The 57671-nt window shown below is 37.8% G+C and carries 62 protein-coding genes (2 of these 62 running past the window's edge); 17 read left to right on the forward strand and 45 right to left on the reverse strand.

What is annotated here, in order from left to right:
* Positions 1-54, forward strand: partial view of a hybrid sensor histidine kinase/response regulator gene (locus APB85_RS03935; RefSeq protein WP_057482842.1) — the final stretch only. It extends 2364 nt beyond the left edge of the window; the window shows 54 of its 2418 coding nt (coding positions 2365-2418); its start codon lies beyond the left edge, outside the window; the stop codon is at positions 52-54.
* Here the strand turns inward: APB85_RS03935 and APB85_RS03940 are convergent.
* The 9 genes from APB85_RS03940 to APB85_RS03980 form a co-directional block, all read right to left on the reverse strand.
* Positions 44-1399 carry a sigma-54-dependent transcriptional regulator gene (locus APB85_RS03940; RefSeq protein WP_057482841.1) on the reverse strand — a complete coding sequence of 452 codons (1356 nt, stop codon included), beginning with the start codon at positions 1397-1399 and terminating at the stop codon, positions 44-46. The two genes, APB85_RS03935 and APB85_RS03940, sit on opposite strands and share 11 nt — an antisense overlap.
* A gap of 408 nt (positions 1400-1807) precedes the next feature.
* Entirely contained in the window at positions 1808-2149 is a 342-nt protein-coding gene (locus APB85_RS03945) for a hypothetical protein (protein WP_057482840.1), read from the reverse strand.
* 441 nt (positions 2150-2590) lie between these two features.
* Positions 2591-2992, reverse strand: coding sequence for an alternative ribosome rescue aminoacyl-tRNA hydrolase ArfB (arfB, locus tag APB85_RS03950; RefSeq protein ID WP_057482839.1), 402 nt, complete (start codon positions 2990-2992; stop codon positions 2591-2593).
* A 6-nt stretch (positions 2993-2998) separates the two neighbouring features.
* Complete coding sequence (locus tag APB85_RS03955; protein ID WP_057482838.1) at positions 2999-4552, reverse strand: DUF4301 family protein; 1554 nt, start codon at positions 4550-4552, stop codon at positions 2999-3001.
* Positions 4553-4554: 2 nt separating this feature from the next.
* A complete protein-coding gene (locus APB85_RS03960; protein WP_057482837.1) occupies positions 4555-5121 on the reverse strand; it encodes an AAA family ATPase in 567 nt (188 codons plus the stop codon).
* Complete coding sequence (gene pnuC / locus APB85_RS03965; protein ID WP_057482836.1) at positions 5082-5714, reverse strand: nicotinamide riboside transporter PnuC; 633 nt, start codon at positions 5712-5714, stop codon at positions 5082-5084. The genes APB85_RS03960 and pnuC overlap by 40 nt, the downstream gene beginning before the upstream one ends.
* Complete coding sequence (locus tag APB85_RS03970) at positions 5698-5958, reverse strand: YkoF family thiamine/hydroxymethylpyrimidine-binding protein (protein WP_057482998.1); 261 nt, start codon at positions 5956-5958, stop codon at positions 5698-5700. Before APB85_RS03970 ends, pnuC begins: the two co-directional genes overlap by 17 nt.
* 303 nt (positions 5959-6261) lie before the next feature.
* Positions 6262-6954 (reverse strand): phosphoglycerol geranylgeranyltransferase, encoded by a 693-nt coding sequence (locus tag APB85_RS03975; RefSeq protein WP_057482835.1) that lies wholly within the window; start codon positions 6952-6954, stop codon positions 6262-6264.
* Positions 6954-7601 carry a 4'-phosphopantetheinyl transferase family protein gene (locus tag APB85_RS03980; protein ID WP_057482834.1) on the reverse strand — a complete coding sequence of 216 codons (648 nt, stop codon included), beginning with the start codon at positions 7599-7601 and terminating at the stop codon, positions 6954-6956. Before APB85_RS03980 ends, APB85_RS03975 begins: the two co-directional genes overlap by 1 nt.
* 66 nt (positions 7602-7667) lie before the next feature.
* Here APB85_RS03980 and ahcY point away from each other — a divergent pair, with 66 nt between their 5' ends.
* Positions 7668-8984 (forward strand): adenosylhomocysteinase, encoded by a 1317-nt coding sequence (gene ahcY / locus APB85_RS03985; RefSeq protein ID WP_057482833.1) that lies wholly within the window; start codon positions 7668-7670, stop codon positions 8982-8984.
* A gap of 169 nt (positions 8985-9153) precedes the next feature.
* Here ahcY and APB85_RS03990 read toward each other — a convergent pair whose 3' ends face one another.
* From APB85_RS03990 to APB85_RS04005, 4 genes are all read right to left on the reverse strand, one after another.
* Complete coding sequence (locus APB85_RS03990) at positions 9154-9501, reverse strand: putative signal transducing protein (protein ID WP_057482832.1); 348 nt, start codon at positions 9499-9501, stop codon at positions 9154-9156.
* A 110-nt stretch (positions 9502-9611) separates the two neighbouring features.
* A complete protein-coding gene (rpmA, locus tag APB85_RS03995; RefSeq protein WP_037317616.1) occupies positions 9612-9872 on the reverse strand; it encodes a 50S ribosomal protein L27 in 261 nt (86 codons plus the stop codon).
* Positions 9873-9900: 28 nt separating this feature from the next.
* Positions 9901-10392, reverse strand: coding sequence for a 50S ribosomal protein L21 (gene rplU, locus APB85_RS04000; RefSeq protein WP_057482831.1), 492 nt, complete (start codon positions 10390-10392; stop codon positions 9901-9903).
* Positions 10393-10493: 101 nt separating this feature from the next.
* On the reverse strand, positions 10494-10958 hold the full coding sequence (locus APB85_RS04005; RefSeq protein WP_057482830.1) for a DUF4199 domain-containing protein: 465 nt from the start codon (positions 10956-10958) through the stop codon (positions 10494-10496).
* 185 nt (positions 10959-11143) lie between these two features.
* On the opposite strand from APB85_RS04005, the gene APB85_RS04010 reads away from it, so the two are divergent.
* Positions 11144-12475 carry a M16 family metallopeptidase gene (locus tag APB85_RS04010; RefSeq protein WP_057482829.1) on the forward strand — a complete coding sequence of 444 codons (1332 nt, stop codon included), beginning with the start codon at positions 11144-11146 and terminating at the stop codon, positions 12473-12475.
* Positions 12476-12492: 17 nt separating this feature from the next.
* Positions 12493-14553, forward strand: a complete 2061-nt coding sequence (locus APB85_RS04015) for a M16 family metallopeptidase (protein ID WP_057482828.1) — start codon at positions 12493-12495, stop codon at positions 14551-14553.
* Positions 14554-14676: 123 nt separating this feature from the next.
* Here APB85_RS04015 and APB85_RS04020 read toward each other — a convergent pair whose 3' ends face one another.
* From APB85_RS04020 to mutY, 5 genes are all read right to left on the reverse strand, one after another.
* A complete protein-coding gene (locus tag APB85_RS04020; RefSeq protein WP_057482827.1) occupies positions 14677-15582 on the reverse strand; it encodes a DMT family transporter in 906 nt (301 codons plus the stop codon).
* A 247-nt stretch (positions 15583-15829) separates the two neighbouring features.
* Positions 15830-16393, reverse strand: a complete 564-nt coding sequence (gene gldD, locus APB85_RS04025; protein ID WP_057482826.1) for a gliding motility lipoprotein GldD — start codon at positions 16391-16393, stop codon at positions 15830-15832.
* A 13-nt stretch (positions 16394-16406) separates the two neighbouring features.
* Positions 16407-17735 carry a gliding motility-associated protein GldE gene (locus APB85_RS04030; RefSeq protein ID WP_057482825.1) on the reverse strand — a complete coding sequence of 443 codons (1329 nt, stop codon included), beginning with the start codon at positions 17733-17735 and terminating at the stop codon, positions 16407-16409.
* A gap of 21 nt (positions 17736-17756) precedes the next feature.
* Entirely contained in the window at positions 17757-18227 is a 471-nt protein-coding gene (locus tag APB85_RS04035) for a single-stranded DNA-binding protein (protein ID WP_057482824.1), read from the reverse strand.
* Positions 18228-18331: 104 nt separating this feature from the next.
* Positions 18332-19387 carry an A/G-specific adenine glycosylase gene (gene mutY / locus APB85_RS04040; RefSeq protein ID WP_057482823.1) on the reverse strand — a complete coding sequence of 352 codons (1056 nt, stop codon included), beginning with the start codon at positions 19385-19387 and terminating at the stop codon, positions 18332-18334.
* 126 nt (positions 19388-19513) lie between these two features.
* Between mutY and APB85_RS04045 the strand changes: the two genes are divergently transcribed.
* From APB85_RS04045 to APB85_RS04055, 3 genes are all read left to right on the forward strand, one after another.
* Positions 19514-19822, forward strand: a complete 309-nt coding sequence (locus APB85_RS04045) for an HU family DNA-binding protein (RefSeq protein WP_255351554.1) — start codon at positions 19514-19516, stop codon at positions 19820-19822.
* A gap of 307 nt (positions 19823-20129) precedes the next feature.
* A complete protein-coding gene (locus APB85_RS04050; RefSeq protein WP_057482822.1) occupies positions 20130-21668 on the forward strand; it encodes an Rne/Rng family ribonuclease in 1539 nt (512 codons plus the stop codon).
* Between the two features lie 189 nt (positions 21669-21857).
* Positions 21858-22283, forward strand: a complete 426-nt coding sequence (locus tag APB85_RS04055; RefSeq protein ID WP_057482997.1) for a regulatory protein RecX — start codon at positions 21858-21860, stop codon at positions 22281-22283.
* Positions 22284-22477: 194 nt separating this feature from the next.
* Here APB85_RS04055 and APB85_RS04060 read toward each other — a convergent pair whose 3' ends face one another.
* The 9 genes from APB85_RS04060 to APB85_RS04100 form a co-directional block, all read right to left on the reverse strand.
* Entirely contained in the window at positions 22478-23359 is an 882-nt protein-coding gene (locus APB85_RS04060) for a cupin-like domain-containing protein (RefSeq protein WP_057482821.1), read from the reverse strand.
* Positions 23356-24225: a cupin-like domain-containing protein gene (locus APB85_RS04065; protein WP_057482820.1), complete on the reverse strand. Its 870-nt coding sequence runs from the start codon at positions 24223-24225 to the stop codon at positions 23356-23358. The genes APB85_RS04060 and APB85_RS04065 overlap by 4 nt, the downstream gene beginning before the upstream one ends.
* A gap of 13 nt (positions 24226-24238) precedes the next feature.
* Positions 24239-25330, reverse strand: a complete 1092-nt coding sequence (gene bioB, locus APB85_RS04070; protein WP_057482819.1) for a biotin synthase BioB — start codon at positions 25328-25330, stop codon at positions 24239-24241.
* An 87-nt stretch (positions 25331-25417) separates the two neighbouring features.
* Positions 25418-26575, reverse strand: a complete 1158-nt coding sequence (locus APB85_RS04075; RefSeq protein ID WP_057482996.1) for a beta-ketoacyl synthase N-terminal-like domain-containing protein — start codon at positions 26573-26575, stop codon at positions 25418-25420.
* Positions 26576-26761: 186 nt separating this feature from the next.
* Positions 26762-27346: an SET domain-containing protein gene (locus tag APB85_RS04080; protein WP_057482818.1), complete on the reverse strand. Its 585-nt coding sequence runs from the start codon at positions 27344-27346 to the stop codon at positions 26762-26764.
* A gap of 67 nt (positions 27347-27413) precedes the next feature.
* Positions 27414-28679, reverse strand: coding sequence for an adenosylmethionine--8-amino-7-oxononanoate transaminase (gene bioA, locus APB85_RS04085; protein ID WP_057482995.1), 1266 nt, complete (start codon positions 28677-28679; stop codon positions 27414-27416).
* A gap of 117 nt (positions 28680-28796) precedes the next feature.
* Positions 28797-29414: a dethiobiotin synthase gene (bioD, locus tag APB85_RS04090; RefSeq protein ID WP_057482817.1), complete on the reverse strand. Its 618-nt coding sequence runs from the start codon at positions 29412-29414 to the stop codon at positions 28797-28799.
* Positions 29415-29437: 23 nt separating this feature from the next.
* On the reverse strand, positions 29438-29848 hold the full coding sequence (locus tag APB85_RS04095) for a putative signal transducing protein (RefSeq protein ID WP_057482816.1): 411 nt from the start codon (positions 29846-29848) through the stop codon (positions 29438-29440).
* Positions 29849-29940: 92 nt separating this feature from the next.
* Complete coding sequence (locus APB85_RS04100) at positions 29941-31089, reverse strand: aminotransferase class I/II-fold pyridoxal phosphate-dependent enzyme (RefSeq protein ID WP_057482815.1); 1149 nt, start codon at positions 31087-31089, stop codon at positions 29941-29943.
* A gap of 33 nt (positions 31090-31122) precedes the next feature.
* Here APB85_RS04100 and APB85_RS17620 point away from each other — a divergent pair, with 33 nt between their 5' ends.
* A complete protein-coding gene (locus APB85_RS17620) occupies positions 31123-31284 on the forward strand; it encodes an MgtC/SapB family protein (protein ID WP_308430016.1) in 162 nt (53 codons plus the stop codon).
* Complete coding sequence (locus tag APB85_RS04105; protein WP_308430017.1) at positions 31268-31570, forward strand: MgtC/SapB family protein; 303 nt, start codon at positions 31268-31270, stop codon at positions 31568-31570. The genes APB85_RS17620 and APB85_RS04105 overlap by 17 nt, the downstream gene beginning before the upstream one ends.
* A 1-nt stretch (position 31571) precedes the next feature.
* On the opposite strand, the gene mnhG is transcribed toward APB85_RS04105, so the two are convergent.
* The 7 genes from mnhG to APB85_RS04140 all read right to left on the reverse strand — a co-directional run bounded on the left by mnhG (position 31572) and on the right by APB85_RS04140 (position 37421).
* On the reverse strand, positions 31572-31976 hold the full coding sequence (gene mnhG / locus APB85_RS04110) for a monovalent cation/H(+) antiporter subunit G (protein WP_057482814.1): 405 nt from the start codon (positions 31974-31976) through the stop codon (positions 31572-31574).
* Positions 31973-32248, reverse strand: coding sequence for a cation:proton antiporter (locus APB85_RS04115; protein ID WP_057482813.1), 276 nt, complete (start codon positions 32246-32248; stop codon positions 31973-31975). The genes mnhG and APB85_RS04115 overlap by 4 nt, the downstream gene beginning before the upstream one ends.
* Entirely contained in the window at positions 32245-32721 is a 477-nt protein-coding gene (locus APB85_RS04120; RefSeq protein ID WP_057482812.1) for a Na+/H+ antiporter subunit E, read from the reverse strand. The genes APB85_RS04115 and APB85_RS04120 overlap by 4 nt, the downstream gene beginning before the upstream one ends.
* Positions 32721-34241, reverse strand: a complete 1521-nt coding sequence (locus APB85_RS04125) for a proton-conducting transporter transmembrane domain-containing protein (RefSeq protein ID WP_057482811.1) — start codon at positions 34239-34241, stop codon at positions 32721-32723. Before APB85_RS04125 ends, APB85_RS04120 begins: the two co-directional genes overlap by 1 nt.
* Entirely contained in the window at positions 34238-34591 is a 354-nt protein-coding gene (locus APB85_RS04130; protein WP_057482810.1) for a Na+/H+ antiporter subunit C, read from the reverse strand. The genes APB85_RS04125 and APB85_RS04130 overlap by 4 nt, the downstream gene beginning before the upstream one ends.
* Before the next feature lie 3 nt (positions 34592-34594).
* Entirely contained in the window at positions 34595-35005 is a 411-nt protein-coding gene (locus APB85_RS04135) for a Na+/H+ antiporter subunit B (protein WP_057482809.1), read from the reverse strand.
* A 106-nt stretch (positions 35006-35111) separates the two neighbouring features.
* Positions 35112-37421, reverse strand: a complete 2310-nt coding sequence (locus APB85_RS04140) for a putative monovalent cation/H+ antiporter subunit A (protein ID WP_057482808.1) — start codon at positions 37419-37421, stop codon at positions 35112-35114.
* Positions 37422-37764: 343 nt separating this feature from the next.
* On the opposite strand from APB85_RS04140, the gene APB85_RS17655 reads away from it, so the two are divergent.
* Entirely contained in the window at positions 37765-38184 is a 420-nt protein-coding gene (locus APB85_RS17655; protein WP_373295153.1) for a DUF2975 domain-containing protein, read from the forward strand.
* Positions 38185-38186: 2 nt separating this feature from the next.
* Positions 38187-38393 carry a helix-turn-helix domain-containing protein gene (locus APB85_RS04150; protein WP_057482806.1) on the forward strand — a complete coding sequence of 69 codons (207 nt, stop codon included), beginning with the start codon at positions 38187-38189 and terminating at the stop codon, positions 38391-38393.
* Between the two features lie 47 nt (positions 38394-38440).
* Here the strand turns inward: APB85_RS04150 and APB85_RS04155 are convergent, their stop codons facing one another.
* From APB85_RS04155 to APB85_RS04175, 5 genes are all read right to left on the reverse strand, one after another.
* A complete protein-coding gene (locus APB85_RS04155; protein ID WP_057482805.1) occupies positions 38441-38734 on the reverse strand; it encodes a FoF1 ATP synthase subunit delta/epsilon in 294 nt (97 codons plus the stop codon).
* A 76-nt stretch (positions 38735-38810) separates the two neighbouring features.
* Entirely contained in the window at positions 38811-40325 is a 1515-nt protein-coding gene (gene atpD / locus APB85_RS04160) for a F0F1 ATP synthase subunit beta (protein WP_057482804.1), read from the reverse strand.
* A gap of 264 nt (positions 40326-40589) precedes the next feature.
* On the reverse strand, positions 40590-42437 hold the full coding sequence (glmS, locus tag APB85_RS04165) for a glutamine--fructose-6-phosphate transaminase (isomerizing) (RefSeq protein ID WP_057482803.1): 1848 nt from the start codon (positions 42435-42437) through the stop codon (positions 40590-40592).
* Between the two features lie 16 nt (positions 42438-42453).
* Positions 42454-44019, reverse strand: coding sequence for a DUF4270 domain-containing protein (locus APB85_RS04170; protein WP_063870605.1), 1566 nt, complete (start codon positions 44017-44019; stop codon positions 42454-42456).
* A gap of 13 nt (positions 44020-44032) precedes the next feature.
* Positions 44033-44845 (reverse strand): glycogen/starch synthase, encoded by an 813-nt coding sequence (locus APB85_RS04175; RefSeq protein ID WP_057482801.1) that lies wholly within the window; start codon positions 44843-44845, stop codon positions 44033-44035.
* A gap of 110 nt (positions 44846-44955) precedes the next feature.
* Here APB85_RS04175 and panC point away from each other — a divergent pair, with 110 nt between their 5' ends.
* The 6 genes from panC to APB85_RS04205 all read left to right on the forward strand — a co-directional run bounded on the left by panC (position 44956) and on the right by APB85_RS04205 (position 50995).
* Positions 44956-45813, forward strand: coding sequence for a pantoate--beta-alanine ligase (gene panC / locus APB85_RS04180; protein ID WP_057482800.1), 858 nt, complete (start codon positions 44956-44958; stop codon positions 45811-45813).
* Positions 45814-45816: 3 nt separating this feature from the next.
* Positions 45817-46167 carry an aspartate 1-decarboxylase gene (gene panD, locus APB85_RS04185; RefSeq protein ID WP_057482799.1) on the forward strand — a complete coding sequence of 117 codons (351 nt, stop codon included), beginning with the start codon at positions 45817-45819 and terminating at the stop codon, positions 46165-46167.
* 4 nt (positions 46168-46171) lie between these two features.
* Positions 46172-47137: a lysylphosphatidylglycerol synthase transmembrane domain-containing protein gene (locus APB85_RS04190; protein WP_057482798.1), complete on the forward strand. Its 966-nt coding sequence runs from the start codon at positions 46172-46174 to the stop codon at positions 47135-47137.
* A gap of 37 nt (positions 47138-47174) precedes the next feature.
* Positions 47175-48323 (forward strand): alpha/beta hydrolase, encoded by a 1149-nt coding sequence (locus APB85_RS04195; RefSeq protein ID WP_057482994.1) that lies wholly within the window; start codon positions 47175-47177, stop codon positions 48321-48323.
* Positions 48324-48342: 19 nt separating this feature from the next.
* Positions 48343-49707 carry a DNA repair protein RadA gene (gene radA / locus APB85_RS04200; protein WP_057482797.1) on the forward strand — a complete coding sequence of 455 codons (1365 nt, stop codon included), beginning with the start codon at positions 48343-48345 and terminating at the stop codon, positions 49705-49707.
* 79 nt (positions 49708-49786) lie between these two features.
* Positions 49787-50995, forward strand: coding sequence for a M23 family metallopeptidase (locus APB85_RS04205; RefSeq protein WP_063870604.1), 1209 nt, complete (start codon positions 49787-49789; stop codon positions 50993-50995).
* Here the strand turns inward: APB85_RS04205 and APB85_RS04210 are convergent.
* The 6 genes from APB85_RS04210 to APB85_RS04235 all read right to left on the reverse strand — a co-directional run.
* The gene (locus APB85_RS04210; RefSeq protein ID WP_057482796.1) at positions 50955-51992 is read right to left on the reverse strand and encodes an NADP(H)-dependent aldo-keto reductase; all 1038 of its coding nucleotides are present in this window, start codon (positions 51990-51992) and stop codon (positions 50955-50957) included. The genes APB85_RS04205 and APB85_RS04210 overlap by 41 nt on opposite strands.
* A 25-nt stretch (positions 51993-52017) precedes the next feature.
* Positions 52018-52962 (reverse strand): OmpA family protein, encoded by a 945-nt coding sequence (locus APB85_RS04215; protein WP_057482795.1) that lies wholly within the window; start codon positions 52960-52962, stop codon positions 52018-52020.
* Between the two features lie 121 nt (positions 52963-53083).
* Positions 53084-53854 (reverse strand): exodeoxyribonuclease III, encoded by a 771-nt coding sequence (locus APB85_RS04220; RefSeq protein WP_057482794.1) that lies wholly within the window; start codon positions 53852-53854, stop codon positions 53084-53086.
* Positions 53855-53906: 52 nt separating this feature from the next.
* Positions 53907-54446 (reverse strand): DinB family protein, encoded by a 540-nt coding sequence (locus APB85_RS04225; RefSeq protein WP_057482793.1) that lies wholly within the window; start codon positions 54444-54446, stop codon positions 53907-53909.
* Between the two features lie 25 nt (positions 54447-54471).
* Positions 54472-57447: a GEVED domain-containing protein gene (locus APB85_RS04230; RefSeq protein WP_057482792.1), complete on the reverse strand. Its 2976-nt coding sequence runs from the start codon at positions 57445-57447 to the stop codon at positions 54472-54474.
* A gap of 118 nt (positions 57448-57565) precedes the next feature.
* Positions 57566-57671: the end of a glycine--tRNA ligase gene (locus APB85_RS04235; protein WP_057482791.1), read on the reverse strand. 1433 nt of this gene lie beyond the right edge of the window; the window shows 106 of its 1539 coding nt (coding positions 1434-1539); its start codon lies beyond the right edge, outside the window — the gene reads right to left on this strand; the stop codon is at positions 57566-57568.

A 57671-nucleotide genomic window follows, 5' to 3' on the forward strand; every position in this document is an offset into this window, starting at 1 on the left:
AAAGCTGGAATTCTAAACTTAATGGAAGAACTGGAACAGGAAATTAAAGTTTAATATCGTACTGTTTTAGTTTATTGTAAAGTGTTTTACGATCTATAGAAAGTAATCTCGCAGCTTTACTTTTATTACCGCCGGCTTTCTCCAAAGCGTCTAAAATTAGTTGTTCCTCATTCTTATTTTTAAAAAGCCCGTATTCGGTTTCTGTGTTAGAATGAGTAGCTGTTGCGATTTCGTGCGGAAGCACTTTAAGAGGTATCATTTCATCCTGTGTAAGCAAGGCGGCCCTTTTCACCATATTCTTTAACTCCCTTAAATTACCTGGCCAGTTATAGTTCTTAAAAGCTTCTATAGCACTTTCAGTAAAACCTATCACATTTTTTTCCAATTCAGTATTTGCTTCGTCGAGAAAATATTCTGCAAAAAGCATCAAATCTTCTTTCCGTTCTTTTAAAGCAGGAACTTTAATTGAAAATTCATTTAAACGATGATAAAGATCTTCTCTAAACTCGCCATCTTTTACAGCTTGTGCAAGATCTTCGTTTGTAGCGGTAATCACACGAATATCTACCTGTATTTCGTTATTACTGCCTACCGGTTTAATTTTTCTTTCCTGGAGGGCTCTTAATAATTGCACCTGAAGTTCATAACTAAGGTTACCAATCTCATCGAGAAAAAGGGTACCTCCATTGGCTGCTTCAAAATGTCCTGTTTTATCATTTATCGCCCCGGTAAAAGAACCTTTTAAATGACCAAAAAATTCACTGGAAGCTAATTCACGAGGGATTGCCCCGCAATCTACGGCTATAAATGGAGCACCGGCCCGCTTACTTTGTTGGTGAATACTTTTTGCTACCTGCTCTTTACCTGTTCCGCTTTCACCCATAATTAAAACGGACATATTTGTAGGCGCAACAAGCTCAATATAATCGCTTAATTTTATCGCCGCTTCACTAACTCCTTTTACAAAACTGGTTTCCTGACCTGAAGCAGGCTTTTGTGTTTTTTTAGCTTGTGTTGGTGCGCTGGGTTGTTGTACTTGGGTATGGGTTAAAGCATTTTCTATGGTTTGCAAAATAGACTCAGGCCTAAATGGTTTAGAAACATAGTCAAAAGCTCCTATTTTCATCGCCTCTACCGCCATACTAATTTCGGCATAGCTAGTCATGATGATGACCTGGGTGTCGGCATTTTCAGCTTTCACCTCTTTTAAAATATCAAGTCCGCTGGTATCGGGTAACCTAACATCAGAAAGAATTAGGTTAAATGAGTTTTCTTTTAACTTTTTAAAAGCTTCTGCTCCAGAAAAAACCAATTCAACCTCATAGTCGCGCTTGATTAGGAAAGTTTTCAGCATAGTTCCAAAAGGAACATCATCTTCAACTATAAGAATTTTTGTCATTGATTTTTAATTTAACCGTCTTGCAAATTTAACAATCTAAATTTCATTGAGTTTAAAAATAAGTATAAAAAAAGAGACCCCGTGAAAGGTCTCTCTTCAATGACAATCTAAATTATTTATTAATGTGTCATTGGGTGGTATCCATTTTCCAAACTGCAAAAGTACAATCTGCATAAAATTCCTTCATCAACTTAATTGGTTAAAAAGTGTTAGTTAGTAAGCCAAAAGGCATTTTAACCTTTTAAGTTGTACACATGATCTCTGTTACTTTTTGCTTTAAATCTGGTGCCGAAGGAGTTGGTTTCTCTTAAATTCCGGCTGTTAGTTTAAAAAATTTCCGTTGAACTTTTTTGGTAGGGCAAATAAATTCAACGGAAATTATTGGTTAGTTAAAGTTGGAGTAGTAAACTATTTATCCTCTTTCTCGATCCAATTTCCTTCACTGTCTATATAGGCCTTTTTCTTTTCCCCATCTACATTAAGCGCCAATTTATAAACGTTTTTACCATCTTCCTCTTTTACCCATGCTTCTTCGGCAACGGCACCGTTCATATCGGTCATTACCGCATCTTTTATTGCTTGGGGCAAGGCTAAAACGTCAAGCTTTTTGAAATCATCTTTTACTTCCTGAACCTCTTCTACGGCTTCAGTTTGCTCCATTTCTTCAGGTTCTTCTTCCTGCGCTTGCGCATTTTGACTGAACAAAAACATTCCTGCAGCGGCCATTAAAGTTATTCCTAGCTTTTTCATAATAATAAAGTTTTAAGTTATGTGGTTTAAATCTGATAAATAATATGGAATAATTATACCAAACCTTCAACATCACAAGTATTCAACTGAAAAACAAGTACTTAGGAGGAATTCAAAAATCTTATTGGGAAACTATTATGTAGAAAACCCCATTTTTTAAGAGAAAATTATGTAGAAATGTAGATTCGCAAAACCTTAGAAACAAAAAAAGAGACCCTAAGGTCTCTTTTTCTCCGAAAATCTAAATTATACAACAGTATCTTAAGCTGCTATATTTAATATTAATTTAGCGATTAAAACACATAAAAAATTATACCAGTAAAATCCTGTATTTTTAAGCATTTGAAAATAAACACCTTAAGAAATTTTCTATTTCCCTTCGCTTAAATAGCTACAAAAAGAAGGGTGCTTTTTCTACACTTGTGTAGAAAATCACCTCACTTATTTTAAAGGATCGTTTCTTCTGGCTTTTTTCTCTGCGTTGATTTTCTTCGCTTTTAAGCGTTTTAATTTTGCCGCCTTGCTGGGTTTAGTTTTCTTCCGAGGTTTAGGCTTTTTAATATTTTCTCTAAGTAGTTCAAGAAACTTAGCTATAACGAGTGCCTTGTTTTTATGCTGACTTCTGCTTTCTTCACTCTGTAAAATTAAAAGATGGTCTTTGGTGATCCGGGAAGCCAGTTTATTGAGAATTCGCGATTTTTCTTCTTCTGAAAGTCCTTCTGAAGCTTCCACATCAAAATAAAGTTCAACCTTAGAAGAAGTTTTATTAACGTGTTGTCCACCGGCACCCGAACTTCGCACGGCTTTAAAACTAAGTTCCCGTGTTATTTGCGCTTCATCCAAAACAAATTATTTGGGTTGGTGAGAAGGTTTTAAAAGATCGGCTACGGTCTTAACCGGGTTAAAAGTCTCTACCGGAACTTCTACAAAAACAGTATTCCAGTAGGCCATCCCGCCGTTCCATAAACCTGGTCGCTCTAAGGCTTTTAGAGGTTTACCATCTTTAGTTTTATTAGCGATAAAGCTCATATTTTCGTCTACGTATTGATTAAGATCAAAACTTTCACCTTTGTGATTTTTTAGACTACAGGCAATATCTACAGGATTAAAGTGAGTAGAATTATTAAGAATTTCTAATTGCTCTGTATTGTCATTATCTATTTGTGCACCTTCAATTATTTGCAACGAGATTTCGCCATCTTCATTCTTAACGAGGAAAGGTCCGCCTCCGGGTTCTCCTTCATTTTTAACCATTCCACATACTCTTAGTGGGCGGTCTAGCTTTTTACATAAATATTGGGATTTTTCTTCGCCTGTAAATTTAGCAAAGGAAGAAGTGATCTTTACAAAAAGTTCATCTTCCAGAAAGCCAGCGATCTCATCAAGTTTTGCTTCAGAATTATTGCCGGCATCTAGAGCTTTCATGTATTCAAAAACCTGCTTTTGTAGTGTAATGAGCTTTCCACCAAGCATTCTCTTCATCTCCACCACTTTTTGAAGATTGGAGGCAACAACTACATTATCTATATTTTTAAGAAAAATAAGATCTGCGTCCTGTTGATTGAGGTTTTCTATTAAAGCACCATGGCCACCGGGTCTAAAAAACATTCTATCATTTTCATCCCTAAATGGTTTATTTTCATCATCTACCGCAATAGTATCGGTTTTTGGATCCTGATAAGAGTAAGAAATTTCGAATTTCGTAAGGGTAGCTTCCTCTACTCTTCCCCTGATATTTTCAAACTCTTTTTCAAACTTTTCTTTATCACCTTCAGCGACCGTAAAATGCAATTTTGTTACTCCATTTATCGAAAGATATTTGGCGGCACTATGCAAGTGTTCTTCGAAAGCAGTCGCGGTGAAATCCTTATAAGCATGAAAAGGAACCAATCCTTTTGGTAAATCGCTTAAACCAAGTCCGTTTTCATACAACATGGTCTTCACCAAAATTAGTTGCTGTTCGTCATTAGATTTATTTGAAAAATCAGGATGGTTATCGTTTGCTTTTTTGTAGGCTCGCTCATAAAATGGCAGCTTTTCTATTTCTTCAAAAAACAACTGTAGATTTTTGTTTTCCTTACTATCTAAATAATCCCTTAAGCTTGCCTTTTCAGGATCAAACTCATTCGCAAAATTGTGGAATGCTTTAAACATTCTTGTTGCCGCGCCTGAAGCAGGAACAAATTTCAAAAGATTCAGCTGCTCTTTTTTACCTTCAAAAGTTTTAATAAACTTCTTTTGCTCTTCAGCATTATAAGCAAATATCCCGTTACCCAGTGTTGCTGCCTGTTGTATATCTACTTTTATATTTCCTCTTTCAAATATTTGAATTTGTCTTTCAACTTCCTGAGTTGATAATCCTTTTTCTTCAATCTGCAAAATGTCTATTTCGCTAAACTCCACGTCTATTTATTTTTTAAAAGTTCGTCTATTTCCTCTATCGCAATATTAAAACGATCTATAAGATCGCCTTTCAAAACAACATAAGGCTTTTGATGTTTTATAAGCTCTTCTTCAAAGCGTTTGAACATCCCTTTTCGATCTTCCGGTTTATCCCGAAGATCATCAGGGGTCCAGGGAACGTCAATATACGTTAAAAAGTACAAATCGTATTGATTGTTTAACGCATGTTTAAGAAGTTGAGCATCACAAAAACCATCGTAATAAGCCTCTGAATAGACTTTTAGCTCTAAAAGGTTAGTGTCGCTAATTAGGAGATTATTAGCTTTTTCGGCCAACATATTTTCACGTTTCATTTGGCCTTCAGCAATAGGAATCATGTCTTTTGGTTCACAAATCTTTTTTTCTTTATCCCATTTTTCCTGAAGATATTCCCGCATATATTCTTCTACCCAAAAAGTATTATAATGGGTCGCAAGCATTTGTGCCAGGCTGGTCTTTCCTGTAGATTCAGGTCCAAATAGAACTATTTTTATGAGGGACGAAGGTCGTTGCGCAAGTTTTTCTGCCATGCTTTATAGCCGTAAATAGCGATTATAGTAAATACAAAATATTGAAGTGCCGTTAAGGTAAGGCCTTTATAGAAATAAAGCGGAACCGAAATGATATCTCCAATAATCCAAAATATCCAGTTTTCAATCTTTCTTTTAGCCATTTGCCACATTCCTACAAAGAAAATTGCCGTGGTAAAGGTGTCTACGTAGGCAGTCCAATTAGTCCACTTATCAAAATACTCATAAACGGCGAATACAAAAAGTAAGGTCGCAATAAAGATAAACAGGCTTTGCCAGTTTTCCTTCTTTGTAGTATTGGTTATAGGCGTAAAATGCTCGGCATCTACTTTTCGCGTCCAAATATACCAGCCGTAGATACTCATAGAGAAATAATAAGCATTAATCATCATATCACCCAAAAGTTCCCATTGCCAAAGCAGGTAAACAAAAATCGTAGTGCTTATAATCCCGGTAGGATAAACCAGAATATTGTTTTGCTTGGAATAGAGTACCGAAAGAAAACCAAAGATTACCGCAATTACTTCAAGAATGATAAATAAAGTTGGATACCCGTAATATTGATCAAAGAAAAAATCAAAAATCGGCTGCATAGTCGCTTCGGTCAGATTTTACAATTTTCATATAAATGAGTCCGCGGTCTATAGCCTCAAAAGCATCTTTTATTTCTGAATTCAATAAATTCATCACCTCATCATAATCTCCATAAACCTGAGTACTTAGCGGATTTTCTTTTACCGTTAAGCCTGAAGCTCGCAATTTTTTGATGAAATTGATGATTTTTGGTTCAAAATCGTCCTGCAACGGACTTAAGGTTAATTCTACTGAAATTTTCATTTTCATTGGATTTAGGCCACGAGTAAACGAATAATATGTTTACCCAGGCAAGCCAAATTTAAATATTTGAAATTGGTATTGTGGTGACTTAAACTAACAATTTATGAGTTTTTACTTTTGCTCCCCTCCTTTTGAAGGAGGGGAATGAATTCCGATTTTTCGGAAGAAAGGGGTGGTAACAAATATTAGAAACAGAAAATCTAAAGCAATTATCAAGAAAACCCCTCCGACTTTTCCGATACAAAAGCGTAAAAGCCACCTATCCTTAAAAAGGGAGGAGCTTTAATGGTTTTTTATTAAATATCAATTTTCAAATTGTGTTCCCATTACAATCATATCAGCTCCAGCTTTATAGGCTTTTTCCTGTTGTTCTAAACTTCTAATTCCGCCACCTACTATCAAAGGAATATTTATCGCCTTTTTTACTTCGGCAATAATTTCTTCTGAAACCGGAAAATCAGCACCACTTCCTGCTTCCAGGTAAATAAGTTTTTTCCCCAGAAATTGACCGGCAAGTGCGGTATTTACGACTGAAGTTACTTCAGATTGCGGAATTGGCTTTGTCCCGCTTACGCGCTGTACAGCGCATTCTTTCCCACCCTCAATTAGAATATAAGCCGTTGGAATAATTTCCAGTTTGCTATTCTTTAATTTTTCTACAGATTTCACCTGTTGTTCTATTAAGTACTCAGGATTTCTTCCGGAAAGGAGGCTTAAAAAAAGTAATGCATCTGCTGTTTCTGTAATTTGTGAATAATCTCCCGGAAACAGAATAACCGGTAAATCGGTTTCAGCTTTAATCGCTTTTACGGTTTTTTCGGTTTTAAAATTTTCTACCGTGCTACCGCCTACAAAAATATGTGTAGTTTGTTTTGGTAATTTTTTCAGGTATAATTTTGTTTCCGCTTCTATAAATTTATCGGGATCTATTAAAATGGCGAGTAGTTTTCTTCCATTGGTCGCAGCCTGGAAAATTTCAGCATAAAATTTCCGCATTAGCCCTGGACTTTTTTCGAGTCTTCCCAGCCATACACGCAGGTAAAACCTTCAAATTCCAGGAATTTCATTTCATAAAAAGATTCCCTTCCTTTAAAATTCACTTTTGCTGTAGTTTCGGCATCATCAAAATCAAAATCGGTCACATTAATATGCTGCAAAAACCCAAGCCCGGGTTCGGCATACATTTTATAAATAGATTCTTTAGCGCCCCAAACGATGGTAAGTTTTCTTATTAAAGCTTCTTCATTGGCTACCGTATGATACTCGCTTAAAGGGGTAAATTTACTGGCTATTTTAAGGATCTTATCCCGGCGTTTTTCAATATCTATTCCCACTTTTCCATCGCTTAAAATAATAGCCGTAAAATTAAAAGAATGCGTAATAGAAATATTACTTCCGTTTTTTAAGTGTGGTTTTCCAAGATCATCATAAAACAAATCGTGATCTACATAACCCGCTTCGGCCATTAAATGACGGATACTCATAAAACCACGGCGGTGAATTTCAGATTTCATTCCGCTTACTCGATTTTGGCAATGCTCGGTAAGCTCAATCCCCCGACTTAAATCTTCAAAAGACTCTTCTACCTTCCAAATGAAGACTTTAGTGTGCGGGTTTACTGTTATTGTTTTGTAAAGTGGCATGTAGGTTTGTTAAAGATTCCTTATTTTTGCGCAAGAAAAAAATTGCTAATATTCAAATATAATAATATGTCGACTAAAACAGTGCCGCATACCGCTTATAAAGTTAAGGATATTTCCCTGGCCGACTGGGGAAGAAAAGAAATTGAACTTGCCGAATCTGAGATGCCAGGTCTAATGGCACTTCGCGAAGAATACAAGAACGAACAACCACTAAAAGGAGCCAGAATTGCAGGATGTCTTCACATGACTGTGCAAACCGCTGTGCTTATTGAAACCCTGGTTTCTCTTGGTGCAGATGTTACCTGGAGCTCATGTAATATTTTCTCTACACAAGATCACGCTGCCGCTGCAATTGCTGCTGCAGGAATTCCGGTTTATGCCTGGAAAGGAATGACCGAAGAGGAATTTAACTGGTGTATAGAACAAACTTTATTTTTTGGCGAAGAACGCGAACCATTGAATATGATTCTTGATGATGGTGGCGATCTTACCAATATGGTTTTTGATAAGTACCCAGAGCTTGCTGAAGGTATCCGTGGACTGTCAGAAGAAACCACTACTGGTGTTCACAGACTTTATGAAAGAATGAAAAACGGAACTTTGGTGATGCCCGCAATTAACGTAAATGACTCGGTTACCAAATCTAAATTTGACAACAAATACGGATGTCGCGAAAGTGCTGTTGATGCTATTCGCCGTGCAACTGATATTATGCTTGCTGGAAAACGCGTAGTAGTTTGTGGTTATGGAGACGTTGGTAAAGGTACTGCTGCTTCATTTAAAGGCGCCGGATCTATTGTGACTGTTACTGAAATTGATCCTATTTGCGCATTACAAGCTGCAATGGACGGTTTTGAAGTAAAAAAATTAGAAACTGTTTTACCTAAGGCTGATATTGTAATTACCACTACCGGAAACAAGGATATTGTTCGTGGAGAGCATTTTGAAGCGATGAAAGACAAAACTATTGTTTGTAATATTGGGCATTTTGATAACGAAATTGATGTTGCCTGGTTAAACAACAATCACGGTGATTCTAAAGACGAAATCAAGCCACAGGTAGATAAATATACTATTAACGGAAAAGACATTATTCTTTTAGCCGAAGGTCGTTTAGTAAACCTTGGTTGCGCTACCGGTCACCCAAGTTTTGTAATGAGTAACTCGTTTACCAACCAGACCTTAGCGCAAATTGAACTTTGGAAAAATTCTGATAAGTATAAAAATGAAGTTTATATGCTTCCGAAGCATTTAGATGAAAAGGTTGCCAAACTTCACCTTGAAAAAATTGGAGTAGAATTAACTGAACTTAAAGATTATCAGGCTAAATATATTGGCGTGGAAGTAAAAGGCCCATACAAGCCGGAATACTACAGATACTAACAATATCATTTCCGCGCTTCGACTATGCTCAGCATAAACTACGGCGGAAATCTATATGTATAAATAAAAAGACCTCACAGTTGTAGAAACTTGTGAGGTCTTTTTTATTTATTATACGTCATCCTGAACTTGTTTCAGGATCTAAGCAAGGTTTAAACAAAAATCATTTCTAATTCCCGCTCATGAACCAGATAAAAAAAATAATAGCAACAAGCACCACGAGAGCAGCAAGTAGCACAAAGACCCATTTTCCCACCTGAGGTCTTCTTCTTTCCGGTTTCGAAATATTATGAGACTGGCCTAAAAACCCACTTCTTTTAATGATTTCGGTAGCTCTCTCCCGCTCACTTTCCTCAACTTCTATTCGCATCCCGTCGTTTCCTAAACCACCAATATTTGCCGCATTATCCATAGCTTCCCCGTGAGTTCTATAAGTTATGTTCTCATTGTCAAAAAGGTTTTTGAGGATAGCAAGCTCATGGCGATCTGATGTGCGAAAAACATCTATATAATTCATAATATAAATCTTTAAGTCTAAATTAAAGATACAAAAAAACCCCTTCCGAAATTCGGAAGGGGTTTTTATATAATTCTAGAAGTTTCTTTTCCCAGTAAAGGGTAAGGACTCTATGCTTCAAACGGTTCTATAGAAACGTAAGATTTATTGTTCTTTGTTTTAGAGAATTTCACAAGACCGTCAACTTTAGCGTGTAAAGTATGATCTTTTCCTGCATACACATTCTCACCTGGATTGTGCGCAGTTCCTCTTTGTCTAACAATGATGTTTCCTGCTACGGCAGCTTGACCGCCAAAGATCTTCACACCTAAGCGTTTCGATTCTGACTCTCTACCGTTCTTGGAACTACCGACTCCTTTTTTGTGTGCCATTTTACTTTAGTTTTAAGTAGATTAATATTTAACTTAAAGCTTCAATTAATTCAGCTTTCTTCATAGAAGAATAGCCTTCAAGACCTTTCTCCTTAGCCATCTCTTTCAATTCAGCTACGGTGTACTGATTTAAATCTTCCGATTTTTTATCAGATTTGGTTTCTTTAGGTGCTTCCTCTTTTTTAGCTGAAGCAGCTTTCTTTCCACCTTTTACATCGATGCTTTCAATTACGATCTCGGTTAAAGCCTGACGGTGACCGTTTTTCTTCTTGTAACCTTTACGTCTTTTCTTTTTGAAAACGATTACTTTGTCTCCTTTAAGGTGACGGGTGATTTTTGCTCCTACAAGAGCACCATCTATAGCCGGGGCGCCTAGGTTTATGTTGTCTCCGTCTCCGGTAAGAAGAACTTTGTCAAAAGAAACGCTGTCTCCTTCTTCTCCGCTTAGACGGTTAACAAACACCTTCTGGTCTTTTGCAACTTTAAATTGCTGCCCTGCTATCTCTACAATTGCATACATAGTGTTGTGATTAATTAATTTATGCTAAAAATTACGCTTACTTTTTCGCAAGCGGGTGCAAATATACTTCTAATTAATTAATTCACAAAGCCTAAAAAGATTTAATAGGTGTGTTGCTGCCCTTCCTTAGTATTCCACGAATCTTTAAACAGTTGCATATAGGCTAAAGTAAGCACCAGACTGGTGGCAAAACCCATTACAGCTACCACAAAAAGCACAATACCTATCTCTGTACCATAATCTGTGCGCCACATATTTATAAGATTACCCAGGAAATCTGGGTTTAGTTCTGTAGCATAAAAAGCAAAGAATATAGTAAAAACTATAGTCGCGTTAAACCCCGTAAGCAGGCTCGCCATAAAACCTTTCTGATATTTAAACTTTGCTCCCTTAGAATTTCGGTAAGCTTTTAAAGCTAACCACATTCCTGCTGCCATGATCACCCCGTTAAATAAACTAAACAACGGGTAGATATGTACATTAAAAAGAGATAATATTAAAAAATAAGCAATTAGCCCTACTGCGATTAAAAGTCCATATTTAATTGGAACACTAAAATTCTTCATAGCTGTGGTTGGTGTTTTTATTTAGTAAATTTCTAAAAAATGTGTCGGTTTTTAGCTTAATAGCTTGTTAATTTTGACACTTTTCGCACAATCACAATAATTTCTTCATTTTCCTGAAGCTATCTTGTAACAAAATACGACTTTCAATTACTAATCCCATGCATTAATGAAAAATCTATTTAAAAATGATTAAAAACTTAAAGATGGCTGCCCTTGCATTAGTTTGCAGCGCAGCAGGAATTGCCCAGGAGGTAGAATTTACCGAATACAACCTGGACAACGGATTACACGTTATTTTACACCAGGACAACACAGCCCCAGTAGCTACCGTTGGAGTGATGTACCACGTAGGTGCTAAAGATGAACAGGAAGGCCGATCTGGCTTTGCGCATTTTTTTGAACACCTTTTGTTTGAAGGTACCGAGAATATTGAGCGCGGAAAATGGTTCGATATCGTTGCCGCTAATGGTGGCAGCAATAATGCCAACACCACACAAGATCGCACCTATTATTACGAGACTTTCCCTTCTAACAACCTTGAACTAGGTTTATGGATGGAGTCTGAAAGAATGCTTCACCCGGTTATCAACGAGGTAGGTGTAGAAACTCAAAACGAGGTTGTAAAGGAAGAAAAGCGCTCTCGTATTGATAACGCTCCTTATGGAAAGATTATTTATTCTACCGGTATCAACAAATATGTTTTTGATAAGCATCCTTACAAAAACTCAGTTATTGGTACTATGGAAGACCTTGATGCGGCAGAGCTGGACGAGTTTAAAGCTTTCTTCGATAAATATTATGGACCAAACAACGCTACTTTAGTAGTTGCCGGTGATATAGAAATTGATGAAACTAAAGAAATGATCGAGAAGTATTTTGCTGAAATTCCTGAAGGAAATGAAGTAGAAAGAGTTTCTATTGAAGAAGAACCAATTACTGAAACTATTACAGCTACAGAGTACGACAGTAATATTCAAATTCCTGCAAAGTTATTTGTTTACCGCACGCCTTCTATGGTAGAAAAAGATGCTTATATCCTTGATATGATCTCTTCTATTCTTACTGACGGAAGAAGCTCCAGAATGTACAAGAAAATGGTAGACGAAGAAAAAACCGCGCTTCAGGTATTAGCTTTCCCAAGATCTCAGGAAGATTACGGAACCTACGTTATGGGTGCTCTTGCTTTAGGAGAAACTCCACTTGATACATTAGCGGCTTCAATGGATGAAGAGATTGATAAACTTCAAAACGAGTTGATTTCAGAAAAAGAATATCAAAAACTTCAGAATAAATTTGAGAACCGTTTTGTGAATTCTAACAGCAGCATACAAGGTATCGCTTCTTCTTTGGCAACTTACAATGTTCTTTATGGAGATACAGATTTAATTAACGAAGAGATTGAAATCTATAGAAACATCACCAGAGAGGATATTAAAAGAGTTGCTAACGAATATCTTAACGAAAATCAACGTTTAGAATTAGATTACCTTCCAGAAAGCGAAAAGGAAAAGGAATAACATAAAATATATACAGAATGAAATTTAATATAATCACATTATTTATAGCTTGCTTTTTGACCACAGCGGCAATTGCGCAGGTAGACCGTTCTAAACAACCGGAACCGGGTCCGGCACCAAAGATCAATCTTGGCCAGCCAGATGAATTTACTTTAAATAACGGCTTAAAAGTTCTAGTGGTAGAGAACCATAAACTACCAAGAGTTTCTGCTTCTTTAATCATAGACAACAAACCTCACGCTGAAGAAAAACCTGCTACGGCTGCTTTGGTTTCTTCCCTACTAGGTACAGGAACCGAAAACATGTCTAAGGATGATTTTAACGAAGAGATAGACTTTTTGGGAGCAAATGTTAATTTTGGATCTGAAAGCGTTTACGCTAGTTCCCTTTCGAAGTTCTTCCCTAGAGTTATGGAACTTATGGCTGAAGGAGCTTTAAAACCAAAATTCACCCAGGAAGAGTTTGAAGCTGAAAAGAACAAGCAAATTGAAGGATTAAAATCTATTGATAAAGACGTAGGTTCTATCGCCAGCCGTGTAAGTGCTGCTTTAGCTTATGGAGCTAACCATCCCTATGGAGAATTTGCTACGGTAGAAAATACTGAAAAAGTTTCTTTAGAAGATGTAAAAGCTTTTTACAACAATTATTTCAAACCTGCCAATGCATATCTTGTTGTAGTTGGAGACGTTAAGACTTCTGAAGTAAAAAAACTAGCTGAGAAGAACTTTGGAAGCTGGGAAGCCGGTGCTCCAAAAGAGCAAGACTTACCTCAAGTAGCTAACGTGAATGAAACACAAATCAACTTAGTTGATATGCCAAACGCGGTACAAAGTGAGTTAAGACTTCAAAATACCATAGATTTAAAAATGGCAGATGAGGATTACTTCCCGGTATTGGTAGCAAACCAAATTCTTGGTGGTAGTTTTGGAAGTTATTTAAACATGAACCTTCGTGAAGACAAAGGTTATACTTACGGAGCCAGAACAAGCACGGGAGCAGACAAGTATGCTTCAAGATTTGTTGCACAGGCAAGCGTTAGAAACGCAGTAACCGATAGCGCAATTGTAGAATCTTTAAAAGAGATTAGAAGAATTAAAACCGAGCCTGTAGATGCTGAAATGTTGCAAAACGCTAAAAGCAAATTCGCCGGTGATTTCGTATTAAGGCTAGAACAACCTTCTACCATCGCTAATTATGCGCTTAATATTAAAACGAACGATCTTAGCGATGATTTCTATGAAATTTTTCTAGAGAAAATAAATGCAGTTACTGCAGATGATATTCAACGTGTAGCTAACAAATATTATCAAACCGATAATATGAGAATTGTAGTTGCAGGTAAAGCTTCAGAAATTGCTGAAAACCTTGAAAAAGTTGAATTTAACGGAAAAACTATCCCGGTTAAATATTACAACAAACTTGGTGAGGAAGTTGAAAAACCACAAGCTAAAGAAGTTGACGCTTCAGTAACCGTAGAAAAAGTTTACGAAAATTATATCGCAGCTATTGGTGGACGTGATGCTGTTGAAGAAATAGAAAGTGTAGTTATGAAAGCCGAAGCTAGTGTACAGGGAATGGCTTTAAACCTTACTATGAAAAGAACTATGGATGGTAAGCTAAACCTGGAAGTTGCTGTTGGTGGTAACGTAATGAGCAAACAGATTTTTGATGGTGAGACTGGCTTTGTAATGGCGCAAGGTCAAAAAATCCCTTACAACGAAGACCAAATTAAAACAGCTAAAATAGATGCTAATCCATTCCCGGAACTACAGGTTGGAGACGCAACTTTAGAAGGAATTGAAACTGTTGAAGGTACAGATGCTTATGTTGTTGCACTTAACGATAACTACAAAACTTACTACAACGTAGACAGTGGTTTAAAAATGCAAACTGTACAAACTGTATCTCAGGCTGGGCAAACAATGTCTATCCCTAAAGGATTCAGCGATTACCAGGAAGTAGAAGGAGTGAAATTTCCTTTTAAAATGACTCAGGCTGCAGGCCCACAAACTTTTGAATTTGATGTTACTGAAATCCTTGTTAACGAAGGAGTTTCAGCTGAAGATTTTGAAGAATAGTGATTTTTTGTTAATGTTAGAGAGAACCGGCCAGCAATGGTCGGTTCTTTTATTTTAAACCTAAATCCAAACAGCTTAAATAAAGATATAACCATCAGGTTTCACCAATACTAGAGGCTTAAATTATGTAGCCTGTTTTCTAAACTTAGAAAACACTTTTTTAGATCGGTTTACAATAAACACCCCTAGTAAGATTACAAAAGCTGAAATTAACTGCCAGGCACTAAAAACCTCACCATCTAAAATTCCCCAACCTAAAGCGACTACCGGAATAGTATAGGTTACAGAAGTAGTAAAAACCGGGTCTGAGATCTGCACCAGTTTATTAAAAATTATCATGGCCACTCCGGTTCCAATCACCCCTAAAATAGCAACATAGCCTATAGATTGTTGCAGTGCGATATTAGAAAGATCGCGTTCAAAGAATCCCGAAAAATATAAAATCACCAAAGTAGGCAATAGCAAAACAGTGAAACTTCCCGCTGCAATTGCTAGCGGACTAATATCACTCATATGGGTTTTAAGGATATTTACATTCATCGCATAACAAGAAGCAGCGATAATTATTAAAAGTGAATAAAGATAATTCTGATCTGGATTAATACTGGCACCACTTAAAATTAAACCGGCCGTACCTAAAAGACCAATTACGACTCCCAATATTTTATTCTGATTAAATACCGCCTTAAAAAATAAGGCTCCAAAAATAAGCGTCATTAAAGGCGTAGCAGCATTTAAAATAGAAGCAATAGCGCTGTCAATTTCGGTTTCCGCAAAAGAGAAAAGATAAACCGGAAAGAAGTTCCCCAGCAACCCCGATATCACCATCCATTTCCATTGCCTCTTCTTGATCTTCAAGATAGATCTAAACCCAATAAGAATAAGAAAAACAGCGGCAAAAATTATTCGGAATGACCCGACTTCTATGGCCGACAAACCTACCAGGCCCTTTTTAATAAGAATAAAGGAACTTCCCCAAACAATAGAAAGAATAACCAGGTAAACCCACTTTAATTTTTCCAAAGGCATATTTCTCGATTTTTAAGCTGCAAAAGTCGGTATTCCTTTAGAGCTGAAAAGAAAAGAAGCACTTAATTTTTAAATGATTTTGATTGAAGATCCTTCAAGACTTTTTTTCTTTATAATCTTAGTCTAATAGGCCAGGTAAAGCATCCTTAACACCATACTGAGCTCGTTTCAGCTTCTAACCTAGAATTATTCCAATCTCCGAAGAAATTCCGGTAGAGACCTTTAAAAAAGCTATAAGTATTATTATTTAATCTTTCCAGCGGAAGGTTTCAATCATATGCTTCATATCTTTTTTCAGATAATCGGCTGCAGGAATAATCGAATCGTAGTTGGGTTTGGTTCTAAAGTAAGCTGAAGCCGTCACAAAGTGATTCACACTATCGGTTAAGTAAAACTGTGCCTGGGAAGCCGCATCACCAGAAACCTCATAAAACATCCCATAAACATCCTGAACCTCATTTGTATAAACATCACCTTCAATAGCATCGGCTTTTATAGTATGTTGCAAAGGGAGTTTTTGCGCATCTGCTAATAAAGAATCCAGGTTATTATTAATTGGCTGATACGTTACAAATATGGTTCCGTTAAGTTCATTGTATTCCAGGTCTATCCAACAAGGAATATTATTTAGGGAAGCTTTAATTTCAGACAGGGTATTGATTTCAAAATTATATGGGCAATTAAGATTTGTAGGCTCGTATTTAGCTTCAGGATAATTGAGAGATAAAAAGGCGCGCGGCTTTGGTGTTGCCGCATCTTCCCCGCAACCCATAAGCATCAACAATACTAAGACAAATGCATATTTCCTCATAACAAAAAACCTTCTACACTTCAACCGGAGAGATATTTAGTTTTATCTGTTTAAGACGTTTATTATCCAAAACCTCTACCGTAAAACTATAATTCAAGAAATAGATCACATCGTTTCTCCTGGGAAATCCTCCTGAAATTTCTAAAAGAAATCCAGCAAGAGTATCAGCTTCCCCCTTTCTTTCTTCAAAGGCTTGAGGATCTTCAATTTTCACTATTTTATAAAAATCTTTTAACGGAGTTTTCCCTTCAAAAACATAAGTATTTTCATCTAATTTGGAGTACACCAAATCTTCATCGTCGAACTCATCGCTAATATCTCCTACAATTTCTTCAATAATATCTTCCAAAGAGATCAATCCGCTGGTACCGCCATATTCGTCTACCACAATTGCCAGGTGATTCTTTTTAGTCTTAAAATCATTCAATAAATCGTCCAGCTTTTTATTTTCGGGAACAAAATAAGGCTCCCTAAGCAAGCTCGTCCAGTCAAAATCTTTTTCGTCAAGAAATGGCAGCAAATCTTTAACGTATAAAATACCAATTACATTGTCTATATTTTCCCGATAAACCGGGATCCTGGAGTAACCTCTATCTATAATTTCAGGAATAATTTCTTTGTACGTCTGGCTTTCATTTAAAGCAAAAATATCCATCCTGGGGCGCATTACCTGTTTGGTATCGGTATTCCCAAAAGAAACAATGCCCTGCAATATCTTTTGCTCTTCCTGGGTGGTATCTTCCTCACTGGTAAGCTCTAAAGCCTGCGACAAATGATCTATACTTATAAATGACCGCTGCTTCCCAAGACGATTGTGCATAAATATAGTTACCGCACGCATTGGGCCACTTAACGGAGTAAAAATAGTATCGAGAAAATTTAAGGGGCGCGCCATAAAATTGGAAAATAGCACATTGTTTCTACTGGCGTAAACTTTCGGTAAAATTTCACCAAAAAGTAGAATTATAAATGTCACTATACCAACTTCAATAAGAAATTTAAAGTTGATGCCGTAGAATACCGTATTCATTCCGCCAAAAAGTTCATCGGCGAGATTATCAAATAGTAGCACTATGGCTATATTGATAAAATTATTGGCCACAAGAATGGTAGCCAGCAACTTTTTAGGTTTATCTAAGAGATCTACCACAATTTGTTGCGCCTTGCTACGCTTCCCGTCTTCAGCAATTACATCGGCGGGTGTTAACGAAAAGAATGCTACTTCAGCCCCAGAAATTAAGGCTGAACAAAGTAAAAGCAGCAATAAAACTAAATAGCTAAATAGCTGCGTAAAATCAAAAGCGGCCCAAAACAAAAATAAACTGGGAGGTTCTGAATCCAAATGATGGAGTTTTAATTAAACTTAGAAAGGCAAATCGTCTTCCTCTTCTTCTTTTGCCATAGATTGATTGGCAAAATTATCATTTTTAGGCGTGTTTTGTTGACTTTGAGCAGGGGAATTTTGCTGCTGCATATTTCCACCACCTTCATTCTCTCCTTTTGGAGTTAAAAAGGTAAACTCTGTACACTGTATTTCGGTGGTGTAACGATCATTTCCCTGGTCGTCCTGCCATTTTCGGGTTTTAATTCTACCCTCAATATAAACCTTATCACCTTTTTTAAGGTATTTCTCGCAAACCTCAGCAGCTTTATTACGCACCACTATATTATGCCACTCGGTATTGGTAACGCGCTCGTTGGTTGTACGGTTAGTATAAGTTTCGTTGGTAGCCAGCGGAAAACGCCCAATTGCGCCACCGCCTTCAAAATAATGCATTTTCACGTCGTCTCCCGTATGCCCAATCAGCATTACTTTGTTTAATGTACCTGTCATCTTAATTAAATTATTTTTAGCCTAAAATGGCTGTTTATTTACACCCTAAAATACTGAAAAATTTATTGCTAAGTAAAGCTAAATTCCATAAAACTTTAAACAAATTATAAGGAATAGGTTTCCAGCGCAGTTTCCTCAAGGAAATTAGCAATTAAAACCGGTACAGGGTAATCTTTCACATTCTTTACAGGAATTCCCTCTTCTCCCACGCTCTCAGCTTTCACCCACCAAAAATGCGTATAAATATGCTGATGCGAAAGCTTATGTACCACGGGTTTTTTATTATGAAGCTGCAGCGATAATTCCTGGACTCCAAGAATTTCGTTTATTTTTTCTTCGGAAGGAAAAGCGCCTTCGCTCACCGGTTTTTCGGTTTCAATTAATGGGAACTCATATAATCCGTTCCAAATTCCCTTTCCCGTTCTTTGCTGAAGCAGGGTTTTATTTTCTTGAGAATAAACCACTAAATAATTAAAGTAGCGTTTTATCACTTTAGTTTTCTTCAGTTTAACCGGCAGGTCTTTAATCTTATTCTTCTGTAAAGCCAAACAACCTGAACTTAAAGGACAAGTTTCACAAAGCGGATTTCGAGGTTTGCACTGAAGCGCACCAAATTCCATTAAAGCCTGATTAAAACTGGGAGGATCCTTTTCATCCAACAATTCTGAAGCAAGAGCCTTGAATTCCTTGATGCCGGCTGTTGAATTTATTGGAGTTTCTATATCAAAAAACCGAGATAGAACCCGATAAACATTCCCATCTACTACCGCAACGGGCTCATTATAACAAATAGAAGCAATGGCGGCAGCGGTATAATCGCCAACCCCTTTTAGTTCTTTGAGTTCTTTATAAGAACCCGGGAAAACGCCATTGAGCTCTTCAGCTACGTATTTAGCGCTCTCATGAAGATTTCTGGCGCGAGAATAATAACCCAAACCCTGCCATAGTTTAAGCACTTTTTCCTGCGGCGCTGCAGCAAGATCAAAAACACTGGGAAATGCAGATATAAAACGCTGATAATAGGGCAAACCCTGCTCTATTCTAGTTTGCTGAAGCATAATTTCACTCAACCAAATATGATATGGGTCGCTGGTTTTGCGCCAGGGCAATTCGCGTTTATTTTTTAAATACCAATCAATCAATACTTTAGAGAAAACCATACACAAAATAGACTTGGTGCAATATTAAAAGTTTATTCCGTTATTATTTAATGAATTAGGCTTGAAATATTGTAGATTTAATTCTTATATTTGCGCCCTTGAAAAATATAGAAATCCCAATTTATAATATTAAATAGTACGAAAATGACGAAAGCAGATATTGTAGCAAACATTTCAGAAAAATTAGGAATGGAAAAAGGTGATGTCCAGGCTACTATTGAAACCTTCATGGATGAGGTTAAAACTTCATTAGAAAGTGGAGATAACGTATATTTAAGAGGATTTGGAAGCTTTGTTGTAAAAACAAGAGCCGAAAAAACCGGAAGAAATATCTCTAAAAACACAACTATTAAAATCCCTGCACACAACATTCCGGCTTTTAAACCAGCCAAAATATTTGTTGAAGGGGTAAAAACTAACGTAGAAGTTAAGTAATTCGAAACCCTAATAAGTTTCACAGAAAATAATTTATTAATTAAAAAGGAACACTATGCCAAGTGGTAAAAAAAGAAAAAGACATAAGGTAGCTACGCACAAGCGTAAAAAAAGAAACAGAGCTAACCGCCACAAGAAAAAGTAGTTTTCATACTACTTTTTTTGTTTAAAACGTTCATTGAAATTGAAACCCAGCTTATTACCTAACAAGTTTAGGGTTTCTTCAGGATTAAAAACCCTGTGATAAAATAATGTTTAATCCATCTGTAACTGCCTAGGCAGCTATAGATATAAATCGAAATAGAGTGTGGACAAAGAATTAATTATCAGGTCCGGAACCTCTGCTGTAGATTTTGCCTTACAAAAAGATGGAAAACTTATTGAACTCAACAAAGAAGAAGACAGCAACAAATTTAATGTTGGTGATATTTTTATTGCCAAGATTAGAAAAGCTGTACCTGGGTTAAATGCTGCATTTGTAAATGTTGGCTACGAGAAAGATGGTTTTTTACACTATCACGATCTCGGCCCCCAGGTATCTTCCATGCTTAAGTTCATAAAACGTGTAAGCACAGGTAAATTAAAAGATTATTCCTTAAAGAATTTTACATTCGAAAAGGATATTGACAAAGACGGCGTAATTACCGATGTCTTAAAGTCAAATCAGTCGCTACTGGTTCAGGTTGTTAAAGAACCTATTTCTACCAAAGGCCCCAGGATAAGTTCAGAGCTTTCTATTGCGGGTCGTTATATAGTACTGGTACCTTTTTCTAATCGTATTTCAGTTTCACAAAAAATTGAAAGTAAAGAAGAAAAGGACCGGTTAAAAAGATTGGTAAAAAGCATTAAGCCCAAAGGTTTTGGGATTATTGTTAGAACCGTAGCCGAAGGCAAAAAAGTAGCAGAGCTGGACAAAGACCTTCAAAATTTGATGGGTCGCTGGACAGGAATGTGCAAGAAGATGTATAAGCCGCATCACCCCTCTAAAGTACTAGGAGAATTAAACAGGGCTTCTTCCCTGCTAAGAGACATCTTTAATGACTCTTTTACTTCTATTATTGTAGACGACGAGACGCTTTATACACAAATTAAAGACTATGTGGGCGAGATCGCCCCGAGTAAAGAATCGATTGTTAAATTATATCAATCTAATGTTCCAATTTTTGAAAAACACGGTATCGAAAGACAAATAAAAACTTCATTTGGGCGCACCGTCTCTATGAGTAAAGGCGCCTACCTGGTAATAGAACATACCGAAGCTATGCACGTTATAGACGTAAATAGCGGTAATCGTTCTAACAAATCAAGAAACCAGGAAGATACTGCGTTAGAGGTGAACATGATTAGCGCCACAGAAATAGCCCGGCAATTAAGATTGCGAGATATGGGTGGCATAATCGTAGTAGACTTCATAGACATGGGCAAGGCTGAAAACCGCAAGACCCTGTTTGATCACCTTAGGAACGAAATGAGTGACGACCGTGCAAAACATAAGATTTTGCCACCGAGTAAATTCGGGTTGATACAAATTACAAGACAACGCGTAAGGCCGGAAATGAATATTAAAACCCGTGAGGACAATCCTAACGGCGATGGTGAAATTGAAGCACCAATACTTTTAATAAACAAAATGAAAACCGACCTGGAAAAACTTATAAAGAAAGATCATAAAAAGATCACTTTGAGTGCGCATCCATTTATTGCAGCCTTTTTAACAAAAGGCTTTCCATCTCCCCGCTCGCAATGGTTTTTAGACCATAAGCGATGGGTGAAAATTTTACCTAGAGACGCTTACACGTACATGGAATATCATTTTCACGATAAAGAAGGAAATGAAATCCTTTAAATACTAAAACGCCTTTCGTTAAATCGGAAGGCGTTTTTTTATGTCTAAATTTGAAAGTTCTCCGGTATAAAATTTAAACTTCTCAACTTAAAAAGATTAATTTTGAACTTTAAATTCTGAATTCTCCAATTTTAACTCTTGAAAGAACCCCAGGAATCTTATACCGTTAAAGAAGCAACCATCAAACTGATGCAGTTCTGCGCTTACCGTGATCGTTCTCACAAAGAAGTTGAAGAAAAACTAGGTAAAATGAATATGATCCCTGCTGCGCAGGAACAGATCATCATTCAGCTGATGCAGGAAGACTTTTTAAATGAAGAACGTTTTGCAAGAAGTTTTGTAAGAGGAAAGTTTAGAATAAAAAAATGGGGAAAAATAAAGATCAAGCAGGAATTGAAATTCAGGGAAATTTCTGCCCCAATAATAAAAAGCGCCCTTACCGAAATAGACCAGCAAAGATATATCGCCACATTATACGAACTGGCAGAGAAGAAACTAAAGCTTTTAAAAGAACCCGATAAATTTAAAAAGAAGCGCAAATTGGCCGATTTCCTGCTTCGCAAAGGTTATGAAAGTAATTTGGTTTACGAAGCAACAAACGAGCTCTTAGAGTGATTATTAGAAGCCTACAAACTGTTCGAACTTATCATCCGAAGCGAAGGAATGAACGCGGGTATCCTTTGTGGGAAGAGTGAAGAGTTAATAAGAATTAGTGAATTCGTAGCTACGATACACGCAACCAAAAATATATTCTACATTAAAAATGAGATTTCCACCTTGCTTAAAACTGGAAATAAACTCTAATTCACTTAAACCTTATTCTTCTTATGCGTACGTTCAATTGCCTGTTCGTTTTTATAATCTATCCACTTTTGCCCTTTTAGTTTACGCATATAGTTATCAAAATTACGCATCACCAACAAATTATAAACGGCTTTAGAAAAATTGGTAAGCGTTCTTGGAGTTGCTCTTAGACTCATAGAAAAACCTGGAGTTAGATAGGTCATTTGGTGCCAGTATCCTTCAGGCATATACAATGCCTCACCATGTTTCAATTCAGTCACATAACCTTTCGCTTTTTTTAGAACCGGGAATTTTTTAAAATCGGGGTTATTGAAATCTATGTCTTCACGAGAAATTAGAGCGTGAGGGACTTTATATAAATATTTGCCTTCTGAAGGCGGATAAATTATACAGCGTTTTTTTCCGTGGAAATGAAAATGAAGGATATTCGCAAAATCAATATCGTAATGCATAAAGACTTTAGAATTCTCCCCGCCAAAAAATAAAGTAGGCAACTGCTTTATAAACCTAAGCCCGAGATCTGGAAAGCGAAAATCCTTCTGTAAAACAGGCACTTCTTTTAATAAATGATAAAGGAAAATACGGTAATTTGTAGGTTTTGATTTTAGCAGATCTATATAATCTGCCATCTTCATCTTTGTATGTGGCTCGTTGAATTTTTGCTCAGACGTTATTGGACGATCGTCATAAAGCGGCACTACCTTTTCTCCCGCAACCTCGCTAATATAATCTAAATCCCATTTTTGTGTAGCCGGCCACTCGTCTATTAAATGCTCAATAACCACAGGTTTTTGGGGCCGCACATAATTTTCTAAAAAATCTTTCTTAGAAATAGTCTTAAGCCTCGATATGGGTTCTAAATGTAAGCTTTCTTCTTTCTCCATCATTCAATTCCAGCACTTCTGTGCGTATTTTCAATCGCTTTTCTATTCTTGTAATCTATCCAATCCTGGCCCTTAATCTTACGCATTAAATTATCGTAATTTCGGGTAATAATCAAATTTTTGAGTACCTCGGCAATGCGCCCCGGTTTTTGCGGCAAAGACCTCAATGTCATTGATAAGCTCGCAGTCTCATACTTTATAAAATGCCACCATTTACTGGGAATATATAAAGCCTCCCCGTGCTTTAGTGTAGTTTCAAAGCCTTTTGCTTTGGCCAGTGCAGGATATTTCTCAAAATCGGGATTATCCATATTTATTATCTCCATACTTACTATGGAATGCGGCACATGATACAAAAATTTAGTTTCTGAAGGCGGATAAAGAATCACCCTTTTTTCGCCTACAAAATTGAAATGAAAATTATTAGCAAGATCCATATCATAATGCATCACCACGCTACTACCCTCTCCCCCAACAAATAAAACCGGTAACTTTTTAAAGAATTTCACACCAAGATCTGGATACTTAAAATCATCTATTAACTCCGGACAATTTTGCAGTAGGTTAAAGAAAAACATCCTAAGATCTGTAGGTCCTTTTTCAAGAATATCTATGTATTCCCGCATAGGAATTTTCTTTGCCGGGCCGTGAGAACTCTGCCTGCCTTTTGCCGGTTTCCCATCGTAAAGCGGTACTACAACATCCCCCGCTTTTTCCCTGAAATAATCAAAATCCCATTTTTTGGTGGCTGGCCAGTCGGCAGAAAGTTCTTCAAAAACAACCGGTTTTTCGGGAATAAAATAATCTTTCAAAAAATCTTCTTTTGAAAGCGTTTTAACCCGCGGTATGTCTTGCAGATTCAATTTCAAATTGAATTCTTTTTTACGCCTTGGCTTTTGACTTTTGTTGCGCCTCTAAATTACGCTCTATCTTATGCCCGGGTCTTGACCATTTTGGTTTCTCACCCAAATTCTGATATTGAGATTCTTCCGCTGAAACACTTTTAGGCTGTTCTTTTTTCTCAAATGCCTTTTGAGGATTCAACCCTAAAGACCTAAACAATTCCATATCCTCATTTACATCAGGATTTGGAGTTGTAAGTAGTTTATCTCCGGCAAAGATCGAGTTTGCACCAGCAAAGAAACACATCGCCTGCCCTTCCCTACTCATTTGAGTTCTTCCGGCAGAAAGTCTCACCTGGGTTTCAGGCATTACAATTCTTGCAGTAGCGACCATTCTTACCATTTCCCAGATAGAAACCGGCTCCTGCTCTTCCATCGGCGTTCCTTCAACAGGAACCAAAGCATTAATTGGTACAGATTCCGGCTGCGGACTTAATGTAGAAAGGGCTACAAGCATTCCTGCTCTGTCATCTACACTTTCTCCCATCCCTATAATTCCGCCGCTACAAACCGTAACATTGGTTTTTCTCACGTTACCGATGGTATCCAGTCTATCCTGGTAACCGCGGGTAGAAATTACTTCTTTATAATATTCTTCTGATGAATCTAAATTATGGTTGTAAGCATACAAACCGGCTTCAGCAAGTCGCTGCGCCTGGTTTTCAGTAATCATTCCCAGTGTACAGCAAACCTCCATATCCAGTTTATTAATGGTTCTTACCATTTCCAAAACCGAATCGAACTCTTTACCGTCCTTTACGTTTCTCCAGGCTGCACCCATACACACCCGCGAACTTCCCGACTCTTTAGCACGTAGGGCCTGGGCTTTTACCTGGTTCACGCTCATAAGATCGTTTCCTTCAACATCGGTATGATATCTTGCTGCCTGTGGGCAATACCCACAATCTTCCGGGCAACCGCCGGTTTTTATAGAAAGTAAAGTTGAAACCTGAACGGTGTTAGGATCGTGATTTTTCCTATGCACAGTGGCCGCTTCGTAAAGCAACTCCATTAAAGGTTTATTATATATCTCGAGAATTTCTTCTTTTGTCCAGTTATGTCTTGTGGCCATAAAAAATAGATTTGAAATCAAAAATAAATAAAACTGCGCTTTAATAGGCCTTCCGCGAGGAAAGTTTTCAAAGCTTTCTTAATTATATCATTTTCGGCTTATTAATACAGAAACTGCGTTCCCACCGAAACCAACAGCGTTTACCAATATATTTTCCAATTTTGAAGGTGATTTACTGATTCCTGAAAAAGGCACCTCAATAAATTGCTGATGCTGAAGCATTAAAACCGCCAGTTCTAAATTAAGAATTCCTGAAGCTGCAAACGTATGTCCCAATTTCCATTTATTGCTGGTCAATGCTGGAGTATTTTCACCAAAAAGTGCCTTTATAGCATTTACTTCTGAAAGGTCTCCTTTTAAGGTTCCGGGCGCGTGCATTACTACCGCGTCAATTGCTGAAAGTTCTTTCTCTCCAATGGCCATATTCATGGCTTTCTGCAAAGATTCTCCATTGGCTGAAATCGAAACACTATGTTTTAGAGTTTCGGTCGCGTAGCCAAATCCTGTAATTTTAGCAATTGCTCTATCTGAATCTCCATTTTCAAGCGCCAATATTCCTGAAGCTTCTCCAAGAATCATTGAATTTCTCATTTTCTGCATATCCAAAGCGCGACAGGGAAAATCAAGATCTTCTGAAGCGTAGATCTTCATGGCTTTCATTTGGGCAATCGTAAATGGGGTTAACGCCGCTTCACTTCCACCGGCGAGGAATTTATCGGCAAAGCCGGCCTGCATCCAGGCAATTGCATTTATAACTGCGTGTAAACCGGTTGAGCAGGTTACACTATGAGAAAACTGCGGGCCCTCTGTTTGGAGATCTTGCGAAACCCAGGAAGAAATATTTCCTAAAGTGGTAGAAGGCGAAGCCTGTGTAGCGGCTTTCCCGGTTTCTACAAATTCTTTGTGGTATTTTTCAAATAACCCGGTAGCACCACGTGAGCTACCAATGTTGACCCCAATATTTTTCTCATTTTTCCAACCAGCCTCTTTAATTGCTTTTCTGGCTGAAAAAATGGCGAATAAAACCGAATCATCCAGTTTTCTATAATTGGTGTTTTCCTTGCGGAGTGCCTCTATAGCAGCCCGGGCTTCTATTGGCAAAAAAGCAGCAAAAGCTTCGGTTTCATCAAACTGATGTTTGGAAATAAAATGCTTCGGATTTTTATAGTTTTTCCATATTTCTGCCGGAGATTGTCCAAGCGCAGAAACAGAACCAAGTGAAGATATAAATACCGGTGATTTCAAAAGCGAATAATTTTTCCGCAAAAATACGGTCTGCTGAATCAATCGCTAAATATTTCAATAAAAAAGAAATGAAGATAATGAATCAGAAATCCTGCAAGGTTTGAACAACCTTGTAGGTATATTATTATTTTTCAAACCTACGAGGTATAAAAAAACCTCGCAGGAAGGATAGTGGGATAAACAAGCTTACCGCTGGTAATAAAGATTTAAAATGGAATCCATTTCTTTTTCGCCTAACAGGATCTTTTGCAATTCTAATTGAATTCCTTCAGAAACAAGATCAATAAGTGGTTGATAAACTTTTTCGAATTTCAGAATAGATTTCTGCAAAATACCATCCCATTCTTTATGATAATTTACCAAATCGTCGGGATAAACCTTAGTTCTGGAGGTGTTTTCCCGAAAAGGTTCAAAAACTTCATCGAGATTTAGATATCCGTAATCGTCGGTTAGCTCTTCGCCTACCTGAATATCTCTCACGGCGATTTCAAAACCGTATGCGGTAGAAAAGCAATTAGAATTAAAACTATGGTTTACATATTTTGCCAAATCCCAACAAAGCACCAAATCGCCAAACCGATTTCGAAAAGCATATTTTTCGAGCATTTGCGCACTTTTAGGATGAAGTTTTTCTACCTGGGAAGTATAAAAAACGTGATCTAAATCATCCTGAACCCATGTAATAGTTCCCTCGGGAATAAATTTGGTAGCCACAACACCATATCCCACCTTCTCGTTAATAAAGCGCAACTCGGTATCTGGATGCATCATAATCGCAAAATTTTAATTCTAATGTAAACAATTAAAGCTTTGCTTTTAAGTCACTTATAAGTTATGCCTAAAATTTATTCAGAAGGTCTTCAATCACCTGGTAGACCTTATCAAGTTCTACCTGCGAAATTGTAAAAGGCGCCAAAATATAAATGGTATTACCAAGCGGTCTTAGAAACACTCCATTATCCATAAAATGCTTAAAAAGCTGGTTTCTAAGATTGCCATATCGCTCCATTTTCACATTTAGATCAAACGCATAGATCACGCCTAGCTGCCGGCGATTGGCAACTTTTGGATGATCCTTTATCTTTTCATCAAAAGCCTGGTGAGATTTAATAACCGATTTGATTTGTTGTTGAATTTCTTCGGAAATCAATAATTCTACTCCTGCAATGGCCGCAGTACAAGCGGGTGGATTTGCAGAATACGTATGCCCGTGAAATAATCCTTTAGAAATATCATCGGCATAAAAAGCATCATAGATTTTTTGCGAACAGGTAGTTAGCCCCATTGGCAACAAGCCTGCGGTTAAGGCTTTAGACAGGCACATCACATCTGGTTTGGTTTCCAGGTAATCTGAAGCAAAATATTTCCCGGTTTTTCCAAAGCCGGTCATTACTTCATCGGCCACGCAAACAATGTCGTGCTCTTTGCAGACTTTCAAAATTTCATTCAAGCCTGCAGCGTCGTGCATTTTCATTGCAGCAGCGCCCTGCACTAAAGGCTCGTATATAAATCCTGCAATATTGTTTCCTGAAATTAGTTCTTTCAACCCCGAAATCACTTCTTCATTATTATCTCCTAATGGAACCGGGATTCGTAAAACTTCAATAAAGTGCTCTTCAAAAGCGCCATTGTAAACCGAAAGTCCGGAAACTGACATCGCTCCAAAAGTATCGCCGTGAAAACCTTCTTCAAAAGCCAACATCACATTGCGATTATTGCCCTGGTTGTGGTGATACTGTAAGGCCATCTTTATTCCAATCTCGGTGGCCGTGGAACCATTGTCGTTAAAAAATAATTTCTGCTGATTTTCCGGTAAGATCTTTATTAGCTCTTCAGAAAGTTTTACCGCCGGTTCGTGGGTAAATCCGCTAAACACAACCTGATCCAGATTTTGCATTTGAGCTGCAACTTTGCCGGTGATATATTCGTTGCAGTGACCATATATGGCCGTGTACCAGGAAGCGATTCCATCTATATATTCGCTGCCATCTTCAGCGTAAAGAATACTGCCTTTTGCTTTTACAATAGGCAAAGCTTCCGGGGAAATTTTATGCTGGGTTAAAGGGTGCCAAAGGTGTTTTTGATCTCGGATAACTAAGTTCAAGCCCCTCCCCTCGGTCCCCTCCCCAAAAGGGAGGGGAAGGGAATCTTTATTTTTTTTAAAATCTGACATGTTATAATAGTAAAACCTCACAGATTTTAGAAACCTATGAGGTTTAATTTATTTCAATTTTTCTCTAAATAGTTCAGCGTATTCTTTGATCACATTTTGATCAAAATAAGGTTCCTGTTCTATTCTTCCAAGAACCGCTACCCCACCCATTTTTTTAATAATCGATTCGGTAGATTTATTTTCTTCTCCAGAAAAAATCATTCCGAAGCAATTCAATCCACGGGATTTTAAAGCTTCTATAGTTAATAAAGTATGATTGATACTTCCAAGATAATGACGGGAAACCAGGATAATACGATCCTCCGGTTTCATTAAATCGGCGATGGTTTCTTTATCGCTAATAGGAACTAATAAACCACCGGCGCCTTCAATAACCAAACTATTTTCGGTCTTTGGACGTTTTATTTTTTTTGAAGTAATCTTTACTTCATCAATTTCAGCCGCTGCATGCGGACTCATGGGTGTTTTTAGCGCAAAACTATTTTTATGAAAAACAGTTTTATCGTTAGAAATTAGTCTTTCTACTTTATGGCTATCAGAATTATCAAGATCGCCGGCCTGGATAGGTTTCCAGTAATCTGCTTCTAAAGCTTCGGTTAGGATTGCTGAAGCTACTGTTTTTCCAACTTCGGTACCAATACCCGTAACAAAATAGATTTGTTTCATTGTTTAAAAATCTTTTAACCCATTCATTTTAGTGTAAATTTCTCTTCACAATTTTCGCAATGATAATCATACTTGTAATGAATTGGTAGAGCGAAGGTGAGAAATGAAAACAAAAAAGCAAAGAAAGAACGCACATCTTTAATATGCGTGTAAACTTTTACGCGACTGCTTTCACAATGGGGACAAACCACTCTATTTCCTTCATCGTCCAGGGAATAATTATTGATCTCACTTAAAACCGCCCGGGCTCGCTCCTCATCGTCAGTATATACGTTTAGTTTTATACCGCCAATCGCCTGGCTTACTAAAGGATCTGTATCGATTAGAACCTGATCTGCAAGAAATACCTCTATACCTTCAGATTGTAACTTCCCTTTTACAATTTGTGCTTCAGAAGAATACTGAAACCTGGCTATGTTTACAAAAGTGTTCATATGTTTATATATTTTATCTAAACCGGAAATTAACCCGTGGCTTATACCTAATGCTGTTACAGCCAATTTTTGGGTCTAGCATCACGCCGGTTTCATGCCAGTAATTTAGCCAGTATTTTTAAAACCCTGCTTATGTCTTCTTCAGAATTAAAAGAATGCAGGCAAAATCTCAACCTTTCCCGGCCTTCGGGCACGGTTGGCGAAAGTATTGGCTTTACTTCAAAGCCTTTTTTTTTGAGACTTTCAGCTATATTCTTTACTTGTTCGTTCCCCGGAATTATACAACTTTGAATAGCAGAATTACTATCCAGGAAATTTGCTATTAGATTATTTTGAGATACCTGGCTTCTAAAAAACTGAATATTATTTTTTAATTGCTGAATTAGCGAAATTCCCTTTTCAAACTCCTGGTAAACCGCTAAAATAGTCGCAACCGAATGGGGCGGCAGCGCGGTAGTATAGATAAAACTTCTCGAAAAATTAACCAGGTAATCTTTCAAGCTTTTGCTTCCTAAAATTACTGCGCCGTGGCATCCAGGTCCCTTTCCAAAAGTATTCAACCGGGCGAAAACTTTATCCTGGATTTCCAATTCCTGCACTAAACCCTCACCTTTATCGCTAAAAATACCAGTAGCATGGGCTTCATCCACAATTAAAAAAGCACCAAATGCTTCTGAAATTTTAGCGAAGTCTTCTAAAGGAGCCATATCACCATCCATGGAAAAAACAGATTCGGTTACGACATAAATTTCGAAATCTTCGCTCCTTTCGATTTTGGAAAGTTTATTCTGAAGGCTTTCGGGACTATTATGATCAAATTTATAAGCTTTGGCGTGACTCATGCCAATGCCATCTCTTATGGAAGCGTGCACCAATTCATCGTAAAAAATAAGATCACCTCTTTTTGGGACCGAAGCAAAAAAACCCATATTAGCATCGTAACCCGAATTGTAAATTAAGGCTGCTTCAATTTGATGAAATTCTGCAAGGTAATTTTCGGTTAGATCATATAGAATATGATTTCCGGAAAGCAGCCTGGAACCGGTAGCTCCATTTTGCAAAAGTTCATTTTCCTTTAAAATTTCATGTGCCTTATTGTAGATATTTTCCGAAGAAGCTAATCCCAGATAATCATTAGAAGAAAAATCTATAAGCGAAGAAGATCTTTTCAAACTTCGGAAAGCCTTCTCCTTCTTTCTATTTTCTAAACTTTTCGCTAATTTTAGGGGTAACTTTTGCATAGTACAAAAGTAAGCATTCACCGAAATAATCTTATGGATTGGACATTATTTGCCTTAAGAGTTGGCCTTGCCACTGCTGCCGGTTTAATTATAGGCCTGGAACGGGAAATTCAAGGCAAGGAGGCAGGTCTTAAAACAAATGCCCTGGTTTCCCCTTGGAGCCGCGATCTTTATTTTAATGTCATTAGAATTTGAAGGTGATAAATACGTAGATATTACCCGTGTTTTAGGTCAGATCGTAGTTGGAATTGGATTTATTGGAGCAGGAACCATACTGGAAAAAGAAAGAAAAGTAAAGGGACTCACTACAGCGGCTACGATATGGTGCAGTGCAGGAACAGGTTGCCTGGCGGGATTTGGAATGTATACAGAATTAGCAATAGTGAGCGGGATCATCCTTACCATCAACCTTATCTTTGGATATATAGAGCACAAAATGAAGAAAAAGGCAAAAAAAGAGGATGAAAAAAATTTAGATTAGACTATTTGTCTTCCATTTTCGAATGATCTACATTATCTTCTGGAGTATCATCGATCTCGCTTTTTAATATATAGGAATTCTTTTGGTATTTACCTCGTAGATCGTCCATTATAGAACCTTCCCACAACCTAACCCCCATAAAATAAGAAGCTCTTCCAATTATATGCGCACTTACCGGTGCAGTTAAGAAAACAAAAAGAATAATCACCAGAGACCTGGAGGTAGCAGAGAGATCATTAAAAAAAACGGCAGTCCCTACCAGAATTAAACCTACTCCTAAAGTTGCGGCCTTTGTATTTACTGAAATTCGCATATACGTATCGGGCATTCTTACCAGTCCGATTGCTGAAAGCAAAACGAATAAGGTTCCCAAAGTGACTAAAATTACAATTATTACTGAACTCATTTTTTTCTATTTCGTTTTTCAAGGTAATAGGAAAAGGCCACCGTACTTAAAAAAGCAATTAAGGCAAGGATCATGGCAGTATCCAGGAAGGTAGACCTTCCGTGTATAATACTGTACACCCCAATAATTCCAATCCCCGTGGTTATTAAAACATCCAGGGCAATAATCTTATCGGCAATACTGGGACCTTTTATAAACCGGTAAACTATAAGAAGTACCGAAAAGGCCAGTATGGGCAGAATTACATAATATAAATAATCGGTTAGCGTCATCTCAATATTTCCAAAATACGTTTTTCAAATCCGTTTTTTATTCCCTTTATAAACTCCTCCCTATTGGTTATATACATACTATGTACATAAAGCACCTTTTTATCGTTTGAAACATCAAGGCTTAATGTACCCGGTGTAAGCGAGATCATATTCGCAAGGAACGTTATGCCCAGGTTACTTTGCACGGTAAGTGGCACTTTTACAATACCCGGTTTCATTCTAAAATTTGGGGTAATTACTTCATAAGCTACCTGCAAGTTCGCTTTAAACAGCTCCCAAAGGAAATAGAAAAAGAAAGCGATTAATTTAGGAAGTAGGGTAAAGTAACGGGCATCGCTGTTTCCACGAGTAATAACCCATAAAATGAAGAAATTCACAACAAAACCAAACACGTAATTCTGGAAGCCAAAATCTCCTGTAAGGGCCACCCATACAAAGGTGAGTAATAAGTTGGATACAAACCTGCTCTTCATTATTCGGATATTTGTGTGTTAAGTACCGCGTCTATATACTGCTGGTTATTCATTAATTCTGATGAAATTCTTGTCGATAATGTTTGAATATGTTCTGCTCCAAAACCTACATATAAGGTCACCAGACTTAAGAAAACAATAGGCACTACTATCTGAATTCTCTTAATATTTTTAATCTTATGATAATACCTAAATTTGGGTCTAACCGGTATTTCCTGTGCATCTTTCCAAAAAACTTCAGCCCAAAGCTTCGCGATTACTACCAAGGTAATAAAACTTGCAAAAATAATAGCGGCCAAACTCCAATAACTTCCGGTCTCAAAACTCGCGGTAATCAATGATATCTTAGGCCAAAAACCTGACAAAGGCGGGATCCCAACCAGGGAAAACAAAGGGATAAACATCAACAAACTCAATTTAGGATAATTAGCATAGAAACCACCCAAAGCACGCATACTATTAGAACCCTTTATGCGATATATAAGTCCACTGATCATGAATAAATTGGTCTTTACAAGGATATCGTGAACCAGGTAAAAAATTGCACCCGCAATAGCTACTTCGGTGAACATTCCCAATCCACTAATCATATATCCAATATGACAAATAATCAAATATGAAAATACCTTCCTAATATTATTTTGAACCAGAGCTCCCAGAGCACCACTAAAAAGGGTAAAAATAGCAAGCACCAATAGAATTTGATCGAGGAAAGCATCTCCCACAAAGATTAGGGTAAAAACCCTAATTAAAGCATACACTCCAACTTTAGTAAGTAAACCACCAAAAATTGCTGATACAGCCGAAGGTGGTGTATGGTATGAAGCCGGTAACCAAAAGTATAACGGGAAAACCGCCGATTTAATTCCGAAGCCAATTAAAAATAGAATAGCGGTTATCTCCACCAGGGCCCTATTTTCAACAGCTGCTACTTTATTGGCCAGGTCGGCCATATTTAGGCTTCCGGTTAAACCATAAAGCACCGCAATTGCGGTTAAAAAGATCATGGATGCGAGGAAATTCAGCGTAAAATATTTTACAGCTCCTTCCAGCTGCGCTTTTTCGCCCCCAATGGTGATTAATACGAAAGAACTAATAATAATAATTTCAAACCAAACATAGAGGTTAAAGATATCTCCTGTTAGAAATGCCCCGGTTAAACCTAAGAGCAGGAAGTGAAAAATGGGGAAATACCCGAACCTTAAACGATCTCCAATTACAGAACCCGAGGAAAATATTGAAACTGCCAGCCCTGCAATAGAAGTTAGCAAAACCATGGTAATCGCGAAAGTATCGGCGATAAAAGTTATCCCGAATGGAGCCTCCCAACTACCCGCCTGCACGGTTTGAGTTCCATTATTCCAGATATAAGCAAATACACCAATACTTACCGCAAGGTGAACAAGACTTCCCAGCATGCTAATTATTCGCTGCGTATTGATTTTCTTCCAGAAAAACATTAGCAGGATAGCCAATAATAATTGCAGCAGTAAAGGATATAATATTAATTGTTGTGTCATGAATCTTCGTCTGTTGCGTTCATTTCGTCCAGATCATCGGTTTTAACCACCTTATGCGCTCTTTTTACAAGAATAATAGCAAAAGATTGTAAACCGAAACTAATTACGATAGCGGTTAATATTAGTGCCTGCGGAACAGGATCTGCATAAGCTTCTAAAAACACCTTTGATTCTTCAGGGATAATTGGTGGCGCTCCTTCGGTAATTCTTCCAAGGAGAAAAATGAGGAGGTTAGCACCATTACCTAAAAGAATAATTCCAATAATAAGCTTTACCAAACTCCTCCGCAGCATCATATAAATACCCGCGGCATATAGAATCCCAATAATTATCGCTATAAGAACTTCCATATATTAAGCTGATTCTGAAATTGTAAATATTATTGTTAGCGTAACGCCAATCACTACAAGGTAGACCCCAATATCAAAGAATAAGGCCGATCCTATGCTGCTTAGTACCGGAACATGATAAGGTAACCAAAGCCCCGTCATAAATGCCTGGCCTAAAATCACCGGAGCCATCCCGCTAAAAAAAGCAAGCGCCAAACCAACCGGCATTAAAAATCCAGGGTGAAATCGTAATAAGCCTTTTGTGTTATCCAGTCCGTTGGCAAAGGCGTGCAGCACAAAAGCGATTGCAGCGATCAATCCGCCTACAAAACCACCGCCGGGCAAATAGTGCCCCCGCAATAGTATAAAAATGGAGAACACCAACAATACCGGCAAGAGGTAATTAGAAGCTGTTCTTAATATTAAAGTACTCATCTATATAAATTTTATTAAAACCGTAAAATAGGTTTTTAAAGTTCTTTTTTTACTCGATAATCGAGATTCAATACTACAAGGCTTATCTTGAAATTAAAAATATAGTTTACTGTGACCTATCGGTACTTTTCAATCTTAATTTCAACAAACCAAAAACACCTATTGCCGCAATAGACAGCACTGAAATTTCCATAAAGGTATCTATACCCCTAAAGTCTACAAGAATTACGTTTACAACGTTCTTCCCGTGAGCTAAGATATAGGCATTTTTAGCATAAAAATCTCCCAGTTCGGTATTAGTGGGTTCGGCTAAAACCTGTAAGGCAAGCAAACAAACCACCGTACCTAAAGCTGCTGACAAAATTCCATCTCTAACCCTCATTTTATAATCTGAAAGAGTTAAATATTTAGGTAATCTATAAAGGACCAATACAAATAATATTACAGTTAGCGTATCAATTGAAAACTGAGTCATCGCTAAATCTGGCGCGCTATAAAAGACAAAAATCAAACAAATTGCGAGCCCAACAACTCCCATCGCTGCCACCGCAGCAAGCCTGGATTTTGTAAATACGGTATAGAAAACCCCGGCTATTAAAATTATCGCCACTACTAACTCGTAAGCGGTAACCTGGGATAATTGAGTATGATCTATTACCACCCTGGAACTGCCAAACATAATATAGCTTACCAAAACCACCAGGAATAAAACAATTGTGGTTATATAATTTCTTAAATAACCATTTTGAAAAACATTTGTCCAGAATGCTGAAAACACGTTAAAATAATGCGTCCCTTTTTCCAGAATGCTTTTTGGAGAAATAAACTCTAATTTTCCAATTCGATTTTCAAGTTTGGCTGAAGGCTTAACGAAGAAATACAGCAAGGTTCCTACCGCGATAGTGATTCCGCTTAATAATAATACCGTATTGAAACCGTGCCATAGCGCCAGGTGATATTCTGAAGCATCAGCGCCTAATGCTGAAACAACAGGCTTCACCAGGGCCGATTCTATTAGCATAGGGAAAATTCCGAAAAGAACTCCTAACACAGCAAGAATAATTGCCGGCGCCCACATTAAAAAGTCAGGAGCTTTTACGTCTTTATGAGCTTCAGGGAGTTTTCCTGTAAAAGGTTTTATTCCGGCTACAAAACCGGCCCAAAGCAATAATATTTTAGTTAAAACAATAGCGATCACAATAACTATCGTTAACGTTTCAGCGTGCATACTGGCTTCGTAGGTAAGTTCTTTTCCGAGGAAACCAATAGTGGGCGGAATACCCGCACTGGAGATGGCTGCCAAAATACCGGCGATCGCAACCGGCATCATAATTTTTCGAAGTCCCGCTAATTTTGTGACATCGCGAGTACCTGCCTGATGATCTATAATCCCGGTTACCAGGAATAAAGTAGCTTTATATAATGCGTGAACGATTATAAAAACCGAGGCGGCAAGGAAAGCATATTTAGTTCCCAGGCCAATAAGAAATACTAAAATACCTAAAGCTGAAATGGTAGAATAGGCAAGTATACCTTTAAGATCTGTTCTAAAAAGTGCGTGTACTGCTGAATAAACCATGGTGATTCCACCAACGATTATTAAAGTGGTATTCCAAAATTCCTGGTCTCCCAGTACAGGCGTAAAACGCATAAGCAGGTAAATACCAGCCTTCACCATCGTTGCCGAGTGTAAATAAGTGGAAACCGGCGTTGGTGCTTTCATTGCTCCCGGCAACCAGAAATGAAAAGGAAATTGTGCCGATTTGGTAAATGCAGCAACAAAAATAAAGACTACCGCCAGTATATAATATTCGCTTCCGGCAATGGCATCTTTCATACTTAGCATTTCAGAAATGCTGTAAGTGCCGCTAATACTACCCAGTAACAAAGCTCCTGCTAAAAGCGAAAATCCACCAAAACCGGTGATTCCCAATGCTGTTAAAGCTGACTTTCGAGAAGCCGGATTTGTATTATTAAACCCGATTAAGAAGAATGAACTTATACTGGTTAATTCCCAAAAAACGAAAAGTGAAATAAGATTGTCTGAAAGTACCAGCCCGAGCATTGCCGCCATAAATAAGCTCAGGTATCCGTAGAAACGGTCAAGATATTTATGTCCTTTAAGGTATGATGCTGTATAGGCGAAAACCAGGAAACCAATCCCGGTGATCATTAATGAAAAAAGAAGGGAGAGACCATCCAGTTTAAAACTAAGGTCAACTCCAAATGCCGGAACCCATTGGTAGGTTTTACTAATTATTTCTCCCGAACTTATTTGCGGAATAAAACTCGCAAAATAAGCAAAAAGTCCCGCGGGAATAAGCGCTGAAAGAATCGCCAATTTCCCCCTGAAGAACTTTCCGGTAAAAACCAGAAATATTGCGAATAAAAAACCTAAAAGTATTGCTGCTAGCATATATTTTCTCTCAAAAAGTCCGTTCCCCGCAAATATAAGAGTTATTATTTAAGTTTTGCAGCCTAATCCTTACTTAAGCACCAGAAGGTTCCCGATTTAAAAGCTTCCTATTTTTAAGCATTTTAAAAAGCCTGTTTCTTAGCAAATTTCTTAAAATGCTGAAATTAATCTATCCTTTTTAAATTATAAAATTATTGTTTTTCAATAATTTAATTTAAGTTTGTTATTGATAAACGATAATTATAATTTTATGAAGCCACCGGTTCTTCTCAAAACTATTTTAGGTATTTGCTTTATTCTTTTAATAATTTCTTACGGAAGTTTGATATTCACTTATGTGGGAATGCTTTTCTTCGACTTTCAATTCCTTATCGAGATCAACAATAATATTACAACAGAATTTACCTGGAAAACCACAATGATTGTTTTAGCCAACGTGATAGTTTCGGGAATTTCCATCTATATAATATATTTACTACGAAAACTTATCAGAAGCTTTTTTAAAGAAGAGATATTTAGTCGACTACAGATATCACTATTTAATCTAATCGGGCAATTAATTGTTCTCTGTACAATCGCTCAGTTTTTCATAGACTTTTTCGCAAACCTAATTTTAGAAAACAGAGCAAAATTAAGTTTCACTATAGATTCAGCCTTTGACTCTTCGCTTTTTATACTAGCCCTAGGTTTATTTTTTATCTATCTTGGAAAGCTTTTTTCGAAATCGAGAGAACTTAAACAAGAAAACGAACTAACCGTTTAGGTATGCCAATTAACATCAACCTGGATAAAATTCTGGACGAACGTGGGATGAAAAGCAATGAACTGGCTGAGAAAATTGGGATTACCACGGCAAATCTTTCCATATTAAAAACAGGAAAAGCAAAAGCGGTTCGATTTTCTACTTTAGAGGCGATTTGCGAAGCTTTAGAATGCCAGCCGGGAGATATTCTAGAATATACCGAAAACTAAAAAAGCCGGGCACTTGCCCGGCTTTTTCTATATTTAATTTCCTAAGATTAATCAGCTAAAATAATAGCTTTATTATCTTTCATTTCTAAAACTCCGCCTTTTATAGTATAATAAAGAATATTACTATTCCCTTTATCTTTCCTAAAATCTTCAGAAAGCTCATCGTCTAATTCCTTATTAGAGGCGGCAAGTTGAATTTTAACTTCCCCTTCAACCAATGTAGAAACTATAGGCGCGTGATTGTTCAGCATTTGGAATTCACCGTCGTTTCCGGGAACTTTTACTGCATCAACATCAGCTTTAAAAACTACAGCTTCAGGAGTTACTATTTCTAAGTACATATTTTTTAGTTTGCGTTTACAATTTTCAGCAAAATATTTACTGAATACTGCTCACTGACCACTGTTTACTTTTTAATTAGTCTTCTTCAGCCAACATTTTCTCTCCGGCCTCGATCGCATCCTCTATAGTCCCTTTAAGGTTAAAGGCAGATTCTGGAAGATGATCTAATTCTCCACCCATAATCATATTAAATCCTTTAATGGTATCTTTAATATCAACCAAAACTCCTTTTAAACCGGTAAACTGCTCGGCCACGTGGAAAGGTTGAGAAAGGAAACGTTGCACACGTCTTGCCCGAGATACAGCAAGCTTATCTTCTTCAGAAAGCTCTTCCATACCAAGAATAGCAATAATATCCTGCAACTCTTTATAACGCTGTAAAAGCTCTTTTACTCGTTGTGCACACTTATAATGATCGTCACCTAAAATATCGGCAGTAAGAATTCTTGAAGTAGATTCTAATGGATCTACTGCAGGATAAATACCAAGCTCAGCAATTTTACGTGAAAGTACCGTTGTTGCATCCAGGTGGGCAAATGTTGTTGCCGGTGCCGGGTCAGTAAGGTCATCTGCAGGTACGTAAACCGCCTGTACAGATGTAATAGATCCGTTTTTAGTTGAAGTAATACGCTCCTGCATCGCCCCCATCTCTGTTGCCAAAGTTGGTTGGTAACCTACCGCAGATGGCATACGTCCAAGAAGTGCAGATACCTCTGAACCTGCCTGAGTAAAACGGAAAATGTTATCTACGAAGAAAAGAACGTCTTTCCCCTGGCCTTCTCCAGCTCCATCACGGAAATATTCCGCAATTGTAAGTCCAGAAAGTGCTACTCGAGCACGTGCTCCAGGTGGTTCGTTCATTTGCCCGAAAACGAAAGTTGCTTTAGAATCTAACATAGCAGTTTTATCTACTTTTTTAAGATCCCAACCGCCTTCTTCCATAGATTCAGAAAAAGCGTCTCCATATTTTATAATACCAGATTCAAGCATTTCTCGAAGAAGGTCATTTCCTTCACGAGTGCGCTCTCCTACTCCGGCAAATACCGAAAGACCACCGTGGCCTTTAGCGATATTGTTAATTAATTCCTGAATAAGTACGGTTTTACCAACACCAGCACCACCAAAAAGACCAATTTTACCACCTTTTGCATAAGGCTCAATAAGGTCAATTACTTTAATCCCGGTAAATAAAACTTCTGTAGAAACAGATAGGTCTTCAAATTTTGGTGCTTCCCTGTGGATAGACATTCCATCTTTTCCGGCCTTAGGCAGATTCCCAAGCCCGTCAATAGCATCTCCTACTACGTTAAACAAACGGCCATATACATCTTTACCAATTGGCATTTGTATAGGCGCCCCTGTTGCTACCACTTCAACTCCACGGCTTAAACCATCAGTAGAATCCATAGAAACGGTTCTTACTGTTTCTTCACCAATGTGTGATTGCACCTCTAAAACTAAAATGGAACCATCTTTTCTGGTGATTTCCAAAGAATCGTAGATTTTTGGCAATTCAGCATTCTCTGAGTCGAACACAACATCAACTACAGGGCCAATAATTTGGGCAACTTTACCTGTTACTTTAGACATTATTTAATTCTTTAATGTTTTCGTATTTAAAATATCTGAAAAACTCAATGTTATAATTCACAATGTGTTAAAATCATACAAAGGTATTTTCAGGCTGCAAAGATAGTTTTTTCTAAATAAAATCATACCTCTCTTAAAATAACTTTTTTGAAGCTTATTAAAGCTGGCAAAAATTCATCTAAAAGTATTATTTTAAAAAGAAAAAATCCCTTTTGAAAAACTTCAAAAGGGATCTTTGTAATCTTAATTATTTATTCTGAAAGTTTACTCAACCGTAACAGATTTCGCCAAATTCCTTGGTTGATCTACATTCTTCCCAAGCAATACCGCAATATGGTATGACAATAACTGAAGCGGAATAGTTGTTAGAAGCGGCGTTAGCGGCTCTAAAGTTTCTGGCACTTCGATCACGTGATCGGCAAGATCTCTCACTTCTTCATCACCTTCAGTAACAATAGCGATGATTTTACCTTTTCTAGATTTAATTTCCTGAATGTTACTCACTACTTTTTCGTAATGGCCTCTCTTGGTTGCAATAACCACCACCGGCATTTCTTCATCGATAAGCGCAATTGGACCGTGTTTCATCTCGGCAGCAGGATAACCCTCAGCGTGAATATAGGAAATCTCTTTAAGTTTAAGCGCTCCTTCTAAAGCTACCGGGAAGTTAAACCCTCTACCTAAATAAAGGCAGTTCCTGGCATCTTTATAAATATCGGCAATCATTTTTATATGTTCATCACCTTTTAATGCTTTCTCTATTTTTGCAGGAATACGCTCCATTTCCTGCAAATAGGTCATAAACTCTGTATGAGAGATCGTCCCGTTTTGTTTTGCAAGTTTAAGAGCCATTAAAGTAAGCACCGTAATTTGAGTAGTAAAGGCTTTTGTTGAAGCCACCCCAATTTCAGGCCCGGCGTGAGTATAAGCACCCGCATGAGTTTCTCTTGAGATTGAAGAACCAACCACATTACAAACTCCAAAAGCAAAAGCTCCTTTTTCTTTAGCCAATTTTATAGCCGCCATGGTATCGGCAGTTTCTCCACTCTGGGAGATAGCTATAATTACATCTTTTTCTGAAATAATAGGATTACGATACCTAAACTCTGAAGCATATTCTACTTCAACAGGAATTCTCGCAAGCTCCTCAAAAATATATTCAGCAACCAAACCGGCGTGCCAGCTGGTTCCACAAGCAACAATAAGAATTCGTTTTGCATTGGCAATACGCTCCAGGTTATCGTCTACCCCGGCCATTCTAATTAAACCTTCGTCGGCCAACATTCTACCGCGATAAGTATCTTTAATTGCAGTAGGTTGTTCGTGAATCTCCTTAAGCATAAAATGCTCATATCCACCTTTTTCAATTTGCTCAAGATTAAGCTGAAGCTCCTGAATATAAGGATCTACCAAAGTATCATCCTGAATTTTCCTAACCCTAACTTCTTTACCTCTTCGCACCACTGCCATTTCACCATCTTCCAGGTAAATTGCATTGTTGGTGTATTCTATAAACGGAGATGCATCTGAAGCGATAAAGAATTCATCTTCTCCAACGCCAATAGCTAAAGGGCTACCTAAACGCGCTACTACGATCTCGTCTGGCTTGGTTTTATTGTAAACCGCGATCGCATATGCCCCAACAGTTTGATTCAAAGCAATTTGAACTGCTTTCCCAAGTTTAACACCTTCGTTAATAATTACATCTTCTATAAGATTTACTAAAACTTCAGTATCGGTATCACTTTCAAAAGTATAACCACGAGTTTTCAGCTCTTTTTTAAGTGCATCGTAATTTTCGATAATTCCATTGTGAATTATTACAATATCACCAGAATTAGAATAATGAGGGTGACTGTTTACATCGTTTGGAACCCCGTGGGTTGCCCAACGTGTATGACCAATCGCCACATTCCCGTTGGTAGTAATAGTATTTTCAAGTTTCTCTTTTAGATCAGCAACTTTACCCTGTGTTTTACACATTTTGAGTTCATTACCGTCATAAAGGGCAATCCCTGCACTATCATATCCACGATATTCAAGTCTCTGGAGTCCTTTAAGGACAACGGGATATGCATCCCTATGCCCAATATATCCTACAATTCCGCACATAGTATATTGGTATTATTTAATTAATCTCTGTATAATAAATTCTAAGCTTTAATCGCTTTTCTTCGTCATTTGAAAGGTTTCCGTGCAAAACGGTTCCTTGCGGGGTCACCACACCCATTACGGGATAAAACTCTACATCTTCAGTATTTCTAACAGCCGCATTATTGGTAATGTTTATATTTTGCGTAACAGCCAAACCTAACCTTACATTTTCGGTTTCATTTTCAATAATATTATTAACGTGCTGAGTTACATTTAGTTTATAACGTATTCCATTGCCATCTTCATCTCTTTCTAAAGGAGTGGAGAAGGAAGAAAGTGAGGTAGCCGGATTATTCTCATTCCCGTCCTGAACAAAATTCAAAGCGAAATTATAATCGGCAATAATTCTATTATTATCTAAATCGTAAAGATAAATTCGTGTTGGTTCATTAATTTCACTAGCGAAATCCTGATCTACATAAAAGCTAAGATTAGCTTCATTAATAAGCCAGTTGTTTTCTCTAAAAGCCTCTATTTGCGCTTCACTTTCAAAAAGTTCTACAATAGTCATAGTGCCTTCCCCTCCATTAAGGAAAAGTTTTTCTGCACCGGTATCTTCGTTCGATTCCTCAATAGCCTGTAACACATCTCCAGGATATTCTCCTTCAAATGTATTTACAATAGTGCTTCCAAAATTCAATTGGTAGTTTCTGGGGCTTCTTACTGTTTCAGTGCCACCATTATCTGTACTTGTTTCAACCTCGGTGGTATAAAAAAGCTCTATCCCGGCATCTGAATCCTGCAGATTAAAGAAGATCATTGTACCATCCTCTGCCGTTGGTTCAGCTTTAATGAACATTCCGCGTAAGTAATTTTTAAAATTATTGTTATTACTAAGTACGCTGGAACCTTCTTTCGCTATAATTTTCTCCTGAAAATAATCTACCGGAAGTTTAACTCTTAAAGCAGGCCCTGAAGTAATCGTGTCCTGCTGACCTTCTGCATTTTCTTCATAAGAAACAATAGCTCTTGGCGAGGGTATAAAATTATCATTTTCATAAATCACATCCCCAACAAGGTTTTGCTCAAATAGGTCTTGTTGGTCTGAATAATATTTTTGGCGTTCCTGAAAATCTGCTTCAGGATCCAGATCATTTAGATAATAATTAGATTCCTGTACAGAGATTTTAATTGGGGTATTTCCATAAATCGAATCTAAAACGTACTCTATATTTCCGTCTGTATCTAATTCTCCTTCTGTACTAAAGTAAGGAATGGTTAACACCACGCTATCAAGCTCTGGCTCCACCCCAAAAGTAGGATTATTGGTAGGCAAAGAAACTTGGCTAAGTATACTTGCCGTAGTTTGTCCGTAAATTGGGTGATTAAAAACACCCAGCAAATGGTTACCCAAATTATTTGTTTGTACTGAATTGATCTTTTTACTGTAAGCAGTTACCTCAACTTCCTCTAATTCAAGATTACTCGGGTTTTCGATAATTTCACCGCCAACGGTACTATACTCATCATCACATGCCACAAAAGCAAAAACAACAACAAGTAAAGTTGCTGTTTTATACATCATTCTCATTAAATTCATTCGATAAAAATTTCTATTCAGATAAAACTTCGTTAGTATAAAAATCCTGATAAGCCTGGCTAAACTCCTCCCTGTTTTTATAAGGAAGTAGCGGCTTATTAAGCCTACTTAGGTATTTAGAAAGATCTTCCGGAATATTTTCACCTGCGGTGATTATCGCATCTGAATGATCTGCTGCAAGCTTCATTAAATTAACAAAGTTTGGGGTTTTCAGATGTTTTATATCTTCTTTTTCCATCCCATCATACAATACCTTTTCCTGCATATCTTCATCTAACGTTCCTTCGAAGTCTTGATTGTATACAGAAGTAACAATTTTCGCGCCACTAAATAACGGCTCGTTACCATAGTATCTTCTAAGGTATAGCGGAAGCAAGGATGCCAGCCAGCCGTGAACGTGAATAATATCGGGCGACCAGTTTAATTTCTTAACGGTTTCTATTACACCTTTTGCAAAAAAGATAGCCCGTTCGTCATTATCTTCAAACAAATTACCTTCTTCATCGGTAAGGGTAGCTTTTCTTTTAAAATAATCTTCGTTATCTATAAAGTAAACCTGCATTCTTTCCTTCGGAATAGAAGCCACTTTTATAATTAATGGCATATCCAGGTCATTAATCACCAAATTCATCCCTGAAAGTCTTATCACTTCGTGAAGTTGATGGCGACGTTCGTTGATATTACCAAACCGAGGCATAAAAATTCTGATTTGCCCTCCAATATTGTTTACCATTTTTGCGGCTTCAAAAGACGTGGATGATATTTCGGTTTCGGGTAGGTAAGGAATAACTTCAGATGATACGTATAATATCCTCTTATCTTTCATAAATTGATGGCTTTAATTGCGATTGCGAACAAAAAACACGCAAAATTACAAAAATTTATGCAGATTGCTAGTAATATATTAAGTTTGCACGCTGTTAATTTTATAATAAAATGCAGGTTTTCAAAGAAAAAACCCCTTTACAAGAGGCGATTAAAGCCGCAAAATCTAAAGCTGAAACCATTGGTTTGGTCCCCACTATGGGCGCCTTACATCAGGGTCACTTATCATTGGTAAAACAGGCTTTGGAAGTCTGTGACCGGGTGATTATCAGCATTTTTGTCAATCCCACTCAATTTGACAATCCCAAGGATCTGGAAAAATATCCGCGTACTTTACCGGAAGACATTAAACTCCTGGAAGAGGCCAGTTCAAACCTGTGGGTTTTTGCTCCTACCGCTAACGAGTTATACGGTGATAATATAAGTTCTGAGCAGTTTAATTTTGACGGTTTAGAGCAAGTGATGGAAGGAAAACACCGAAAAGGACATTTTGACGGGGTAGGAACCATCGTAAAAAGATTGTTCGAAATAATTACTCCTCACAAAGCTTTTTTTGGTGAAAAAGATTTCCAACAGTTACAAATTGTAAGGAAATTAATCGAAAAAACAGGGCTTCCGGTAGAAATAATAGGTTGCCCCATTTTACGAGAAGATAATGGTTTAGCAAGAAGTTCCAGGAATGAAAGGTTAAATACAAATGAGCGGGAAAAAGCTTCTTTTATTTATCAAACCCTGCTTAAGGTCAAAGAATTATTTGGCACAAAAAGTGCAGAATATATCCACAACTGGGTAAAAGAGCAATTCACAAATCATCCTGTTTTAAAACTGGAATATTTTGAGATTGCTGATACCCGAACATTAGAAAAAATTAACCGAAAAAGAAAAGGCAATACCTACCGTGCATTTATCGCAGCCTATGTTGACGATATTAGGCTTATAGACAACATTGCCCTAAATAACGAGGAATAAACTATGCAAGTTCACGTAGTAAAATCTAAAATTCACAGAGTAAAAGTTACAGGTGCCGATCTTAATTACATTGGAAGTATTACCATAGATGAAGATCTTATGGAAGCTGCCAATATAATTGAGGGTGAAAAAGTTCAAATTGTTAACAACAATAATGGTGAACGTTTAGAAACTTATGTAATCCCTGGACCAAGAAACACGGGTGAGATCACTTTAAACGGTGCTGCCGCCAGGAAAGTAGCTAAAGGTGATATTTTAATCCTAATCGCTTATGCTATTATGGATTTTGAAGAAGCCAAAGCTTTTAAACCTTCGCTGGTTTTCCCAAACGAAGAAACCAATCTTTTGAGCTAGTTAATTGAACAAGAGAATAGTCAAAATACTTAAAATCATACTCCCATTATTATTGGGAGTTTTTTTAGTTTGGTATTCTCTAAACAGCGCCACTCCAGAAGAACGGGAAGAATTATGGCTAAATATTTTAAATGCCAACCCGTGGTTTCTATTACTTTCCATGATTTTTGGTGGGCTTTCCCACCTTTCACGTGCATACCGGTGGAAGTTTATGCTAGAGCCTATGGGCTATAAACCCAGATTACCTAACAGTTTTATGGCTGTAATGGCCGGCTACCTGGCAAATTTCGGGATTCCACGATCGGGAGAAGTTTTGCGCGCAGCCAGTCTTTCTTCCTACGAAAAGATTCCTTTTGAAAAAGCTTTTGGAACCATTATTTCTGAAAGAATTGCCGATGTAGTGGTTATGCTAAGCATTACCGCATTTACACTATTGCTGCAAACCGAATATTTACTGGCTTATTTCAATACTCATGACATTAATCCTTTAACCAGTTTTGGGATACTAGTAGCCTTACTATTAGTAGGCATTTTGGCGCTTCAGTTTATTAAAAGATCCCAGCTTTCCTTTTTGGTTCGAATCAAAAAAATGGCGCGCGGACTTTTAGAAGGAATGCGCAGTATATTCAGAATGAAACAAAAATGGGCATTTATCTTCCATACTTTGTTTATCTGGTTAATGTACATTTTAATGTTTTACGTAATTATTTTTGCAGTACCGGGAATGGAAAACACCGAATTTTCTGTGATTATGGCAGCATTTGTAGTTGGTTCTTTTGCAATTTCGGCCACAAATGGCGGAATTGGCGTTTATCCTGTTGCAATTGGCGCTATTCTGGTTGTTTTCGGAATCTCTAAGCAAACCGGCGAAGCTTTTGGCTGGATTACCTGGGGCACTCAAACCTTACTGGTACTGCTCCTGGGCGGACTTTCCTTCATATTTCTTCCTATTTTCAACCGTCAGAAATAATCTATATCTTGTGTTGGTTAAACAAAACCCAACACCTATGATTAAAAAATTACTAATTTTTGTGCTGCTAGTGGCGCCGCTACTAAGCTCAGCACAAACTCTTTATGAAACGATCTCTTCCGAAAAACTCGGCGAAACAAGAGAAATCAAGATTCAATTACCACGAAATTACGACGAGAACACCGAAAAGACTTATCCGGTTATTCTTGTACTCGATGGAGATTATCTTTTTGAGCCTGTGGCTGGCAATGTAGATTATTACTCTTACTGGGAAGATGCCCCCGAAATGATTGTGGTAGGCATCAACCAAAGCAAATCCCGTATGGATGATGCCTACTATGAAGAACGCAATTTCCTGCCGGCAGATAAAGGCGCGGCCTTTTTTGAATTTTTGGGAATGGAACTCTTGCAGCACCTGGATAATAAATACAGAACTGCAGATTTTAGAGTAATTGCAGGGCATGATTACACAGCAAATTTCATTAATTACTATCTCTTAAAAACAGATCCAATTTTTGATGGTTATATTAATCTAAGCCCAGACCTGGCACCACCAATGGCCGATCGTATTAGCAATGCACTTCGAAAGGCTGAGACCAAAAAATGGCTTTACCTGGCTACCGGTACAGATGATATTCCGCAGTTAAAAAAAGGAATTGAAGACTTAAACTCTCAACTTACCGCGGTGGAAAACGAGCTTGTAACCTACGAGTACGATAATTTTGAAAACGCCACCCATTATTCCCTGGTTGGAAAAGCAATTCCGGCTGCTTTAGAGAGCATGTTTAGCGTTTACAGGCCAATAAGCCAGAAAGATTACAATGAGCTTTTATTACAAACCTCTGTTTCCTCAGTCGATTTTTTAACCGATAAATATGAAAGCATTAACGAGCTTTTTGGGATTCAGAAGAAAATAAGGATAAGCGATTTTATGGCCGTTCATAATGCGATTGAAAAAACAAGACGCTGGGACGATTATAAAGGTTTAAGCGATTTAGCTTATGAAAATTACCCGGGCACTATGCTAGGCACTTATTTTGAAGCCCGCTATGAAGAAGAAACCGGCAATCCTAAAAAAGCAATGCGTACCTACCAAAATGCCTACGGACAGGAAAAAATCGCATTTCTAAATACCGATTTTATGCTGGCTAAAGCCGATGCAATTAAAAAAGATTTCGGTTATTAGCGGGAAAAATTAAAGCTAAATGGCCAAGGTTAAATCAACGTTTTATTGCCAGAATTGTGGGAGTCAATATTCTAAATGGCAGGGCAAATGCAGCTCTTGCGGCGAATGGAACACCATTGCCGAAGAAATTGTAGAAAAACCTGACAAAAAAGACTGGAAATCTCCTAGCGAAAGGGAAGCAAAACGAACTGCCAAACCTTTAAAAATAGCTGAAATTGAAAACAGCCCCCAAAATCGATGGAATACCGGTAATAATGAACTGGACCGGGTTTTAGGCGGCGGACTTGTACCTGGATCGCTCACCCTACTGGGCGGTGAACCGGGCATAGGAAAAAGTACACTTCTCCTTCAAATTTCACTTCAATTAAACTACAAAGTTTTATACGTTTCGGGCGAAGAAAGTCAGCAGCAAATAAAAATGCGCGCAGAACGCATCAATCCAGTAGCTGCCAATTGTTATATTCTTACCGAAACCAAAACCCAAAATATCTTCAGGCAAATTGAAGCTATTGAGCCCGAAGTAATTATTATAGACTCTATACAAACCCTACACAGCGATTATATTGAAAGTGCACCGGGTAGTATTTCGCAAATTAGAGAGTGCACCGCAGAACTCATTAAATTCGCTAAAGAAACTAACACTCCTGTTATTTTAATTGGCCATATCACCAAAGAAGGAAGCATTGCCGGCCCAAAAGTGCTAGAGCATATGGTTGACACCGTTTTGCAGTTTGAAGGCGATAGAAACCACGTATATCGAATTCTTAGAGCTCATAAAAACCGTTTTGGTTCTACCCACGAGCTAGGAATCTACGAAATGCAAGGCAGCGGCTTACGAGAAGTAAGCAATCCTTCTGAAATTTTGATTTCCAAGAATGATGAAGACCTTAGCGGAACAGCAATTTCAGCGACTCTAGAGGGAATGCGACCGCTTATGATAGAAATACAGGCCCTGGTGAGTACGGCAGTTTATGGAACTCCACAACGTTCCGCCACCGGTTACAATGTAAAAAGACTGAATATGCTTTTGGCGGTTCTAGAAAAACGAGCCGGTTTTAGATTAGGCGCCAAAGATGTTTTCCTAAATATTACGGGAGGAATTAGTGTAGACGATCCTGCGATAGACCTGGCTGTAATCGCTGCGATCTTATCTTCCAATGAAGACATCTCTATTCCAAAAGATATCTGTTTTGCTGCCGAAGTTGGCCTTGCTGGTGAAATTAGGCCTGTGACCCGCGTGGAACAGCGCATTATTGAAGCCGAAAAACTTGGTTTTGCTTCAATCCTGGTTTCCAAGCAAAGCAAGATCCCAAAAAGCAACTTCAATATTAATGTGGTGAAAGTGGCAAAAATTGAAGATGTGGTAAGCCATTTGTTTGGGTAATTTGGAAACTGAAAGGTTTAATAACCAGCTTCTTAATCTGGCATAATTACTGCTCTAAATTGCACGGAAACGCAAGACTATGAAGCAAATCAAAATTTTAAGCTTATTCTTAATTTTAATAATTTCGGGATGTTCACAAGTAAATAAAGCAGCCGATTTTATCACCAATCCTACTGCCAAAGAAAAATATAAGCGTGATTTTAAAGTTTCAGATGAATTATTCTCCATTTGGGAGAATTCTGTAGAAATCGCTTTTCAGGATAGTGTAAGTGTAAACCTTCCTTACGCCGAAACCGGTAAATTCTTTCCTAGAAATTTCTCAGTATATTCTTATGAAATTGAGCTTCAACCGGGAGAAGTTTTTAATGTAGAAGTCGAAACCGACTCTATAAGACGATTGGTTTTTATTGAACTTTTTGAAAAAACTAGTGATTCTACAAACCTATTTGAAAAAGTCAAATCTTCAGATTTCCAAAAGAAGAATTTAAGCTTTGAAGCCGATAAAAAAGCAAACTACAAATTAGTCATCCAACCTGAAATAGAAGCCTATACAGCATTTACAATTAAAATGGAGAAAAATCCAGCTTATTTATTTCCAGTAGCTTCCGGAGTTAACGCAAGTGTACAAAGCTATTGGGGAGACAATCGCGATGGTGGCGCAAGAAGCCACGAAGGTATCGATATTTTTTCAAAAAGAGGAACGCCTGTCGTAGCTGCCACAAGTGGTAGTATTGGCTACACCGGTGAAAAAGGCCTTGGCGGCAAACAGGTTTGGCTACGAGACCGCAAACGCAATCAGTCACTTTATTATGCGCATTTAGATAGTATTGCAAATGTTAGCGGAAATGTAAAAAGAGGGGATACTTTAGGTTTTGTGGGCAATACGGGAAATGCCAGGACTACGCCGCCACACCTGCATTTTGGTATTTACAAAAGTTACCGCGGTGCGATAAATCCCTTGCATTTTGTTTATCAAACCAATGTATTGGAAACCGAACCTGAGAAATTGGATAGTATTCCACACAAATTGATCGTACAGAATAGCAAAGCCAATCTTAGGAATAAGCCAACAACTTCAAATTCAAAGATTTTAAGTACGTCTGAATCACAGGACACCCTTCAATTTCTAGGAAAAACCAACGAATGGTTTCACGTTAGAAACCCTGAGAACAAAGCCTCCTTTATCCATCAAAGTTTGGTTACACCAAATAGCCCCCTAACCCCCAAAGGGGGAATTAATCAGATTTTTATGGCGCAGGATTGGGATAAGTTTCGTGAACTTTGTTGATCTCCTCCAGAACTTCTTTGGAAAGATCTACATCTATACTTCCAATATTTTCCTCTAACTGTTTTATAGAGGTTGCGCCAATAATATTACTGGTCACAAAAGGTCGTGTATTCACAAAAGCCAGTGACATTTGTGCAAAATTCAAATTATGCTTTTTAGCGATCTCGCTATAAGCACGTGTAGCTTTTACTGCTACATCTCCGGAATACCTCTTATACTGTGAGAATAACCCCAATCTTGAATTTGGCTCAATCCCATCTAAATGTTTTCCGCTTAAAGTTCCCATTCCTAATGGGGAATAAGGAAATAAACCTACATTTTCACGATGAAGCACTTCGGTAAGGCCTACTTCGTCTTTTCTATTCAGTAAATTATATGGGTTTTGCACCGTGACCATTTTTGGAAGATCGTGCTTTCTGCTTTCTTCCAGAAAACGCATTAGTCCGTATGGAGTTTCATTTGAAAGGCCCACCTGCCTAATTTTCCCTTCTTTTACGAAATCGCTTAAAGTTTCCAATACTTCCTGGAAATTTTCTTCCCAGGCTTCATTTTCATCGTGTTCATAACTTAATTTTCCAAAGAAATTGGTATTTCTTTCCGGCCAGTGAAGTTGGTAAAGATCTATATAATCTGTTTGTAATCTTTTTAAACTCTTGTGCAAAGCATCGGTTACTGCTTCCTTAGAAAAACCAAGGTTATCCCTAATATGATCCATGGCATTTCCAGGGCCTACTACTTTAGAAGCCAACACGACTTCTTCCCTTTTTCCCGATTTTTTAAACCAGGAACCAATAATTTCTTCAGTACTTCCCTGGGTTTCTGCTTTTCCCGGTATAGAATACATTTCTGCCGTATCCAGGAAATTTACCCCTTTATCTAAAGCAAAATCTATTTGTTCATGACCATCGGCTTCGGTGTTTTGTTCACCGTAAGTCATGGTGCCAAGGCATATTTTACTAACTTTTATATCGGTATTAGGGAGCGTTGTATATTTCATTAATTTTTCTTCAGCAATTATTATTTTATTCGTTCAGCAATTTAGTTACCTCATCTAACTTTGGTGTTAAAATCACCTCAATTCTTCTATTTTTTGCCCTTCCTTCAGCAGTTTCGTTGGTAGCGATGGGAGCATATTCTCCACGCCCGGCCGCAGTTAAATTCTGAGGATCTATGTTATTGTTTTCCTTTAAAATTTGCACTATAGAAGTTGCTCTCTTGGTAGAAAGATCCCAGTTATCGTTTAATGGGCCGCTACCGCCGTAAGGAACATTATCCGTGTGACCTTCAATTAAAACCGCGATATCCGGATTTTCTGCCAACACCTGCCCTAACTGTTTTACGGCCTGTCTACCTTCAGCATTTACCGCCCAGCTACCAGAGCTAAACAACAATTTATTTTCCATAGAAACGTAAACTTTGCCATCACGCTGTTCTACGGTTAAACCTTTGCCTTCAAAATTTGTAAGTGCCTTAGAAATAGCATCCTTTAAAGCATTCATTTTAGCATCTTTGGCGGCAATTAATTCTTCCAGCTCGTTTACTCGTCTAGATCGTGCGTCTAAATCGCGCTGCAACTTATCTAACCTGGCTTGTTCTTTTACCAGCGCCTGTTCTTTTTCTTCTAATTCAGCTAGTAATTGGCGATTTTGCCGTGAATTTTCTGAAATTGCCGCAGAACTGTTTTCTTCCAGGGCATCGTAAGAATCTTTAAGGGTAGCGTAATTTTTCCTGGAGCTTTCTAATTCATCTTTTAAACGATCTCTTTCAGTTGTGGCATCAGCGTAATCTTTTTTTAATGCTGAATATTCTTCATCCAGATCTCGATATTTTTCGAGTTCAGATTGTGTATTTCGGTTCTCCCGTTTTAAATCGGCGTGCCTGCCTTCAAGTTCCTGGTATTTTTTAGAGGACACGCAGGAAGTCAGCATAAAAACCGCTGAGAATGCTAAAACAAGTATTTTTTTCATTTTTATAATTTTAAATTCAAATATCTTCTATTTTACCGTCATTGCGGGCCCGATAATAATTGGAAGAAGCAATCTAGAGATTAGTGGAGATTACTTCACTCCGTTCGTAATGACGTCCTTTCTAAAAATCAGACTCCAATTCTACCAAAACAGGACAATGATCACTGTGTTTGGCCTCGGGTAATATAACGGCGCGTTTCAATTTTTCTTGTAAAGGTTGAGCTACGAGATTATAATCTATACGCCAGCCTTTATTATTGGCCCTCGCATTCGCACGATAACTCCACCACGAATAATTATCGCCTTCTTCATTAAAATGCCTAAAGGAATCTATAAAGCCACTTTTCATAAAATCGTCTATCCACTTTCGTTCTTCCGGCAGGAATCCCGATACGTTTTTAAGCCGAACAGGATCGTGAATATCAATAGCTTCGTGACAAATATTATAATCCCCACAAATAACTAGATTTGGCAAATCCTGTTTTATTTCGTCTATATATTGCTGAAAATCATCCATAAACTTAAATTTATGTTCCAAGCGCGCAATATTAGTCCCCGATGGCAAATACAAACTTATGATAGAAAAGCCTTCAAAATCGGCACGAATGGTCCGGCCTTCCTGATCCATATAATCTATCCCGGTACCATATTCTATATGCAAAGGTTTGTGCTTGCTTAAGATCGCAACGCCACTGTAACCTTTCTTTTGCGCAGGATACCAGTAATGATATGGATAACCTGAATCTTTAAAATCGTCCAGGTTTAATTGTTCTGGCTGCGCTTTTATTTCCTGGAGACAAACCACATCTGGATCTGCCTGTTGCACCCAATCTAAAAAGCCTTTTCTAATGGCAGCTCTAATTCCGTTTACGTTATAGGAAATGATTTTCATGAAAGTCAATTTTCCTCAAAAATAAGGTTAAATGCAAGATTTACAAGTTGGATTATTGAATTTCCAGCAGTCTTTTGGCTTGTTGAAAATGTCGCTCTTCATGTGCAAGAATAATCTTAAAGGCAGCATCGAGCTTATATACAATCTTAGGATTTGCAGGCGAAGAGATTACCGCGTTTTTCTCTAAAAGATCTTCTGATTCTAAAATCTTTTGTTTTAATTTCTCCTGGTGCTCGGTAAACCTGGCCAGAATATCTTCGGAATCCCTATATTCTGAAGGTTTCCAAATGGAAAATGTTTTTGTCTTTTTAGTGGTTTCAGGCTGAACCGATTTTAAAATGGTTCTTCCGAAAAAATTCACTAAAAACCCGAATTTGGCGGTAAATGCACTTTTATGATCTTTATGCCGAAGCCTATCTATCATTGGAAAGTAAGACTGATTGATCAAAATAAGGTGCTCTAAGTTTTGTGCAATACTCCAGGTATCAGCATCAGGTTTCCGGTGAATTTCACGCTCGGTTAGACTCCCAAAAGTTTTTGTAAACTTATGGGTAAGTTCATCTAACCGGTGTAAAAATTCTTCCGTATACATTTCAAAACTATAAATGCGACAACTACTATTCTACAATAAAGCGCTTTACTTTCCCAACTTCCCGGGTTCCCATTCTTACCAGGTAAACTCCCCTTGTGGCGTAAGACATGTCTAGTTCGTACACATAGCCGCTACCCGAATTTTCCACCTGATTTTCCAACATTTTTTGTCCTAAAATGTTGTGAACCGTAATTCTTAAGGTCTCCTCATAATCGGTTTCCATCACAATTCTAAACTGTTTATTTTCTTCGGAAACCACTACAAGTTCAGCTTCATTTAGAATGAAATCTTCAATATCTAAAGTAGAATCGGTAATATTCACGGAATAATCGTGGGTTGTACCATAATCCATTACCTCACACGGATTGTTGAGATCACCTTCAAAATCTACGTCTCCCGCCCTAATTCTTAGTAAATGCTGGCCTAAAGATGCATCGCCTGGAATACTGAAGTTTGTAGAATGCCATTCTCCCGCCGTAGGAATGATTTCTGAAGTGATTAAGCGTTCATCATCTCCAAATACAGCATCATCATTTAGATCTATCCACATAGAAAATCGTTCGGCATCGGTATCGGTTAAGTCTCCAAATAAAGATTGCACAGAAACGGTAAATTCACTCTGCGAACGATCTAAATTAGCCGAAAGTCCAATAAAATCAGCGTAACCATTTCCGCAGGGAATACGCTCGTTAAGTACATTTTCAAGTTCGAAGAAGAAAATCCCATCCCCAAAACTACAATCAGATCCTTCTGGAATACAATCTAAATTTGCAACCGATCTCACCGTAGTATCGTTGTTAGGTTCAAAATCGTTCTCCAGCCTGGTACCGCCGGTAATTCTATAAGTTCCGGAAGGTGAAATATCTGAAGTTTCATTAAAAGTATACACTTCTAAACCACCAACAGGCAAGTTGCCGTTAAAAACTTCCCTTACCGGAGTGTTATTTCCTATTTGATAAAAAACAGGGATATCCTGTTGTGGCTCGCCTCCAAAGTTTTCGATACTTATCGTTATTTCTTCTGAAGAACTAAAATTCTCCCCGGTTCTTGGCGCATCAATAGAAGTAACTCCCACATCGTTAGGCGGTAAATTTCTAACTGAGGTAAGCAACGTATCGTTTTCTTCATTTTCATCGGCTTCCAAATTCGTGCTAAAAATGAATTCATAAGTTCGCCCAACTTCTGAAAGATCGGCGTTTTCAGAGAAGGTAAATTCAGCCGAACTTGTTGCCGCAATGCTTTCTTCAAAAGTTTCGGTTACTTCTGGCCCACCATCTATGCTATAACTTACTTCAAAATTAGATTGAGCATTCCGCCCATAATTTCTTATTCTAATCGTAATTTCTTCATTTGCACCCAAACTGGAATCCTCGGGACTAATCAAAGAAACAATGCCAAGATCATTATCAAAATCTGGAGCGATCTTAAAAACTCCTACATGATTTTTTCTTTCCTGACCAACAAAATATTCACCATTATGCCAAAACGTAAGTCCGTCAGCGGCATCTACACTTAAATGTGCGTAATCGCCATACCTCGAATTAGGATTAGGACTTTCTCCTTCAATAATACTTTGCTCTTCTATGGTCATTATTCCGGGTTCATCATTTCGATACCTTCCAGTATAACGTAAAGAGGGAAAAACTGGGTTTTGAGGATTATCGTTTAAAACGGTGTATCCAAGAGCAATATTTCCTTCTTTATCCATGCCAATACTTCCACTAAATCTATCGCTATTATCGGGGGCATAAGTTCCTTCCTGGAAAACACTCCAGGGGCCACCATCGTTTTGTTGCCTAAGCTCATACCAACGTATTCCCGCATGTTCTGCCGCGCTGGGGTCTACATCTACCACAAAATTCATTACTACGGCATTGTAATTTGGAAACTTCCTATAAGTGGTCATATACATCATCGTGGCTTGTAACACATCAATTTCAGGAGTATCGCTACCGGGCTGAGAGAGGTTTGAAAAGGAGCCTCCATCAAAAGTGGCAAGAAAAGGAGAAACACCATCGGCGGCTCCCAGTTCCTGAGATTCGGAAATTGTAGAATTTGAGGGATTGTTCCAGTCTACATTAATTAGCCAAAGTTTTAAATGATCTTCATTTACACCTGCCCAGGAATCGTCTTGAAGATAAACTATTGGGGAATTCCCTCTTGGGGGCAATTCCTGCCCGATTCCTGAAAAGCCTGCAGGGCTGTAAAAACCGTTTGTTTCTATTCCGGGTAGCGGAAAAGACATAATTTGAGCAGTCTCCCCTATTAGCATTTGATCTCTTTCTAAAGCATAAATCACCTGACTTGTTGCGGCTGTTCTGGAATTTTTATTGGTAGTAATATAATAACCATCTCCCCAAACCGAAATTTTAGGATAATCTGGCAACACACCATTCGTGGTAAAACGATAGGTATACCAACCATCGTTAATAGGATCTGGACCCTGCGATACTGCGATCAAGAAACTTTCAGGGGTATCGCTAAACTGTGAAATTATAAACCTATCGGCGAATTCATCATAAAGAATAATAGGATCGCCAAGGGTTTCATTTGTAAATTCACCTCCAATACTTGCTAAAGAAGCAGGTTGCATAATTTGATTCCCCGATTTATCGAAAATTGAAAAGGCCGAATTCCAACCATTTACATAATGATTAGGCCCCGCAGCTCCCGTTGGATCTGTGGGTGTAGCTTGTGTAGAAACCGCTTCAAAAGTAAAATTAGGAGCTTTCACCGGGATTTCCCCCATTTTTTGTTGCACAGCCTCTGTTTTGATCTTTGGTAAACCTTTTCCGGGTACGATTTTATTAATTCCGCGATTTCTGGGGTTATATATTTTGAATTCTTTTTCTGGCTGAATTAGTTTTCTTTTAGACATTGCAGAAGAAGGAACCGCGCTGGCAGAATCTATATAGACAGGGCTGGCGGTCTCCCGCTCCTGACTAAAAACTACAGCATGAAAACCAAAAAATAAAACTAATAGGATTGTAATTTTTTTCATTTTGAAATGACTTCTTCTTTTACTTTCTAAAAATAATGATTCTATGCTTATCAAAAACAAAAGGAGCGATTAAGTTGATTAACCGCTCCTTTTCGTAATTTTAAAAAACACTTTTTATTTATTTTTTCATCCAGGTTTTAAAATCTACTTCCTGTTGAATAAGTGTTTTAAGTTCTGTAATATCTACGCGCTTTTGCTCCATAGAATCCCTAAAACGCACCGTC

The organism is Salegentibacter mishustinae (assembly GCF_002900095.1).
GTDB lineage: Bacteria > Bacteroidota > Bacteroidia > Flavobacteriales > Flavobacteriaceae > Salegentibacter > Salegentibacter mishustinae.

Coding starts and splice junctions, on each gene's coding strand:
- APB85_RS04215 (WP_057482795.1), bottom strand. CDS start 52,962: ATGAAAAAAATACTTGTTTTAGCATTCTCAGCGGTTTTTATGCTGACT.
- APB85_RS03970 (WP_057482998.1), bottom strand. CDS start 5,958: ATGAAAATTTCAGTAGAATTAACCTTAAGTCCGTTGCAGGACGATTTT.
- APB85_RS04095 (WP_057482816.1), bottom strand. CDS start 29,848: ATGAACACTTTTGTAAACATAGCCAGGTTTCAGTATTCTTCTGAAGCA.
- APB85_RS04195 (WP_057482994.1), top strand. CDS start 47,175: ATGATTAAAAAATTACTAATTTTTGTGCTGCTAGTGGCGCCGCTACTA.
- APB85_RS03940 (WP_057482841.1), bottom strand. CDS start 1,399: ATGACAAAAATTCTTATAGTTGAAGATGATGTTCCTTTTGGAACTATG.
- mnhG (WP_057482814.1), bottom strand. CDS start 31,976: ATGAGTTCAGTAATAATTGTAATTTTAGTCACTTTGGGAACCTTATTC.
- APB85_RS04020 (WP_057482827.1), bottom strand. CDS start 15,582: ATGCCTTTGGAAAAATTAAAGTGGGTTTACCTGGTTATTCTTTCTATT.
- APB85_RS04125 (WP_057482811.1), bottom strand. CDS start 34,241: ATGACACAACAATTAATATTATATCCTTTACTGCTGCAATTATTATTG.
- APB85_RS04080 (WP_057482818.1), bottom strand. CDS start 27,346: ATGATGCATCCAGATACCGAGTTGCGCTTTATTAACGAGAAGGTGGGA.
- APB85_RS04170 (WP_063870605.1), bottom strand. CDS start 44,019: ATGAATTTAATGAGAATGATGTATAAAACAGCAACTTTACTTGTTGTT.
- APB85_RS04220 (WP_057482794.1), bottom strand. CDS start 53,854: ATGAAAATCATTTCCTATAACGTAAACGGAATTAGAGCTGCCATTAGA.
- APB85_RS04015 (WP_057482828.1), top strand. CDS start 12,493: ATGAAATTTAATATAATCACATTATTTATAGCTTGCTTTTTGACCACA.
- bioB (WP_057482819.1), bottom strand. CDS start 25,330: ATGGCCACAAGACATAACTGGACAAAAGAAGAAATTCTCGAGATATAT.
- APB85_RS03990 (WP_057482832.1), bottom strand. CDS start 9,501: ATGAATTATATAGATGTTTTTCGCACATCAGATCGCCATGAGCTTGCT.
- APB85_RS03980 (WP_057482834.1), bottom strand. CDS start 7,601: ATGCCACTTTACAAAACAATAACAGTAAACCCGCACACTAAAGTCTTC.
- APB85_RS04225 (WP_057482793.1), bottom strand. CDS start 54,446: ATGTATACGGAAGAATTTTTACACCGGTTAGATGAACTTACCCATAAG.
- APB85_RS04175 (WP_057482801.1), bottom strand. CDS start 44,845: ATGAAAGATAAGAGGATATTATACGTATCATCTGAAGTTATTCCTTAC.
- atpD (WP_057482804.1), bottom strand. CDS start 40,325: ATGTCTAAAGTAACAGGTAAAGTTGCCCAAATTATTGGCCCTGTAGTT.
- APB85_RS04055 (WP_057482997.1), top strand. CDS start 21,858: ATGCAGTTCTGCGCTTACCGTGATCGTTCTCACAAAGAAGTTGAAGAA.
- APB85_RS04155 (WP_057482805.1), bottom strand. CDS start 38,734: ATGTACTTAGAAATAGTAACTCCTGAAGCTGTAGTTTTTAAAGCTGAT.
- bioD (WP_057482817.1), bottom strand. CDS start 29,414: ATGAAACAAATCTATTTTGTTACGGGTATTGGTACCGAAGTTGGAAAA.
- rpmA (WP_037317616.1), bottom strand. CDS start 9,872: ATGGCACACAAAAAAGGAGTCGGTAGTTCCAAGAACGGTAGAGAGTCA.
- gldD (WP_057482826.1), bottom strand. CDS start 16,393: ATGAGGAAATATGCATTTGTCTTAGTATTGTTGATGCTTATGGGTTGC.
- APB85_RS17655 (WP_373295153.1), top strand. CDS start 37,765: ATGCTTTTCTTCGACTTTCAATTCCTTATCGAGATCAACAATAATATT.
- APB85_RS04005 (WP_057482830.1), bottom strand. CDS start 10,958: ATGAAGAATTTTAGTGTTCCAATTAAATATGGACTTTTAATCGCAGTA.
- APB85_RS04130 (WP_057482810.1), bottom strand. CDS start 34,591: ATGGAAGTTCTTATAGCGATAATTATTGGGATTCTATATGCCGCGGGT.
- panC (WP_057482800.1), top strand. CDS start 44,956: ATGCAGGTTTTCAAAGAAAAAACCCCTTTACAAGAGGCGATTAAAGCC.
- APB85_RS04100 (WP_057482815.1), bottom strand. CDS start 31,089: ATGCAAAAGTTACCCCTAAAATTAGCGAAAAGTTTAGAAAATAGAAAG.
- APB85_RS04115 (WP_057482813.1), bottom strand. CDS start 32,248: ATGACGCTAACCGATTATTTATATTATGTAATTCTGCCCATACTGGCC.
- APB85_RS04060 (WP_057482821.1), bottom strand. CDS start 23,359: ATGATGGAGAAAGAAGAAAGCTTACATTTAGAACCCATATCGAGGCTT.
- APB85_RS17620 (WP_308430016.1), top strand. CDS start 31,123: ATGGATTGGACATTATTTGCCTTAAGAGTTGGCCTTGCCACTGCTGCC.
- APB85_RS04140 (WP_057482808.1), bottom strand. CDS start 37,421: ATGCTAGCAGCAATACTTTTAGGTTTTTTATTCGCAATATTTCTGGTT.
- APB85_RS03960 (WP_057482837.1), bottom strand. CDS start 5,121: ATGGCAGAAAAACTTGCGCAACGACCTTCGTCCCTCATAAAAATAGTT.
- panD (WP_057482799.1), top strand. CDS start 45,817: ATGCAAGTTCACGTAGTAAAATCTAAAATTCACAGAGTAAAAGTTACA.
- APB85_RS03945 (WP_057482840.1), bottom strand. CDS start 2,149: ATGAAAAAGCTAGGAATAACTTTAATGGCCGCTGCAGGAATGTTTTTG.
- APB85_RS04120 (WP_057482812.1), bottom strand. CDS start 32,721: ATGAAGAGCAGGTTTGTATCCAACTTATTACTCACCTTTGTATGGGTG.
- APB85_RS04210 (WP_057482796.1), bottom strand. CDS start 51,992: ATGAAATATACAACGCTCCCTAATACCGATATAAAAGTTAGTAAAATA.
- radA (WP_057482797.1), top strand. CDS start 48,343: ATGGCCAAGGTTAAATCAACGTTTTATTGCCAGAATTGTGGGAGTCAA.
- pnuC (WP_057482836.1), bottom strand. CDS start 5,714: ATGCAGCCGATTTTTGATTTTTTCTTTGATCAATATTACGGGTATCCA.
- APB85_RS03975 (WP_057482835.1), bottom strand. CDS start 6,954: ATGCGGAAATTTTATGCTGAAATTTTCCAGGCTGCGACCAATGGAAGA.
- APB85_RS04010 (WP_057482829.1), top strand. CDS start 11,144: ATGATTAAAAACTTAAAGATGGCTGCCCTTGCATTAGTTTGCAGCGCA.
- APB85_RS04135 (WP_057482809.1), bottom strand. CDS start 35,005: ATGAGTACTTTAATATTAAGAACAGCTTCTAATTACCTCTTGCCGGTA.
- APB85_RS04035 (WP_057482824.1), bottom strand. CDS start 18,227: ATGACAGGTACATTAAACAAAGTAATGCTGATTGGGCATACGGGAGAC.
- mutY (WP_057482823.1), bottom strand. CDS start 19,387: ATGGTTTTCTCTAAAGTATTGATTGATTGGTATTTAAAAAATAAACGC.
- APB85_RS04230 (WP_057482792.1), bottom strand. CDS start 57,447: ATGAAAAAAATTACAATCCTATTAGTTTTATTTTTTGGTTTTCATGCT.
- rplU (WP_057482831.1), bottom strand. CDS start 10,392: ATGTATGCAATTGTAGAGATAGCAGGGCAGCAATTTAAAGTTGCAAAA.
- APB85_RS04150 (WP_057482806.1), top strand. CDS start 38,187: ATGCCAATTAACATCAACCTGGATAAAATTCTGGACGAACGTGGGATG.
- APB85_RS04205 (WP_063870604.1), top strand. CDS start 49,787: ATGAAGCAAATCAAAATTTTAAGCTTATTCTTAATTTTAATAATTTCG.
- ahcY (WP_057482833.1), top strand. CDS start 7,668: ATGTCGACTAAAACAGTGCCGCATACCGCTTATAAAGTTAAGGATATT.
- glmS (WP_057482803.1), bottom strand. CDS start 42,437: ATGTGCGGAATTGTAGGATATATTGGGCATAGGGATGCATATCCCGTT.
- APB85_RS04105 (WP_308430017.1), top strand. CDS start 31,268: ATGTCATTAGAATTTGAAGGTGATAAATACGTAGATATTACCCGTGTT.